The organism is Rhizobium sp. CCGE 510 (assembly GCF_000292525.1).
In the GTDB taxonomy this organism is placed as follows: Bacteria; Pseudomonadota; Alphaproteobacteria; order Rhizobiales; family Rhizobiaceae; genus Rhizobium.
Genome location: NZ_AEYF01000012.1, coordinates 1 through 57671, shown reverse-complemented (window position 1 = coordinate 57671; position 57671 = coordinate 1). Strand labels below are relative to the sequence as shown.

Genomic DNA, 57671 nt, shown 5'->3' with positions numbered 1-57671 from the left:
CTGCGACCAAACACCTCATGTCGCGATCAGGTTCAGTGCTTTAGTCGCGGAACAAACGAAACAACAAGAGCTTAGAGACGTGCAAAAACTCGCGAAGTTTTCCCGCCTTCTATCCGTCTTGCCGCTGCTTTCCCTGGCAGGATGCAACATGGTGGTCATGGCGCCCTCCGGCGACATCGCCGTGCAACAGCGCGATCTCATCATCATCTCGACGGTGCTGATGCTTTTGATCATCATACCGGTGATCTTCCTGACGCTGCTCTTTGCCTGGCGCTACCGCTACTCCAATACGGCCGCGACTTATGCGCCGGAATGGCACCATTCGACTCGCCTCGAAATCATCATCTGGGCTGCACCCCTGGCAATCATCATTGCGCTCGGCGCCGTCACCTGGATTTCCACCCACAAGCTCGATCCCTACCGGCCGCTCGACCGCCTCGATGCGGATCGCGCCATTCCGGCCGATACCAAGCCGCTGACCGTCGAGGTCGTGGCGCTCGACTGGAAGTGGCTGTTCTTCTATCCCGAACTCGGCATTGCCACGGTCAACGAACTCGCTGCCCCGGTGGACATGCCGATCAATTTCAAGATCACCGCCTCCTCGGTGATGAACTCCTTCTACATCCCTGCCCTTGCCGGCCAGATCTACGCCATGCCGGGCATGGAGACGAAGCTGCACGCCGTCATCAACAAGGAAGGCGCGTATGACGGCTTCTCGGCCAATTACAGCGGCTCCGGCTTCTCGCACATGCGCTTCAAATTCCACGGGCTCGACCGCGAGGGTTTTGACGCCTGGGTGGCGCAGGTCAAGCAGCAGGGCACGATGCTCAACCGCGACGCCTATCTGAAGCTCGAGAAGCCGAGCGAGAAGGAACCGGTGCGTTATTATGCCGGCGCCGATGCCGATCTCTACAACGCCATCCTCAACATGTGCGCCAAGCCCGGCAAGATGTGCATGAACGAGATGATGCACATCGACATGAAGGGCGGCGGCGGCAAGGAAAGCGCCGAAAACCGCGACAAGCTGCAATATGACAATCGCCATGCCGACGAAGGCATCGTGGCGCCTGCGGCCACCGTGCCGGCGACCGGTGCTCCGGCGCGCAGCGAGCCGGCCAAGACCACCGATGGCAACAGCATGCAGCACGACATGCCCGGCATGGACAGCACGCCCGGCACGGACATGCAGCATGACGGCCATTCCATGCCCGGCATGAGCAATGGCGCCGATCCTGCGCCGGCGCAGCTCAACAACAACAATTAACCTGGCGCTTTGCGTCGCAAGACATAATGAACGGGTTGTTCCATGTTTTCCAATCCTGACCTCCTGAAGTTCGTCTTCGGCCGGTTGACCCTCGATGCCATTCCCTATCACGAGCCGATCCTGGTCGTGACCTTCATCGGCGTGGTCATCGGCGCCATCGCGGTGCTCGGCCTCATCACCTATTTCAAGTTCTGGGGTCCGCTCTGGAACGACTGGATCTGCAGCGTCGATCACAAGAAGATCGGCATCATGTATGTGATCCTCGCCGTCATCATGCTGCTGCGCGGTTTCTCCGATGCCATCCTGATGCGCGTGCAGCAGGCGATCGCCTTCAATGGTTCCGAAGGTTATCTGCCGCCGCACCATTACGATCAGGTGTTCACCGCCCATGGCGTCATCATGATCTTCTTCGTGGCGATGCCCTTCGTCACCGGCTTGATGAACTTCGTGGTGCCGCTGCAGATCGGCGCACGCGACGTTTCCTTCCCCTTCTTGAACAATTTCTCCTTCTGGATGACCACCGCCGGGGCGATCATCATCATGCTGTCGCTGTTCATCGGCGAATTCGCTCAGACCGGCTGGCTCGCCTACCCGCCGCTGTCGGGCGCGGCCTATAGTCCAGGCGTCGGCGTCGACTATTATATCTGGGGCCTGCAGGTCGCCGGCGTCGGAACGACGCTGTCGGGCATCAACCTGATCGCCACCATCGTCAAGATGCGCGCGCCGGGCATGACCTTCATGAAGATGCCGGTCTTCACCTGGACCGCGCTCTGCACCAACGTGCTGATCGTCGCCTCCTTCCCGATCCTGACGGCGACACTCGCTCTGTTGTCGCTCGACCGCTACGCCGGGACGAACTTCTTCACCAACGACCTCGGCGGCAATCCGATGATGTACATCAACCTCATCTGGATCTGGGGCCATCCGGAGGTCTACATTCTGGTGCTGCCGGCCTTCGGCATCTTCTCGGAAGTCGTCGCCACCTTTTCCGGCAAGCGCCTCTTCGGCTACGCCTCGATGGTCTACGCGACCTGCGTGATCATGATCCTGTCCTATATCGTCTGGCTGCACCACTTCTTCACGATGGGCTCGGGCGCCAGCGTCAATTCCTTCTTCGGCATCACCACGATGATCATCTCGATCCCCACGGGAGCGAAGATCTTCAACTGGCTGTTCACCATGTATCGCGGCCGCATCCGCTTCGAGGTGCCGATGCTGTGGACGGTCGGCTTCATGGTGACCTTCGTCATCGGTGGCATGACCGGCGTCATGCTTGCCGTGCCGCCGGCCGACTTCGTGCTGCACAATTCGCTATTCCTCATTGCCCACTTCCACAACGTCATCATCGGCGGCGTTCTCTTCGGCATGTTCGCCGGCGTGAACTACTGGTTCCCGAAGGCATTCGGCTTCAAGCTCGATCCCTTCTGGGGCAAGATGAGCTTCTGGTTCTGGCAGATCGGCTTCTGGTTCGCTTTCATGCCGCTCTATGTGCTCGGCCTGATGGGCGTCACCCGCCGTATGAACCAGTTCGATGACCCATCGCTGCAGATCTGGTTCATCATCGCCGCCTTCGGCGTCGGCCTGATTGCGCTTGGGATCGCCGCCTTCCTGATCCAGATCGTCGTCAGCTTCATGAAACGCGAGGAATTGCGCGACGACAGCGGCGATCCGTGGGACGGCCGGACGCTGGAATGGTCGACCTCTTCGCCGCCACCGGATTACAACTTCGCTTTCACCCCCGTCGTCCACGACCATGACAGCTGGTACGACATGAAGAACCGTGGTTATGCGCGTCCGCTGGAAGGCTTCCGGCCGATCCATATGCCGAAGAATACCGGCACTGGCGCAATCCTCTCAGGCATCAGCGTCGCCCTTGCCTTCGGCCTGATCTGGTACATGTGGTGGCTGGTCGTCGTCTCCTTCGTCGGTCTGCTGGTCGTCGCAATCGGCCATACATTCAACTATAGGCGCGACTTCCACATCCCCGCCGAAGAGGTGACCGAAACGGAAGGCAAGCGCACCGCGCTGCTTGCCGAGCAGGTGTAATGACCATGAGCGATCAGACCATCGACACGGCCGAAAAGCCTGAATTCTACCTGACGGAAGATCATCATCCGGAAAACAGCACCAATCTCGGTTTCTGGCTCTACCTGATGAGCGACTGCCTGATCTTTGCGGTGCTGTTTGCCACACACGGCGTGCTCGGCCGCAACTATGCCGCCGGTCCGTCGCCGGCCGATCTCTTCGATCTGCCGATCGTTGCCCTCAACACCTCGATGCTGCTGCTCTCGTCGATCACCTATGGCTTCGCCATGCTGCAGATGGAGCGCAATGCCAAGGCGGAAACGCTGTTCTGGCTCGCCGTCACCGGATTGTTCGGTGCGGCCTTCATCGGGCTCGAGCTCTATGAGTTCATTCACCTGATCCATGAAGGCGCCGGGCCGACGCGCAGCGCCTTCCTCTCCTCCTTCTTCACGCTGGTCGGCACGCACGGGCTGCACGTCACCTTCGGCATCATCTGGCTGATCACGTTGATGGTTCAGGTGTCGATGCACGGGCTGGTCGAAGCCAACCGCCGCCGCCTGATGTGCCTTTCGATGTTCTGGCACTTCCTCGACGTCGTCTGGATCGGCGTCTTTTCCTTCGTCTATCTGCTGGGAGTCCTCGGATGAGTTCGCAAGCACCCGCCCATGAAGATGCGCACGAGGCGCATCACGGCCACAGCCACGGTCATCAGGCTGGCCATGGCACCTTCCGCAGCTACATGACGGGTTTTGTGCTCTCCGTCATCCTGACCGCCATTCCCTTCTGGCTGGTCATGGCCGGCGTGTTCGACAGCCCGGCGGTGACGGCGGTGCTGGTGATGGGCCTCGCCGCCATCCAGATCGTCGTGCATATGGTCTTCTTCCTGCACATGAACCCTCGTAGCGAGGGCGGCTGGACGATGATGGCGCTGATCTTCACCATCATCATCGTCGCCATCGCGCTCTCCGGTTCGCTCTGGGTCATGCATCATCTCAATGCCAACATGATGCCGATGAGCCCCGAGATGATGAAGAACATGCCGTGATCGTCAGGAAAGGCCGGCGGCAGCGCCGCCGGCATCGATCCAGCCGATGAACAAGGCTCCCTCGGACAAATCGGAAAAGCGGCCTTCGCCGGCAAAACGCGCGATCTTCTGCGCCTGCCTGGTGCTGCTTGCCGCAGGTCTCGCAGCCCTCGGCACCTGGCAGCTGCAGCGACTCGCCTGGAAGCGTGATCTTATTGCCCGCGTCGACCAGCGTGTGCACGCGGCACCCCTGCCGGCACCGGCGCGCGCCGAGTGGGAGGTCAATGCCGCCGATGACGAATATCGCCGCGTAAGCGCAGCAGGAACGCTGGCAAACGACAAAGAGACGCTGGTCTATGCGTCGACGGCGCTCGGTCCGGGTTATTGGGTGATGACGCCGCTGATGCTTGCCGACGGCACGGTCATTCTCGTCAATCGCGGCTTCGTTCCGACAGACAGACGCAATTCGGACACGCGCCGCGAAGGCGAATTGTCGGGCATCGTCGAGATCGCCGGGCTGATGCGGATGAGCGAGCCGAAGGGATCGCTGCTGCAATCCAATGACCTCGCCTCTGACCGATGGTATTCGCGCGATGTCGCAGCGATCGCGCTAAAGCGCGGTCTCAGTGCGGTCGCGCCCTATTTCATCGACGCCGATGCCACCGCCAATCCGGGCGGCCTGCCTGTCGGCGGCCTGACGATCATCCATTTCCCCAACAATCATCTCGTCTATGCGATTACCTGGTACGGGCTCGCCGCAATGGTGCTGGTTTTGCTGCTGTTCATTCTTCGCGGTGACATAGGAAGAGGCCGCCGGGAGTAGTCCGGGCACTTACTGTCGCTTGCAATACGCGTGCTCAGGCAAGCGGTTGCGCCGGGCGGCTTGAACGCAACCGGATTAACATCGTGTAAAGTGATGTCCGATATTTCTTACCTGAACAGAATATATAAAAGCTGCACATGAACCGGCCGGATTACATCCCCAGTCTCGATGGCCTGCGCGGTATCGCCGCGCTGCTGGTCGTTCAAGCGCATGTCGGACTTATCTTTCCAAGTGCATCCTTGTATTCAATGACCATGGGCAGCGAAGCCGTCGGCTTGTTCTTTGCCCTCAGTGGCTTTCTGATGGCCCATCTCTACGGTTCACGGCCGGTGACCAAAGAAAACGTCCTGGATTTTCTGGTGAGCCGATTTGCCCGCATCTATCCGGTTTATCTGGCTGCCGTTCTGCTCGTGGCGATGCTCTCTGGCATTCAGGATCTGAACTTCGTTCAGCCTATCATCGGCGGCACGGACTTTGTGCGCCATGTCCTTCTTCTGGGCTCAAGTGGCGTTTTCTGGTCGATTCCACCCGAAATTCAATTCTATCTGCTGTTCCCAATCCTATGGCTTTGCTTAGCCCGACCGCACCGCTATAGCGGCGTGATCGTCGGCTTCGCAGTGCTCGTCGTCGTGGATGGCCTGCTGGAATTGCCAGGCCCTGGAATCCTACTCGTTTCGAAGCTCCCTTACTTTCTATTCGGCGCACTTGCCGGGATGATGCATTCCCGCTGGGATCGATGGAGGCCATCTGCGTTTACGGGAATTTTCACGCTGTTGCTTCTGGCGGTGTTCTTCACTTACAGGCATGTCGCGCCGAGTTTTTCCCCTGAATTCTGGAGCCTGCAAGGCGCGGCCGCCGCAGCTGTCATCGTGGTGCTCGTCGCGCGACAACCTCCCATCGCAGCCCATATCCTGGCAGCTGCACCTGTGCGGTTTTTGGGGACGATCAGCTTCTCACTCTATCTTTTCCACGTCCCCACAATGTTCCTGGCACGTCGGACTTTCGGTGATCTGATGCCAGAGCCGGCGCTCATCGTGGTGACACTTTTCATTGCGGCATTGGGAGCATGGTTCATTCATGAGACGATCGAAATCCCGAGCCGACGCCTGCTGGTCGGCTTGTGGCAGCAGCATCGGCGGCGCGTCGCTGAGCAAGACAGTCCGGCTGAGCAAATCGAACGCGCGATCCTTGATCTGAAACAGACCGAAAAACGGCTCCTGAGCGGCGCAAGTGCAGCCGCGGCGAGTGAGCTTGGCGAAGACGGCGGCCGAACTGTCATCCGGGACAATGGCGACGAGAAGCTTCGCGCGTAGAGCGCCCGGAAAGGTTCGCCGGATTTACGCTCCTTAAGAAGCGACCCGGCTGATCGCTTCGGCGAGTTGCGCCTGCGAGAAAGGCTTGCCGAGCCGGGGCAGATTGCCGATGCCCGTACCTTCGGGAAGTTCAGCGTACCCGGTTGCGAGAATGATCGGCATCTCAGGCCATTCCTCGCGGATCGCCTCGGCGAGTTCAGCCCCCGTCATGCGCGGCATAGCATGGTCGCAGATCACCAGATCGACCGGCTGTGTGCGCATGATCTCAAGCGCCTCAGGACCCGCCATCGCCTCGAACACGGTGTGCCCGAGATCCTCGAGCATCAGCGTCGTATTCATCAGGACCAGACCATCGTCATCAACGGCGACGATGCGCAGCTGGCGCGACGCATTTTCACTGCGTTGCGGTAGGTCGGTGGCGACCTCGGCTGTCCGCTCGACACTGACGACCGGGAACCACAATTCGGCCGTGGTGCCTTCGCCAAGACTGCTTTTCAGCATGAGGCGGCCGCCGGACTGGGACGCAAGGCCCTGGACCATGGAAAGCCCGAGACCGGTGCCCTTGCCGACGCCCTTGGTGGTGAAGAACGGCGTCGTTGCCTGCTCCACCGTCTTTGCATCCATGCCCTCGCCTTCATCGATCACCGCGATTCTTACGTAGCGGCCAGGCGGCAGCGGACCCTTGCCTGACGGCACGGATTCCTCGGACGCGCGAAGCACGATCCTCCCGCCGGACGGCATGGCATCGCGGGCGTTGACGACGAGGTTGAGGATCGCCATCTCCAACTGGTTCGGATCGGTTAGGATCGTCGGAAGCCTGACGGGGAAAGAGGTCTCTATCCTGGTGAGGGGGCCGAGCGAACGGCTCAGCATATCCATCATGCCACGGACCAGGCCGGAGACGTCGATCGGCTCCATATGCAGTTCCTGCCGGCGGGAAAAGGCCAGCATGCGCTGCGTCAGCGCCGCGCCGCGCTGGGCGCCCTGCATGGCATTATCAACCAGCGATGTCAGCGACAGATCCTGCGGCATGCGTTTCTTCAGGATTTCGAGACTGCCGAGGACGGCCATCAGCAGATTGTTGAAATCATGGGCGATGCCACCGGTCAATTGCCCGATCGCCTCCATCTTCTGCGACTGGAAGAGTTCTTCGCGCGCCTGCTCGAGCGCCCGCTGGGTTTCCATCTTCTCGGTGATATCGCGGGTGATCTTGGCGAAACCGAGCACATCGCCTTCGTCGTCGCGGATGACATCGATGACGACGCTGGCCCAGAAGCGGGTGCCGTCCTTGCGGACGCGCCAGCCTTCTCTTTCGAACCGGCCTTCGGCGCGCGCGATGCCGAGCGCCGTCTGCGGCACGCCGGCGGCACGGTCCTCGGGCGTATAGAATGTCGAGAAATGCCGGCCGATGATTTCTTTCGGCCGATAGCCCTTGATCCGCTCGGCGCCGAAATTCCAGCTGCTGACATTGCCGTCGGGATCGAGCATATAGATCGCATAATCCGATACCCCCTGGACCAGCCGGCGGAACTGTTCCTCACTCTGGCGGATTGCCTTTTCGGCGGCTCTGCGCTCGGTCAGGTCCCGGGTGATCTTGGCGTAACCGATCAGCTCGCCGGAGGGACGGCGGATCGGGTCGATGATCACATGCGCCCAGAAGCGGGTTCCATCCTTGCGTTGGCGCCAGCCTTCGCCTTCGAACCGGCCATGCTCTTTCGCGGTTGCGAGCGCGCGCTCCGGAATGCCCGCGGCGCGGTCCTCTTCCAGATAGAAACGGGAAAAATGCTCGCCGAGAATTTCAGAAGGCTTGTAACCTTTGAAGCGCTGAGCGCCGGTATTCCAACTGGTGACGATGCCTTCGGGACTGAGCATATAGATGGCGTAGTCGGTGATGGCATCGACCAGAAGACGAAAGCGCCCCTCGTCGTGAAGGGACGTATCTTGTCGATTCAGCACTTCCATCGGCCCCTCTTACTCACCAGCGCTGTATAACGCAGCGGCGGGGCGGATGGTTCCGAGGCACCTCAAATTTTCAAACGGCCTTCACTTGCGGATAGAACCGCGCGCCGACGCTCTCGGCAGCGGCATAGGCCTGCGAGACGATTTCCGGCACCAGATCGATATCGGGCAGGCTGCCGAGGCCGAGCGGGCCAATGGCAAAGAGCCCAGCGACGGTCGAACCGTCCTCCAGGAATGGCTCGCCGCGGGCATTGACCGCCAGCCCGAGCGAGAGTTCGTCGGGCATGGCGAGGCCGGCGGAAAACAGGCTCTCAATCAGCGGCGCCGAAAGGTCCGGCGCCTGACAACGGCAATCGATGATGCGCTCGGCCTGGACGACCTCTTCGGCAGAGGAACCGGCCGGCGTGAAGAACAGGCCGCTCAAGCCCCGGCGGCCGGCGCGGCCGCGTCGCAGCACCGTGCGGCCCTCGGCAAGCTCGCGTTTCAGCCGCAGGTGCATGGCCTCCGGCAGGCGGTTACGGTGGCTGTCGTAGATCGCCCGCAAATGCCGGTTGAACTGATGTTTGTCGCGCGCCGGCAGCGAGCGCCAGAGCGAGCGGGCATGTCTCCTGAGGCCGTTCATCACCGATTGCCAGCTTCGGCCGTCGTCCTCCGCCTCGCGACAGGCCTGGCGGATGAAACGCACGATCTCAGGCAGGCTCTCAGGCAGCGCTTCGGCCGGGAACAGCGGATCGGCGGAATTCGGCGTATGGCTCTGCGGCAGGAAACCGCGGCGGGAAATGATCGTCACCTGGCCGGCATAACCGGCATCGCGCAACTGCAGCAACTGGTCGACGACGCGAATGCCGCTGCCGAGCAGCACCGTATGCGGCCGCGCCACCAGGCGCTGGGCCCTGACCGGCGAAGCCTGCTCACCGCCGATATCCGGATCGTTCAGGCCGTAGCCGGTGGCCAGCATCACGGTATCGAACAGCGGATTGGCGGGATTGGCGCTTTCAAGCAGGAAACGGTTGCCGTGGCTCCTGCGGATCGCCACCACCGGATCGTTGCAGACCTGAACGGTAATATCCCTGCGCGCGGCCAGCGCTTCGGAAAACCGCTGGTAGACATAATCGCTGAAGATTTCCTTCGGCACGAAAATCTGCCGGAAACCGGGAATGGCGGCCGGCACGGCGGCGCGAAAGGCGGCATTGCTGCAAAGCCAGTCGTTGAAATCGTCGCTGTCACCGACCGAGACCGAGAGATCGCGCACGCGGGTGTTGAGGATCGTCGAGGCGCGCACTGACGCCAGCGCCTGCCCGCCGCTGACCGAAGAATTCGGATCGAACAACTGCAGGTGGAAGGGCGCGCGCACCGTCTTCATCAGCGCGATCGCCGTCATCATACCGGAAAAGCCGCGTCCGACGATGGCAATGCGCGGCACCGCGGATATCTGCGCCGCCGCATTGGCGCGCGCCGAAAAAAGTCCCTGAACCGTCATCGCAACTCCTTTGCGGCTTCATCCGCACCGTGGGTCGATCGAGGTTTCAACGCATAAAACAGCGGATCATGCGTTGATGAGGTTCATGCGGCCATTCACGACCTGCCGCAGGATCGAGGTCAGAGCCGAAGCCCCGGACATGCACGAGCGGAACAATCACGCCCATCTATAGTCTATTAAACTAGTCGTGTATGAAAGCGCTAAATGGCGCGCATGGCAAGAGGTTTATTGCCATGGTGATTCAAGTCATTGAAAAATAAGATACGTTAGAGACGTCGACGGCGTCACTCGCCCGGATATTGCTTCGCCTTCAGCAGGCCGGCCAAATGCGCCGTGTTGCGCGCCAGCATGTCGACGGCCGTCGTCACCACCTTCGGCACCTTGTCGAGATCGACGAAATTGGTGGAACCCATCGCCTCGCCGACCCAATAGGCGACCGCGCTCGCCGGAATGGTGAAGCCGACATCGTTCAGCGCCTGGAAAAGCTCGGCCGATACATGATGGGCGCCGTCCTCATTGCCGACGACGGCAACGGCGGCGACCCGGCCATAGGAAACCATGCGGCCCTGATCGTCGGTCTCGTCGAGGAAGGCGTCCATGCGCTCCAGTGCCCGCTTGCAGACGCTGGAGGGCTGACCGAGCCAGATCGGCGTCGCCATCAGCAGGATATCGGCGGCGAGCACCTTGGCGCGGATATCAGGCCAATCATCGCCGGGGCCTTCGTCTGATGTGACGCCCGGCTTGACGTTGAAATCGGCAAGCCGAAGCACTTCGGTGTTGACGTCGTAGGCCGACAGCGCCTTGTCGATGAGGCCGATCATCCGGTCGCACGAAGACGCCTCCTTGGCATTGCTGGTCTTCAGTGTTGCGTTAAGAGCGAGGGCTTTCAGCGGCATGGTCTCTCTCCGGTAACGGGTGCCTGACAGGGTTTGCCTCTTGCAACCAACCCAGGCGGCGATTGTTCCCGCCGGCTCGCGAGCAGACCTCACGTAAAAATAACCAGTTGGTGAATTCTTTACTTGAACCCCCAAATGGAATCGGCAAAAGTGAAGGCGCAATCAATCCCTTCATGGATTTGCCGTCTTTTCGGGCCAGCGTCCGACCACACATCTATTGGAAAAAATACCGTGAGCAGCGATGCGTTAACACGCGCGACGAAGCCTTCGGCTTCGATGGCGCTTGCAACTGCGGCAGGCTGGGGCCGAGGCCTCTTCACATTGGTGCGCATCACCATGATGGCCTTCCGCCACCCCTGGCAATCAGGCTTTGCGATCGGCGCCACGCTGGTCGCTTCCACCTTCCAGCTAATGATCCCCCGCCTTCTCGGCCAGGCGGTCGACCACACGCAGATGGCGATGAGCGGCGGCGCAGCGGGCCAGGCGGCGCAGGACGCGCTTTTGACCACGGCGCTGCTCCTGCTCGGCGCCAGCGTGCTGCGCGGCCTCTTCACCATGGTCCAGAACTATTACAGCGAAGCCGTCGGCCATCACATCGGCTACGAGTTGCGGTTGGCCTGCTACGAGAAGATCCAGCGGCTGTCCTTCAGCTTCCACGACACCGTGCATTCCGGCGATCTGATCACCATCGGCCTGCTCGATCTCGAAGGCGTGCGGATGTATTTTTCCACGGCGCTCGTCCGGATGATCCTGCTGTCGATCCTGATCGGCATCGGCGCCTATATGCTGCTGTCGACCGATATCGTGCTTGGCCTGCTGGCGCTCTCCTTCGTGCCTTTCGTCGGCTGGCGCTCCTCGGTGACGCAGCTCAGGCTGCGCGCCACCTGGCTCGATCTGCAGGAGCGGCTGTCGGTGCTGACCCGCATCATGGAGGAGAATCTCGGCGGCATTCGCGTCGTGCGCGCCTTTGCCGCACAGGATCATGAGCTGTCGAAATTCGAGGCTGCGTCGAAGAATGCATTGGCGCTCGCCCATCAACGCGTCGGCATCCGCGTCCTCAATACCAGTGCCATGACCTTCTCCTTCTTCACGGCGATGGGCCTGGTGCTTTTCGTCGGCGGCGGCAAGGTGATGTCGGGCGAGATCACCGTCGGCACGCTCGCCTCCTTCCTGACCTTCATGACCATTTTGCAGATGCCGGTGCGCCAGCTCGGCCTGATGGTCAATGCCTTTGCCCGCGCCTCCACCTGCGGCTCACGGCTCTTCAACCTGCTCGACCTCGACATATCGATCAAGGACGCTCCGGATGCCAGGGAATTGGCGGTGACCGACGGCGTGCTGCGCTTCGAAAATGTCAGCTTCGCCTATCCCGGTTCGGAAAAGCGCACCGTGCTCCACGACGTCTCCTTCGAAGCCAGGCGCGGCCAGACGATCGGCATCGTCGGGCCTCCCGGGAGCGGCAAGTCGACGATCGCCCATCTGATCCCGCGCTTCTACGACGTCAGCGGCGGCAAGATCACCATCGACGGCCAGGATATCCGCAAGGCGACGCTGCAATCGCTGCGCCGGGCGATTGCCGTTGTGCAGCAGGATTCCTTCCTGTTCACGACAACGATCGAAAACAACATCGCCTATGGCGACCCCTGGGCAAAGGAAGGCCGCATCGAACGCGCCAGTGAGAGCGCCCAGCTGCATAATTACGTGCTCGGCCTGCCCACAGGCTACGACACGGTCGTCGGCGAACGCGGCGTTTCACTGTCCGGCGGCCAGCGGCAGCGTCTTTCGATCGCCCGCGCGCTGATGCTGAAGCCGGCGGTGATGGTGTTCGACGATTCGACGGCGGCGATCGACGCGGCCACCGAACAGCGCATCCGCAGCGCCATGCGCCGCTATGCCGCCGACCGGGTGACGATCATCGTCGCCCATCGCCTGAGCTCGTTGATGCATGCCGACCAGATCCTGTTCGTCGAAGACGGCCGGATCGTCGAGCGCGGCACCCATCAGGCGCTGCTGTCGCTCGGCGGGCGCTACAAGGCGCTCTACGACCTGCAGGTCCGGCCGGGCGACGAAGTGTTGAGCGCGTAATTCCCTCTTCTGCCCATCGGGGAGAAGTGCCGAGCAAAGCGAGGCGATGAGGGGGCGAGTCGCGATAGCGACGAGTGCGCTGAGCGGAAGCGAAGGGCAAATAAGAGCGTGCCGTGCGGCCCCCTCATCCGCCCTTCAGGCACCTTCTCCCCGCTGAGGAGAAGAGGACAAGCAATGAACATGCGAGCCGCCAGATGCAATGGCCGCAGGAGGAATGAGATGGCCGAGGAACTGGAAACCGAGCGTCCCGACGTCCGCGAGGATGGCCGCCGCCCGCCGCGGGCGGTGGTCGGTTCGCATCGCGTCGAGGAGGAGATGTTCGGCAAGGCCTTCGACGGCAATATCGTCAAGCGCATCTGGGCTTTCGTTCGTCCCTATCGTCGCCAGGTCCTCTTCTCGGTCGTCGCCGTCCTGACCTTCACGATGATGCAATTGCTGATCCCGCTGATCATCCGCTATGCCATCGACCACGGCATGTCGCCGGGCGGCAACTCGTCGGCCTTGGTCTGGTCGATCGCCGCCTTCGCGATCGCCATATCAATCAACTATGCGGCAAGCTACGCCCAGGAGACGCTGGTCGGCGGCGTGGCGGAAGACGTGCTCTTCGATATCCGCAGGGCGATGTTTTCGCATCTCCAGCGCGTCTCGCTCTCCTTCATGGACAAGACCGAGGTGGGACGGCTGATGTCGCGCCTGCAGGGCGACGTCAACTCGATGCAGGAGTTCCTCGAAACCTCGGTGCTCTCGGTCGGCGATATCGTGCTGCTCTTCGGCATCGTCTTCGTGATGCTCTATCTCGATTTCAAGCTGGGGCTGCTGACGCTCTCGGTGCTGCCGGTGCTGTTCATCGTGCGCCTGTTCTGGCTGCCGCTCGCCCGCAAGTCCTTCATGGCCGCCCACGAAACCAATTCGGTTGCGGCCGGCGCCCTTGCCGAAGCCATCCATGGCGTGCGCGCCGTCCAGAGCATGGACCGGCAGGTCGTGAACTTCACGCTTTACGACGACAAGGCGCATGCAAACCTCAGGACGCATCTGACGGCGGCGCGTTATGCGCAGGTGATGGTGCCGATCGTCGACAGCCTGACCGGCGTGGCGATGGCGCTGGTCATCATCGTCGGTGGCGCTCGCGTTCTCAACCAGGCGCTCGATGTCGGCGTGCTCGTCGCCTTCCTGTTTTACATCCAGCGCTTCTTCGACCCGATCCGTTCACTGACGCTGCAATATTCGGTGATGCAGCGCGCCATGGCCTCCGGCCAGCGGCTGACCGAAGTGCTCGACGTGCCGGTCGACATCAAGGACGCGCCGGATGCCAAGGCGCTGTCGCGCGACATGGACGGCTCGGTCGAATTCAAGGACGTCGTCTTCGGCTACAATCCGAAACATCCGGTGCTGAAACATGTGAATTTCAAGGTCAATCCCGGCGAGACGGTGGCGCTGGTCGGGCCGACCGGGTCCGGCAAATCCAGCTGCATGTCGCTGATCCACCGCTTCTATGACGTGCAGCAAGGCCAGGTGCTGGTTGGCGGCCACGATGTGCGCAACTTGACGCAAGATTCGCTCGGGGCGCAGATCGCCATGGTGCTGCAGGAACCTTTTCTCTTCACCGGCACGGTCTTCGAAAACATCCGCTACCACAAGCTGGAGGCGACGCGCGAACAGGTGATCGAGGCGGCCAAGGCCGTCGGCGCCCACGAATTCGTCATGCGCCTGCCCGATGGTTACGACAGCATTCTCGGCGAGCGCGGCGGCAATCTTTCGCTCGGCCAGCGCCAGCTTTTAAGCTTTGCCCGCGCTTTGGTGGCGGACGCGAAGATCCTCGTGCTCGACGAGGCGACCGCCAATATCGACAGCTATACCGAGATGCTGATCCAGAAGGCGCTGGTCAAGCTGCTCGAAAACCGCACCGGCCTCGTCATCGCCCACCGCCTGGCGACAATCCGCGAAGCCGACCGCATCATCGTGCTGCAGAACGGCGAAATCATCGAGAGCGGCAATCACCGGCAGCTAATGAAAAACGGCAAGCTCTATTCCAAGCTCTATAACCTCAACTATTCCTCCTTCGACGATATTCCCGAAGACGTACTGGAAGAGACGACGGCGACGCAGTCGGCGACCTGACGGCGACCCACTGAGAAATTGACATGAATTAACGCCTGTCGCAAAGATTGATCGAACAAACGATTTGCTGCCGCATTTCTCTCTTATCGGGGGACGAGTGCCACTGAGGAGAATGACATGAAGAGAATCATTAGCAGCCTGTTGATCGCGACGGCCCTTGTTGGATCGGCTATTCAGCCTGCTGCCGCGCGTGACCACCATCATCGCGACAATACCGGCCGCATCATCGCCGGCGGCGTTGCCGCAGGTGTCGTCGGCGGCCTGATCGGCGGCGCACTCGCCAATGGTGGCGGACCTCGCTACGTTGATGAAGGCCCTCGCTATGTCGAGAGCCCCCGCTATGTCGAACCCCAGCCGAGATGCTGGTATGAGGACCGCGACGTGCGCAACCGCTATGACGGCGGCTACCACGCAGAAACCGTGCGGGTCTGCGAGTAGGCTTGAGCATTTTGCAGCAGCGTTGACATCGTCATCGCTGCTCGACCCCCAGCCGAGGTTGCGTTTCGCAGCCTCGGTTTCGGTTTATATCAAAGACATCCGCCAAGAATCGGCCCCTCATCCGGCTGCCGCCACCTTCTCCCCGCAAACGGGGCGAAGGCGATTTGCCGCAACCTCTCCACCCCTCGCACACCTCGCGCAGGGCACGTCCCCTCTCTCCATAAAACGGGGAGAGGGTTAGGGTGAAGGGCAGCCTTCACCAAAGGGCGGTACCGACGCACAGTCCTGAGCTTCGCTCAAGCGAGTCATTCCCGAACTCGTCATCCGCCGAAGCTTCCAACCGCAACCTCTTCCCCGCTTTTCGCAGGCGCTGTCCTGTGGCAAGAAGGGCTACCGACGCGGGGCTTTCAGGGAGGAAGATCGATAGAGATGAAGGGAATTCGCCAGCTCGCCGACCATCTCGACATTTCGATCGGGACGGTGTCCCGTGCTCTGAACGGCAAACCCGACGTCAACGAAGAAACGCGCCGGCGCGTGCTCGCCGCCGCCGAAGAGCTCGGTTACGTCGCCAACCAGTCGGGCCGCAGCCTCCGCCAGGGCATGACCAACGTCATCGGGCTGATGCTCGAGGTCAGCCGCGAGACGGTCGAAAACAGCGACGACTTCTTCCTTGGCGTCACCGACGGGCTGCAGAGCGTGTTTTCCCGTCACAAGCTCGATCTGGTCATGCTGCCCTGCCCCGATGACGAGGATCCGCATGAATATCTAAAGCGCATGGTGGCGCGCCGCCTCGTCGACGCAATGATCATCTCGGCGACCCGGCGCACCGACCGGCGCATCGAACTGTTGGAAAAGGTCCGAATCCCGTTTGTGACGCTTGGCCGCAGCGCCTCTGGCGGCAGCTATACCTGGATGGACCTCGATTTCGAGGGCGTGGCGGCGCGCGGCGTCGACCGCTTGGTCGCCAAGGGCCACCGGCGGATCGCCGTGGCCGCTCCCTCCTCCGACATCAATCTCGGCTATATCTTCCTCGACAGTTACCGCCAGGCGCTGAAACGCCACGGTATTGCCTTCGACCCGGCCCTCGTCATCCGCGTCAAGTCGAGCGAACAGGGCGGCTATCAGGCCGGCCACGAACTGCTGATGATCGAAGAGCGGCCGACGGCGATCATCCTGATCCACGAACTGATGGCGATCGGTCTTTACCGCAGGCTAACCGAGGCCGGCATCGTGCCCGGCCGTGACCTCGCCGTCGTCGGTTTCCGCGAGGAGCCGCGCACGCATTTCCTGCAGCCGTCGCTGACCTCCTTCCGCATGTCGCTGCGCGATCTCGGCGCCCAGCTCGGCGAAACCCTGCTCGCCACCATGCCGGCCTATGCCGAGCATTATCCGCAAGGCGCTCGCAGCCGGATCTGGCCGCTGGAACTCATTCCCGGCGAAAGCGACGCTTTCACGCTGACGGGCTGAAGCGCGTCAGACCCGGCTCGGCGCCGCCGGCGGCTCGCTGATCGACAGCCGTTGTGTGACGAAGAAAACCAGCAGGGCGCCGACAGCAAGGCAGGCGGCGAGGAAGAACATCGGCGCGATCGTGCTGCCGCTCGCCTCCTTGATCCAGGGCACGACGTTCTGGGCGACGAAACCGCCGAGATTTCCAACCGAATTGATGGCGGCAAGGCCGGCGGCGGCACCCGCGCCTTTGAGGAAACGCGAGGGCAGGCTCCAGAACACCGGCTGCGGCGCGAAGATGCCGGCAGCGGCGACGCAGAGGAAGGCGAATTGCAAGGCGTGGTTCGGGATCAGCGCCGACAGCAGCAGGCAGGCGGCGCCGATCAAGGCCGGAATGACGATATAGGGCGTCTTCGACTGGGCCTTGTCGGCCATGGCGGGAACGGTATAGAGCGCGACCGCAACCAGCAGCCAGGGAATGATGTTGAGGAAACCATTCACCGTGTTGCTGACACCGAAGGCCTGGACGATGGTCGGCAGCCAGTAGCTCAGGCCATAGGCCGAGAGCGGAAAGGCGATATAGCAGAGCGCCATCAGCAGGACCCGCGGGTCGATCAGCGCCTTGAAGCCGTTTCCGGCATTTTCGCCCATGCCGGCATTTTCCGCGGCAAGCCTACGTTCGAGCCAGTCCTTCTCATCGCCACTCAGGAAGTTTGCGTTTTCGGGCCGGCCGGGAAGATAGAAGAAGGTGACGATGCCGGCGATGACAGCTGGAATGCCGGTCGCCAGGAAGACCCACTCCCAGCCGGCAAGGCCGTAAAGACCGTCGAGATCGAGCAGCACGCCGCCGAGCGGTGCGCCGACGGCATTGGCGATGGCGCTGAAGATCATGAACAGCCCGACCATCCGGCCGCGATAGGCCGAGGGGAACCACAAGGTCAGCAGATAGAGCACGCCGGGAAAGAAGCCGGCTTCGCAGACGCCGAGCAGGAAGCGCAGGATATAGAACATCGTCGCGCTCTGCGTGAAGGCGAGCGCGACGGTCACGAGGCCCCAGGAGACCAGGATGCGGGCGAACCAGACACGGGCGCCGAGCCTCTCGAGGAACAGGTTGCTCGGCACCTCGAAAAGAAAATAGCCGATGAAGAACAGCGAAGCGCCAAGGCCATAGGCATATTCGCTCATGCCGAGAGCATCGACCATCTGCAGCTTGGCAAAGCTGACATTCTGCCGGTCGATATAGGCGATGAGATAAAGGATGCCGAGAAACGGCATCAGCTTCCAGGTGATTTTCGAGATCAGCCGCTTCTCATCGACCATGCATATTCTCCGGAATGACCATTACGTCATGGCGTAAATAGCGCTGCCCGCCAATATTCAATCGCGCGAGGTATTTTCTGCGGTATCGCAACCCAGATTGGTGGCCCTGACTATTCGGCAGCAGCGACCGCGGCCCGGCGGCCGATCGTTGCCTGGGTCAGCAGGAAGGCTAAGGAGGCACAGAGCGCAATGCCGGCGGCCATCGGAACGGCTGTGCCGTCGAAAAAGAGGCTCGATATCACCATGGCGACGGCAGCGATGACGAAATGCAGGGTGCCCATCAGCGATGAGGCGGTACCGGCAATCGCGCCGTGATCCTCAAGGGCAAGCACGGCGCTCGTCGGGATGACGAGGCCGAGGAAGCCGTAGCCGATGAACAGGAAGGTCGCCATGACGGGCAGCTGGTTGAAGCCTGAAGCCATCACCACCGCCATGACCACCATGGCAAGCGCAAAGACGCTGACGGCAATGCGCATGACGCGCACCAGGCCGAAACGCTCGCCGAGCCAGCCGGTCGCCTGCGACACCGCGAAGAAGGACACGGCGTTGATCGAGAAGGCGAAGCTGTATTCGGTCGGCGTCAGCCCGTAATGCTGGATCAGCACGAAGGGCGAGTTGGCGAGATAGACGAGGAAGCTCGAAATGCCGAGACCGCCGATGAAGGTCAGCGTCAGGAAATTGCGGTCGGCAAGCAGCCGCCGGTAGGCCGCCATGGCGCTCTTGAGGCCGCTGCCGCTGCGCTCCTTGGCAGGCCGGGTTTCCTCAAGCTGGGTGGCAAGCAGGACGAGGCCGATGAAAGCGGCGATCGTCACCGCCCAGAACACCCCGCGCCAGCCGTAGAACTCGATGACGGCGCTGCCCGTCAACGGCGCCAGGATCGGCGATATCGAAAAGACCAGCATCAGCAGCGACATCAGGCGTGCGGCCTGCACGCCGGTATGCATGTCGCGGACGATCGCGCGCGGAATGACCATGCCGGCGGCACCGCCGATGCCCTGGACGAAACGGAAGGCGATCAGCGTTTCGATATCGGTCGCCAGCGCGCAGCCGATGGAGGCGACCGCGAAGACGCCGATGCCGAGATAGAGCGGCAGCTTGCGGCCCCACATGTCCGAAAGCGGGCCGTAGAGCAGCTGGGCAAGGGCAAAGGAGATGAAGAAGGCGAGAAGCGTCAGCTGGGTGACGTTGTTATCCGCATGCAGGTCCTGGCCGATGGACGGCAGCGCCGGCAGATACATGTCGATGGCGAAGGGGCCGATGGCCGAGAGAAGCCCAAGAATGAGGGCAATGCGAAAGAAGGGAGCCGTCATAGGGGTGATCTTTCGTAAAAGCGCGGCGAAGGCATCGGATCGTCGCTCCGCCGCAGTGCTCTTAAGGGTTCAATGATGATTGTTCGCGCGGAGACGAAGTTGGGAGCTCATATCTTCAGCAGCCGAACCGGACGTGTCAATAAATTTGGACACTGATGTAAACTAGACGCCATTGTCTAAATCGTCAAGACGTCTTATCTTCGCCGTCATGAAAGATCGCATGACACCGGCAGTCCGGATGGGGGGGCATACGCAGCGCGGACAATGCGCCAAGCGCATGTCGATCCTTGATGCCGCCGCCGACGTCTTCTGCCGCCAGGGTTTTGCCGGCGCCAGCATCGACGAGATTGCCGCCGTCGCTTGTGTCTCCCGCCAGACGATCTACAATCACTATCGCGAGAAGGAAACGCTGTTCGTCGCCGTTGTCGAGGACGTCATGAACCGCGCCAACGCCATGCTCTTCTCGGTGTTGTCGAGCTTTCCCGAGAACGCCGACAATCTGGAGGACGGGCTGACGGCCTTTGCCGTGCGCCTCAATAAGAACTGCATCTGCAACCACGACGGAAAATTCCTGCGCAAGCTGGTGCAGACGGAGGGTGAGCGCTATCCGCACCTCTTCGAAAGCTGGCGCCAGCAGGGGCCAGGCAAGCTGACCACTACCCTTTCTGCGCTTCTTGCGCGGGTCGCTCATAAGGGCGCGCTCGTCATCGACGATTTCGACGTCGCCGCCCGCCAGTTCGTGGCGCTCGCCAATGCCGACCTGCAGATGATGACGCTCTTTGGCGAAACACCCAGCGATGCGGAACTAGAAAAGGCCGCGCGCAATGCCGTGCGGACTTTTCTCAAGGCCTATGGCGGACCGGTGGTGGAAAAGGACGAGCGTCAGCCGAAGCTTGCGGCCATAGTGGGCTAACGAGGCTGCTCAGCCCGATCAGATCAGGGCCTTTCAATCAGGCGAAGATCGTCATTTGCGAGGGCACGACCGCGAACATGCCGACGCGGCGGGCGGCGAGATATTTCACCAGTTGCTGGACGACAGAAGGCATGACCGGCTTCTGCACCACGCCAACCGCGCCCTTGACGCCGTCGGCGACAACTTCGGGATTGCCGGTCATGAACACAACCGCAATACCGTGGTCTTCCGCCAGCCGCCGGCCGATCTCGGGCCCGGTCTGGCCGTCGGCGAGATTGACGTCGACGAAGGCGATATCGGCAAGCGGCGCCAGCCGCAGCGCCTGTTCGCGATCACTCGCAAGACCTGCGACCTGCATGCCCATATCCTCCACCGTCGCCCCGAGATCCAGGGCAATGAGGAATTCATCTTCGACGATCAATACTCTCTGTCTCATGAGTTCATCTCGTTGCCAGCGCCGCACGACATTGGTGGCCATGATACGTCCCCTTGTTACGCATATACTTCGGAAGAGGTATCCGCTCCGGCAGCTGTCCCTGCACGAAACTCCCAGCTGAAACGGCCGACTTGACGATATGTTCCGCGGTGGAACGCGATTTTCTATATTTAAGATATTGTTAACGTTGATAAATTCTTAACAAAAAGCCGGCGAAGCAAAAACGGCGCTAAATTAGGCGCAATCTCAAGGGCGCACCTCCTGGATGAAGGCGCGATGACACGATATGATTATTCCGTTGGCATGACGATCGAGGCACGCGTTGAAAACAAAACTTATCGTCTTGGCCACGGTCGTCGTCAGCCTTTTATACCAAACTGATGGCCAGGATCGGCTCGGGCTCGCCGCCTCCGGATGCGCCGCTCGCGCAACAGGCCGACCTCGTTCGCGTTTATAAATCCGAACGCCGCATGGTCCTTCTCAAAGGGGATGTTCCGATCTCGACATATCGGATTTCACTGGGGCAGGCTGCAGATGCAGGTCGCAAGCAACGGGAAGGTGACGAAAAAACGCCGGAAGGGCGCTATGAGATCGACTGGCGAAATCCCAAGTCCATGGCGCATCTCAGCCTCCACATTTCCTATCCGAACCCGGATGACCGACGCAACGCCGAATCCAACGGCTTTCCGCCCGGCGGCAATATCATGATCCACGGGCTTCAGGAAGCCCATCGGCTATGGGATTGGACGGATGGCTGTATTGCGGTCACCAATACGGAGATGCGCGATATCTGGGCTCGCGTTCCCAATCATACGCCTATCGACATCATGCCCTGAGGGACAATCACCCCTTAGAGCCTTTCCTGGTTAGATTGAAGCATTCTGTTGGCTCAAACGGAGTCGGATGGTCGACCGGCCGGCGCGCGTCGTAGCCCAGTTCTACGGCCAAGCCGGCCGGTCGATCAGCCGGCCCGTTTCAGCCAACCCGAAGGGCCGGGCATCTTTCCGCCAGGATCAGAGGCGATCGGCTCGGACGTATCTGGAGGTATGCCCGTCGCCAATCGCCTCTGCCCTGACGAAAACCTGCTCCGGCAGAATGCTTCAATCTAACCAGGAAAGGCTCTAACCTTCCTGACGAGCACCGGCTGGCTGCGGTAGTCGGCAGGAAACAGCGACTTCAGGTTCTCGATTTTCGGCAGGTCGTTGTAGACGATATAGGGGTAGGTAGGATTGAGCGTCAGAAAATCCTGATGATAGGCTTCGGCGGGATAAAAGCCGGCGGTATCGGAGACCTTGGTGACGATCGGCTGGGCGAAGACATGCGCCTTGTCGAGCTGGCCGATATAGCGCTCGGCGACCTTGCGCTGCTCGGGGTCGGCGACGAATAGCGCCGAACGGTATTGCGTGCCCTGATCCGGCCCCTGGAAATTCAGTTGCGTCGGGTTGTGCGCCACCGAAAAGAAGATCTGCAGCAATTTGCCGTAGCTCACTTGTTTCGGATCGAACTTCACCTCGACGGCTTCGGCGTGACCTGTCGAGCCGGTGCTGACGGTTTCGTACTGGGCCGTCCCAGCCTCGCCGCCGGCATAACCGGAGACGGCGCTCTGAACGCCCCTGACGTGCTGGAAGACGCCCTGGACACCCCAGAAACAGCCGCCGGCGAAAATGGCGGTCTCGGTGCCCGGCCGGACAGCCTCGTCAACGGCCGGCGGCGGGATGACGACGGCATCTTCAGCCGCACTTGCGACACACGCACCGAGCGAAAGAATGGTTGCGGCAAGGAGCCCGGCAAGGCTCCTGCGGTGAGAAAACATGGACATGGCGCTACCTCCTGCGATGGCCCAAATCCTTGCTCATCCTTGCAAAAGGCGCAAATCACAAGCCGATCACTCACGCCGATGTGACAGGCAGACGAAAGCGCCTGTGTGAAGATGAAACAGCATGCAACCTGAGTTGACAATCTTGTGAGGAGTGAGGAGAGTGCCCGCCGGTCAGAGCCAGCATTTCCGGGGGGAATTTTATGTCCGTGCGCTCGTTTTTCGCTTTCGCGACAATCGCGTTTTCAACCATGGTCGTCTGCTTTCCCGCCGCCGCTGCGGAGACCAAGCGCGACATCCAGACGATCAAGGACGCCGATTTCTTCGGCTTCGATCTTCGCACCGAGCAGAATGTCTCGCTCGATCAGTGCAAGACCTCCTGCATCGGCGATAAGAGCTGCAAGGCCTTCACCTACAATCCCAAGGTGAAGTGGTGCTTCCTGAAATCCGATTTCAAGACGATGAACGCCTTCCCCGGCGCCATCGCCGGCAAGATCGTCGAGACATCAGCCCAGAAGGAGCAGGATCTCGGCGCTGCACCGCGCCTGACCTTCCTGACGAACGACCTCATCCAGCAAGCCCGCGACTTCAAGGACAATCTGGCGCTTTCCGACGACCAGCAGGGCCAGGGCACCGACAGCCTGACGGCCAATGCCCGCATCGACCTCACCGGCAACAATCTGGCCGATGCGCTGAAGTCCTTCCATGGCGCGCTGTCGATCACCCCCGACGACGCCGATCTGTGGCTCGAAACCGCCCGCGCCGCCGCTTCGCTCGGCACGGCCGAGAGCGGTACGAGCGGCCAGGCCGTGCTCGACGCGCTGAACGGCTACGAACTGACGCGCACCAAACCTAAGCGCGCCGAGGCGCTCGCCATCCTCGCCGACGCCCTGGACCGAAACGCCAATTACCGCCCGGCGCTCGACGCCTACAAGGCGAGCCTGGCGCTGGTTGCTTCCGAGGATGTGCAGGCGGCCTACCTGCAGCTGAAGTCGACGCAGGGCTTCCGCATCACCGAACACACGGTCGACGCCGACAGCGCCACGCCGCGCGCCTGCGTCACTTTCTCCGAGGCGCTCATCAAGACCACCGACTATACGCCCTTCGTGACGCTGAACGGTGCTGCGCCCAAGGCGCTCGAAACGAAGGACAAGCAGATCTGCGTCGAAGGGCTGACGCATGGCGAAACCTATAAACTCGGCTTCCGCACCGGCCTGCCGTCATCCGTCGACGAGGCGCTCGAAGCCCCGGTCAGCATCGACGTCTATATCAAGGACCGCAGCCAGATGGTGCGTTTCACCGGCGACAGCTTCGTGCTGCCCTCGACGGCGCGCCGCGGCATTCCGCTCGTCTCGGTCAACATGACCTCTGCCAACCTCAAGCTCTATCGCATCGGCGATCGCGCCATCGCGCCGCTCCTGACCAACTCGCAGTTCCTCACCCAGCTCGACGGCTACAGCGCCCAGAACATCGAGGATCAGAACGGCGAACTCATCTGGCAGGGTTCCATCGAAATCGCCAACGAACTCAACAAGGACATCGTCACCAGCTTCCCGGTCGATGAGGCGCTGCCCGAACGCAAGCCCGGCATCTACGTGATGACCGCAACCGGCCCGAACGGCCCGGCGCAGGAGTGGGATTCGCAGGCGACGCAATGGTTCCTCGTCTCCGATATCGGCATCACCACCTATGCCGGCACCGACGGGCTCAACGTCTTCACCCGTTCGCTCGCCTCGGCAAAGCCGATATCAGGCGTCGAGCTGCAGCTGCTTGCCAAGAACAATGAACTGCTCGGCACCGCGACGACCGACGAGAACGGCCGCGCCACCTTCACCGCCGGACTGATCCGCGGCACGGCGGCGCTGACGCCCGCCGTCATTACCGCAAAGAACGGCACGTCGGACTACGTTTTCCTCGACATGACGCGGGCAGGCTTCGATCTCTCCGACCGCGGCGTGACCGGCCGCGCCGCACCCGGCGCGATCGACGTCTTGACCTTCACCGAACGCGGCATCTATCGCGCCGGCGAAACGGTACATGCGCAAGCGCTCGCCCGCGACACCGATGGCAACGCCATCGAGAGCCTGCCGCTGACCTTCATCTTCAGCCGTCCCGACGGCGTCGAAGACCGGCGGATCGTCAGCCAGACCAGCAATCTCGGCGGTTACAGCGTCGATTTCCCCACCCAGGAAAACGCCATGCGCGGCACCTGGACGATGAACATCTATACCGATCCCAAGGGCAGTGCGATCGCCAGCAAGAGTTTCCTGGTCGACGATTTCGTGCCGGATCGCACCGACCTGGAGATCAAGACCGAGGCCAAGGAAATCGGCCCGGATATGCCGGCGACGATTGATATTTCCGGCAAATATCTCTATGGCGCCCCGGCCGCCGGCCTGACGCTCGAGGGCAGCGTCGTCGTCAAGCCGACACGCGAGAGCGCCGCCTATAAGGGCTTCTTCTTCGGCCTCGCCGACGAGGAGGCGAGCGAAGATTCGCGCCTGCCGATCGACGGCCTGCCGGAACTCGACGAGAACGGGCAAGCCTCGACCGATCTCACCGTCAGTGAGCTGCCGGCCACGACGCAGCTGCTCAACGCCACCGTCTATATCAGCATGCAGGAGGCGGGCGGCCGCGCCATCGAGCGTTCGCTGACCATTCCGGTGAAGAACCAGGGCGCTTCAATCGGCATCAAGCCGGAATTTTCCGACGATCTGCCTGAGAACGCCATCGCCAACTTCACGGTGATTGGCGTCAATGCCGACGGCGAGAGGCAGGAGACCAAGGGCCTGCGCTGGAAATTCTATAGCCTCAACCGCGAGTACCAATGGTATCGCGAGGGAACGGCATGGAAATACGAGCCGGTCTATACCGCCGAGCAGATCGCCAATGGCAACGTCGACGCGACGACGGACGGCGGCAAGATCTCCGTGCCGGTGAAATTGGGCCGCTATCGCCTCGAAGTCGAAAGCCCGGATGCCGACGGCCCGACCTCCAGTGTCGAATTCGACGCCGGCTGGTTCGTGGCCTCGACCTCGACCGAAACACCCGACGGGCTGGAAATCGCCCTCGACAAGGACAGCTACAAGATCGGCGACACCGCCAAGCTGAAAGTCACCTCGCGCTATGGCGGCGAGTTGATGGTCATGGCCGGAACCGAAAAGCTGGTTGCCGTGCAGAATGCGACGATGGGCGAGACCGGCGGCGAGGTCGACATTCCCGTCACCGCGGACTGGGGTGCCGGCGCTTATGTGACCGCCACGCTCTTCCGCCCCGGCGACGCCCAGGACAGCCATATGCCGATGCGTTCGATCGGCATCAAATGGCTGAAGGTCGATCCCGAGCAGCGGGCGCTGCAGGTCAAGCTCGACACGCCGGAAAAGATGCTGCCGCGCGGACCGTTGAACATCGGCCTGCAGGTGGCCGGCGCCGGCGCCAATGAGGATGCCTATGTCACGGTTGCCGCCGTCGATGTCGGCATTCTCAACCTGACGCGCTACGAACCGCCAAACCCGGAAGACTGGTATTTCGGCCAGCGGCAGCTCGGCCTTGAAATCCGCGACCTCTATGGCCGGCTGATCGACGGCTCGCTGGGTGCGACCGGCAAACTCAGGACCGGTGGCGACGGCGGTGCCATTGCGCTGCAGGCAAGCCCGCCGACGCAGAAGCTCGTCGCCTTCTTCTCCGGCCCGGTGAAGCTCGACGCCGAAGGCAAGGCCAATGTCTCCTTCGACATTCCCCAATTCAACGGCACGGCGCGCGTCATGGCGGTTGCCTGGTCGAAATCAGGTGTCGGCCACGGCGTCAAGGATGTCATCATCCGCGATCCGGTCGTCGTCACCGCTAGCCTGCCGAAATTCCTCGCCCCCGGCGACAAGGCCAATCTGCGCCTCGACATCGCCAATACCGATGCGCCGGCCGGCGACTACAAGCTGCAGCTGACCGGCAATGACGCGGTCGGCATCGACCAAGCTTCCGCCGCGCAGACGATCCGCCTGGAGACCGGCGCCAAATCCGAGCTGACGCTCTCGCTCATCGGCAAACAGCCGGGCGCCGGCAGCGTCTCGATCAACCTCTCCGACGCCTCCGGCCTTTCGCTCGACCAGACCGTCGACGTGCCGGTGCGCCCATCATCCCTGCCGATCACCGAACGCAGGGTGCTGGCGCTGAAGCCCGGGGCCAAGCTTACCGTCGACAAGAACCTGCTTGCCGACAGCGTGCTGCCCGGTGCTTCGATCAGCGTCAACGTCACCCGTTCGGCCGCCTTCGACATTCCGGCCCTGCTGATGACGCTCGACCGCTATCCCTTGGGCTGCGCCGAGCAGATCACCAGCCGGGCGCTGCCGCTGCTCTACCTCGCCGAAGTGGCGAAGCAGGCGGGCATCGAAAATGACGCCGATGTGCACAAGCGCGTCCAGGATGCAATCTACCGCGTGCTCTCCTACCAGGCCTCGGCCGGCAGTTTTGGGCTCTGGGGACCGGATTCGGGCGATGTCTGGCTCGATTCCTACGTCACCGATTTCCTGACGCGGGCCCGCGAAATGAAATACGATGTGCCGGAACGGGCCTTCGTGCAGGCGCTCGAAAACCTGCAGAACACGCTCTCCTACACCACCGACATCAAGGGCCAGGGCGACCAGATCGCCTATGCCATCTATGTCCTTGCCCGCAACAAGAAGGCGGCGATCAGCGATCTGCGTTATTATGCCGATACGATGATCAACGACTTCCCGACGCCGCTTGCCAAGGCGCATATCGCCGCTGCCCTGGCGCTCTATGGCGATGCCCAGCGTTCGAAGAACATCTTCCTCGACGCGCTGCAAATGTCCGAGCAGACGATGGTCTCGCGTGTAAACCTGTCGCGCACCGACTACGGCACCATCCTGCGCGATGGTGCGGCTATCCTGGCGCTCGCCGCCGAAAGCCGGCCGGTGCCGCCCGTCGTCCCGGAACTCGCCAAGGCCGTCGCCAAGGAATGGCAGCGCAGCAAATACAAGAGCACCCAGGAAGAAACCTGGATGCTGCTTGCCGCACGCGCCATCCAGGGCGGTGACGACGGGTTGAAGGTCGACGTCAACGGCGCCGCCCATACCGGCGCCTATATGGCCCGGATGACCGGCGATGCGCTCGCCGACCACCCGCTGACGCTCACCAACCAGACGAACGACGCGGTTTCGGCCGTCGTCACCACCGTTGCCGCCCCGACCGTGCCGCTGCCGGCCGGCGGCGACGGCTTCCTGATCGAGCGCAGCTATTACACGCTCGATGGCGAGGAGGCGAATGTCAGTGAAGCCAAGCAGAACGAGCGCTACGTCGTCGTCATCCATGTGCGCGAAAGCAATGACTGGCCGTCGCGCATTGTCATCACCGACCTTCTGCCGGCCGGCTTCGAGATCGACAATCCGAACCTCGTCGACAGCGCCCAGATGACGAATTTCGACTGGATCGGCGAGATCTCTGCTGCCCATACCGAATTCCGCTACGACCGCTTCGTCGCCGCCTTCAACCGCGCTCAGGGCGACGAGCGCGAATTCAACGTCGCCTATGTCGTGCGCGCCGTCACCCCCGGCACCTACGACCATCCGGCCGCAAGCGTCGAGGACATGTATCGGCCGGAGCTTTCGGCCCGCACGGCGACCGGCAAGATGGAGGTCGTGGCAGCACAACAATGAGGCTGTGGCACAAGTTTGCGATCGGGTCCGCCGCCGGCATCCTTCTTGCCGGCGCGGCTCTCCTCGCGCTCGATGCGGCCGACAAGGCTTTTCCGCCGCCGCTGGATAGAGCGGATGTGGTCTCCGCCGAGGTGCTCGATGCCGACGGGCAGTTGCTGCGCGCCTTCGCAACGAGGGAAGGCCGTTGGCGGCTGAAGACTGGAGTTGCCGACGTCGATCCGCAATTCCTGCGCATGCTGATTGCCTATGAGGACCAGCGTTTCTACCATCACGATGGCATCGACGCCTGGGCGCTCGGGCGGGCAGCCACGCAATTCGTCCGCAACGGCCGCATCGTTTCCGGCGCCTCGACGCTTTCGATGCAGGTGGCGCGGCTGATCGAGCCGCGGGCGGGACGCTCGCTTTCGGCAAAACTGCTGCAGCTCGCCCGTGCCGTGCAGATCGAGCGGCGGCTGTCGAAAGAGCAGATCCTCGATCTTTATCTCACCCATGCGCCCTATGGCGGCAATCTGGAGGGTGTACGCGCCGCAAGCCTTGCCTATTTCGGCAAGGAGCCCCGCCGCCTGACAGTTGCCGAGGCGGCCTTGCTCGTCGCCCTGCCGCAATTGCCCGAACGGCGTCGGCCGGACCGCAACCTGAAAGCGGCGCAAGAGGCGCGCAAGCGCGTGCTTGAGCGCGTCGCCGTGGCCGAAGCCGTCGGCGACGGCGAGGCGGAACGAGCAGAAGGTGTCGTTATTCCGCCGCGGCGCATGCAATTGCCGGCGCTCGCCGCCCATGTCGCTGAAGCCGCACTTCGCAAGGAGCCTGATGTCCTCAAGCACCAGACGACGCTGAAGAAGCAGGTGCAGCAGGGATTGGAATCGGTCGCCCGGGCAGCGGCGATGAAGCTCGGGCCAAAGCTTTCGCTCGCCATGGTGATGGCGGATGCGCAAACGGGCGCGATCGTCGGAGAGGTCGGCTCGGCCGATTATTTCGACGCCAGCCGCTCGGGCTGGATCGACATGACGCGCGTCAACCGCTCGCCGGGCTCGACACTGAAGCCCTTCATCTACGGCCTTGCCTTCGAGCAGGGCCTCGTCTCCCAGGAAACGATCATCGAGGACCGGCCGGCTGATTTCTTCGGCTACCGGCCACGCAATTTCGACATGAGCTATCAGGGCGACGTCACCGTGCGCGAGGCCTTGCAACTCTCCTTGAATGTGCCGGCGGTCAAGCTGCTCGACGCCGTCGGGCCGTCGCGGCTGCTGGTCCGCTTCCGCCGCGCCGAGGTGCGCCCGGTCCTGCCGCCGAACGAAACACCCGGACTGGCGATCGGTCTTGGCGGCATCGGCATCACGCTGAAGGATCTGGTGCAGCTCTATACCGCGCTTGCCAATCGCGGCCAGCCGGCAAGGCTCGGCGACGGCATCACCGGCGAACCGGGCAAGCTCGACGGCGAACCGCTTTTGGAGCCGGTCGCGGTCTGGAACGTCGCCGATATTCTCTCCGGCGTCATCCCCCCCGCCGGCGCGCCGCAACGCGGCATCGCCTACAAGACCGGCACCAGCTACGGTTATCGCGACGCCTGGTCGATCGGCTATGATGGGCGTTATGTGCTCGGCGTCTGGGTCGGACGGCCTGACAATAGCGCCGTGCCGGGACTGACCGGCTATGGCACCGCAGCACCCATCCTGTTTGAGGGTTTCGCCAAGTCCGGTATCGCGACGACGCCCTTGCCCCGCCCGCCGGCCGGCGCCGTGCGCATCGCCCAATCCGAGCTGCCGATCAGCCAGCGGCGTTTCGCCCTTAATGCCAACGGCCTGCTCGTCGCCTCCGGCCGCGAGGCCGCGCCTCAGATCGTCTATCCGCCCGAGGGCGCCCATATCGATCTCGGCGCCGGCGCAGGCGACTTGTCGCCGCTGATGCTGAAGCTGCAGGGCGGCCGCGCGCCCTTCCGCTGGCTTGCCAATGGCACCCCACTGCCCGACCTCTCCCGCCGGCGCACCCAGCAATGGCTGCCCGATGGCGGCGGTTACTCGAAACTGACCGTCATCGACTCGGCCGGACGCGCCGCAAGTGTGGGCGTTTTCATCGACTGAGGGAACAAAGGCCGGCCACAACCGTTGGGAACGATCTCTTTCCAACGTCAGCGGCCTCATGACACTCCCGACAGCGACCTACCGGATACAATTCCGCAACGGCATGACCTTCGATCGCGCTTGCGACCTCGTCCCCTACCTTAAGAAGCTCGGCATCAGCCATCTCTACGCCTCGCCGATCTTTACCGCCGCCAGCGGCTCCACCCACGGTTATGACGTCACCGACGCCAACGAGATCGACCCGGCGCTCGGCGGGCGCGCGGGATTTGACCGCCTGACGGAAAGCCTCGCCGCGGCGGGCATGGGGCTGATCCTCGACATCGTCCCGAACCACATGGCCGCTTCGCCGGAAAACGGCTGGTGGCGCGACGTGCTGGGATTTGGCCGACAGAGCGTCTATGCCGGCCACTTCGACGTCGACTGGAGCGAGCCGCTGACCCTGCCGCAGCTCGGCCAGGACTTCGAGCGGGCGCTCGCTGGTGACGAGCTGCGCGTTACCCTCGACGAAACGCATGGCAACTTCGCCTTCGGTTACTTCGAGACGCTGTTGCCGCTGAACCCCAGCTGTTACGGCACGATCGCAAATCGGCTCGACGATCCGGTGGCAACGAGAATGGCGGAGGCGGCGGCCGTCACCTCCGGCGAGAACTTCAACCGCGCCATGCACGACATCCTCTTCGAAGGCGGCGATCGCGCAGTCCTCCGGCAAAAGCTTGAGGAGGTCTCGTCCGATCGCGATTTTCTCAAAAGGCTGCATGACGAGCAGCATTGGCGGCTCACCCATTGGAAGGAAGCGGCGCGGCATCTGAGCTACCGCCGCTTTTTCGAGGTGACCGGACTGGTCGGCACCCGCGTCGAAAATCCCCCGGTGTTCGAGGACCTGCACCGGCTGACGATCGAGCTGGTTCGCCACGGCCAGGTGCAGGGCCTGCGCATCGACCATGTCGACGGCCTAGCCGAACCCAAAGCCTATCTCAAGCGGCTGCGGGAGGCCGTCGGACCGGATACCTATATCGTCGTGGAAAAGATCCTCGGCCTCGCCGAGGTCCTGCCGGACAGCTGGCCGGTCGCGGGCACCACCGGCTATGAATTCATCGCGGCGCTGAGCGAACTGTTCGTCGACGGCGGCGGCCTGCGCAGATTGGACGATGCCTATCGCAGCGTCGCAGGCGAGGTGGGTGATCTCGAGGCAGGCCGGCGGCTCGCCAAGCGCCTGATGGTGGAGCGCAATTTCGCCGGCGAGACCGGCCGGCTGGTGTCGATCGCCGCAGGCATCTTTCCCGAGATAAACAGCGACGAGATCGCCACGGCGCTTACCGAGCTGCTGATCGCCTTTCCCGTTTATCGCACCTATGGCGACGGCGGTCCGCTCACCTGGCAGGATTCCGCCGTCCTTGCCGCGACCGCGTCACAAGCCATGGTAAAGCTCGGTGATCGGCGCGCCCTCGATCATGTGCTCAAGCTTCTCGAAGGCAAGGTCGAGGGTGATGCCGCCCACGAATTCCGCATCCGCTTCCAGCAATTGAGCGGGCCGGTCATGGCGAAGGCGACGGAGGATACGCTGTTCTACCGCTATAACAGGCTGCTTGCCGCAAACGAGGTCGGCGGCGAACCCGGTAAGGCACCCGACGGTCCGGAGGGATTTCACCGTCGCATGGCCGAGCGGGCGCGGCTGCAGCCGCACGGGTTGTCGGCAACCGCCACCCACGACACCAAACGCGGCGAGGATGCCCGCGCCAGGCTCTATGCCTTAAGCGAGGGCGCCGATGTGTTCGTGCAGGCGGTGGAGCGCTGGCGTGAAATGAACCGGCCGTGGTTGAAGGATTTGCCGGATGGCGCGGCACCCGAGCCGAATATCGAATGGATGCTCTATCAGGCGCTGGCCGGCATCTGGCCGGAAGATTTCGACAGAGGACAGACGGAAGAGCTTCGCGAGCGCTTCACCGATTACGCGGTCAAGGCGGTGCGCGAGGCGAAACTCCATACCGATTGGGTGGAACAGGATGCCGCTTACGAAGATGCGGTCACGGCCTTTGCGGCGGCGCTGGTTTCACCCGAGAATGACGCCTTCCTCGAGGATTTTCAAAGGGTGCTGCAGCCCTTTATCGCAGCCGGTTACCTCAACAGCCTGTCGCAGACGCTCCTCAAGCTGACGGCGCCAGGCATTCCCGACATCTACCAGGGCACGGAGGGCTTCGATTTCAGTCTTGTCGATCCCGACAACCGACGCCTGGTCGATCATGCACGACTGACCGCCTGGCAGGCTGAGGCCGGACCGATCGCCAAGCTTCAGGCGGCGGCGTTGAAGCAGCGCATCGTCGGGATCGGCCTGCAGCTTCGCCAGCGGCACTCGGACCTCTTTATAAGAGGCGACTATCTGCCGCTGAAGGTGACGGGCAGCCGGCGCGATCATGTGCTGGCTTTTGCCCGGGTGCATGCCAGCGATTTCGCGATCGTCGCCGCACCGCGGCTGATGTTCGGCTGGCTCGATCCGGGCGTGCTGTTTGCCGGCCCGGAATTTTGGGAGGATACCGCGATCGCCATCCCCTCCCCTCTTCACGGACTGAAGGCCGATCTGGTGACTGGAAAGACGATCGAACCCGGCGGCAGCATTTCGGTCGCCGCCCTGCTCGGCAGCCAGCCGGTCGGGCTGATCAGCCCGATCTGAGGATCGGGTGATGCCTTTTGCGCAATAGAAGACGGCAGCGGCCTCTTAAAAAATCGACTCCCCAAAATTAGCCCTTGACCTTCCAGTTGCTGGAAGGTGGATAAGCCTCTCCAACTGCCCTCCGGCATAGGAGATGGATATGAATATCAAACACGACCACCATCACGGCCACGCCCATAGCGACGGTCACAACTGTTGCGGCCATGATCATCAAGAGAAGGCCGCCGAGATGGTGATCCGTGATCCCGTCTGCGGCATGACCGTCGATCCGCAGGCCGGCAAGCCTTCGTTCGATCATGTGGGCCGCCTTTATCATTTCTGCTCGGAGGGCTGCCGGACGAAGTTTACGGCTGCGCCGCAGGATTATCTGACCGCGAAAGACCCTGTCTGTGGCATGAATGTCGATCGGTCGACGGCGAAGCATTTTCTGAAAGTCGAGGGCGAGAAATTTTATTTCTGCTCGTCCGGCTGCCGGACAAAGTTCGAAGCCAATCCCTCAGCCTATCGCGACGGCAAACGCCCTCCGGCAAAGCCGGCGCCGAAAGGCACGCTTTATACCTGCCCGATGCATCCGGAGGTGGTCAGCGACCGCCCCGGCGACTGCCCGAAATGCGGTATGGCGCTGGAGCCGGCAGGCGTTCCGCCTGATGACGAAGGTCCGAATCCGGAACTTGTCGATTTCGTCAGACGGCTTTGGGTGAGCGCCATCCTTGCCGTGCCGCTGCTCGCCCTCGGCATGGGTCCGATGCTCGGCCTGCCGCTCCGGGAAACGATCGGCGAGCCGCAGGCGACCTATATCGAACTGATGCTGGCAACGCCGGTGGTGCTTTGGGCGGCCCTGCCGTTTTTCCGCCGCGCATGGGCCTCGCTCGTCAACCGCAGCCCGAACATGTGGACGCTGATCGGTCTCGGCGTCGGCACCGCCTATCTCTACAGCCTCGTCGCCACGCTTGCACCCGGCATCTTTCCGATGAGTTTCCACGGCCATGGCGCAGCGGTGCCCGTCTATTTCGAGGCAGCCGCCGTCATCGTCGCCCTCGTTTTCGTCGGCCAGGTGCTGGAACTGAAAGCACGCGAACGCACTGGCTCGGCGATCCGCGCTTTGCTCGACCTTGCGCCGAAGACGGCGCGGCGCATCGATGCCGATGGCGGCGAGAGCGACGTGCCGGTTGACGAGATCGAGACCGGCGACTGGCTGCGCGTTCGCCCGGGCGAACGTGTGCCGGTGGACGGGCCTGTCCTGGAGGGCCAGTCGACCGTCGACGAATCGATGATATCAGGCGAACCCTTGCCGATCGAGAAATCGAAAGGCGATGCGCTAACCGGCGGCACGATCAACAAAAACGGCTCTCTCGTCATGTCGGCCGAGAAAGTCGGCGCCGACATGGTCCTGTCGCGCATCGTCGACATGGTCGCCAAGGCGCAACGCTCGCGCGCGCCGATCCAGGGTGCTGTCGACCGGGTGTCGGCCTTCTTCGTGCCGGCGGTCGTTGCCGCGGCTATCCTTGCCTTTATCGTCTGGGCAGCAATCGGGCCGGAGCCAAGCCTGGCCAATGGCCTGCTTGCCGCCGTCGCTGTTCTGATTATCGCCTGCCCTTGCGCGCTCGGTCTTGCGACGCCGATGTCGATCATGATCGCGACGGGGCGCGGCGCAGGCGAAGGCGTGCTGATCAAGGACGCCGAAGCGCTGGAGCGTTTTTCCAAGGTCGATACGCTGATCGTCGACAAGACCGGTACACTGACTGAGGGAAAGCCGAAGCTTACCGACATCGTCGCCTTCGGCAGCGTCGACGAAAACCGGCTGCTGTCGCTGGCGGCGAGCCTGGAACGCGGCTCCGAGCATCCGCTGGCCGACGCGATCGTTTCCGGCGCCGAAGAGCGCGGCGTCCCTTTCATCGAGGTCACAGGTTTCGAGGCAAAGACCGGCAAGGGCGTTCAGGGTCTTGCCGGCGGCACGATGATCGCGCTCGGCAATGCAGCGATGCTCGCCGATCTCGGCATCGATCATTCTGCCCTTGCCGAGAAGACCGAAGTCCTGCGCGGCGAGGGCAAAACGGTGATGTTCGTCGTCTTCGACGGCGTGCTTGCCGGTCTCGTCGCCGTTGCCGACCGGATCAAGCCGACGACGGCCGCCGCCATCAAGGCGCTGCATGACAGCGGCCTGAAGATCATCATGGCGACGGGCGACAATGAGCGCACGGCGCGTGCGGTGGCAAAAAGCCTCGGCATCGACGAGGTTCGCGCCGATATGTTGCCGGAAGGCAAAAGCGCCCTGATCGACGAACTGCGCGCCAAAGGCGCGGTCATCGCCATGGCCGGCGACGGCGTCAATGACGCGCCGGCGCTTGCTGCCGCCGATGTCGGCATCGCCATGGGCACCGGCGCCGACGTTGCAATGGAAAGCGCCGGCATCACCCTGGTAAAGGGCGATCTCACCGGCATCGTCAGGGCGCGGCGGCTGGCGGTGGCGACGATGCGTAATATCCGCCAGAATCTCGGCTTCGCCTTCGGCTATAATGCGCTCGGCGTGCCGGTCGCAGCCGGCGTGCTCTACCCGATCTTCGGGCTGTTGCTGTCGCCGATGATCGCGGCAGCGGCGATGAGCCTCTCGTCCGTCTCGGTGATTGCAAATGCGCTGAGACTGCGCTTTGCAAAATTATAGGAGATGACGATGAATATCGGCGAAGCATCGGAACGATCAGGCCTGCCTTCGAAGACTATCCGCTACTACGAGGATATCGGCCTCATCCGCCCCGAAAGGGGCGGAAACGGTTACCGCGACTATGCCGCGACCGACGTTCACAAGCTGCGCTTCCTGCAGCGCTCGCGCGGTCTCGGCTTTTCCGTCGAGGAATGTCGTCAATTGCTGGCGCTCTACGAGGACAAAAGCCGGGCGAGTGCCGACGTCAAGGATATCGCTGAGAGCAAGCTTGCCGAGATCGACCGCAAAATCCGTGATCTCTCGGATCTGCGCCGCACGCTGGAGCAGCTCGTGCATGCCTGCCATGGCAATGAACGGCCGGACTGTCCGATCCTCGAAGGGCTTTCGGACGGCGGCTGACCTTTCGGAAGAAGCAGGCGCAGCGCTTCAGTAAAGCTGCGGCATGTTCTGGTTGGCCGCCTGCGCGGATTGAGCCCGCTCGTCGGGCTCCTCGTCTTCGCCGTCATCCAGCACGCCGTCATCCAACCGATGCTTGATCGCAAGCGCATAGATCACGTCGAGAATATTGCGGTCCCTGAGATGAGGATCGATCAGGGCGAGAAGCGACGCCCGGACGATCTTCTTGCTGGTAGCGTTTGGACAACGCGCCTTGACGAAATCATAGAGCGCCTGATCCGACAGCCCTTCCATGGCGCCGTCTACGAGAGCTTCGTAGACCCGCTTCTTTTCCTTCATTCTTGATTTTCCCCTGCAAATCAGTGGCATCATGATCTGTCATGTAATTGTCATAAACAATCGCGGATTTGAGACGCCTGTGCGCCGGAGAAGGAAAGTTTGACGATTATCCGGCAACGGCCATCGGCCCTGATCATTTTTTGACTCCGCCGGGAATAAAATTCGTCACGCTAACGTATACTCAATCATGGAACGCAAAGAACGCCCCTTCGACGTCATCGGACAGCTTGCCGCGCTCAGGCGCTACGCACGCTCGCTGGTGCGCAATTCGGACGAGGCGGAGGATCTGGTGCATGATGCGCTGGTGCGGGCGCTGGAGAAGAAGAAAAGCTTCCGCAGCGGCGGCAACCTGCGCACCTGGCTGCTCTCCATCCTGCACAATGCTCATATCGACCGTCTGCGCCAGAACCGGTCGCTGACGCGCCGCCACGACGAGGCGGCTGTCGAAGCCGAGCAGTCGCTGCCGGCCGGCCAGGAACATGCCGTACGCCTGCAGCAGGTCCGCAACGCCTTCTTCAACCTGCCGGAGGAGCAGCGCGAGGCCCTGCATCTCGTTGCGATCGAGGACTTGTCCTACCAGGAAGCCGCCAATGCGCTCGGCATTCCGGTGGGGACGCTGATGTCGCGCATCTCCCGCGCCCGTGCGCAACTGCGCGAATTCGAGGAGAAGACGCCGCGTGTTTCGCATCTGAGAATCATCGGAGGGGACGGCAATGAAAGCAATTGATCCGATCCTCGATGCCGATCTCGACGCCTATGTGGATGGCGAGCTCGATGTCGCCCGCCGCATCCAGGTAGAATCCTATCTTTCCGACCACCCGGCGATTGCCGCCAAGGTCATGGCCGACCTCAGCGTCAAGGGCGAGCTGCGCTTGGCGCTTGCCGGCGAAAGTGCCTTCGGCCGCCCCGAGACCCGCGATGCCGCCCGCCGGCTGGAACGAGGTCTTTCCTATGGCCGCATCGTTCATTCCATGCAGCGCATTGCCGCTGTCGGTATTCTGGTGACCGCCGGCTGGGTGGCGCACAATTCCTTCGGCGCTTTCTCGGCAACCGAGGTATCGGCCTCCGTTCCCGCGCCCGCCTATGTCGAGGATGCTGTGCGCGCCTATCAGACCGCGGCACTGCGCCAATCGATGCCTGCGCAGACGCCCGCAACCTATAGCGCTGACGATATTCGCGCCGCCACCGCGATCGTGATGCCTGAACTGCCGAAGGACTGGAAGGTCGCCGACGTGCAGATCTTCCCGTCCGAATTCGGCCCCAGCGTCGAGATGGCGATCGAGCAGTCGGATGGAAAACGGTTATCGCTTTTCGCCGTCCGTCCTGGCGCCTTCGAGGTCAAGCCGGTCAGTCATCTCGCACTGGAAAAAGCAGAAGCCGCCTATTGGCAGATCGGCGAGGTCGCCTATGCGCTGATTGCCGACGAAAGCGGTCTCAATCTCGATCAGGCGGCCGAACGGCTCGCCCGCTCGCTCTATTAGTTCAAACCGAGGAGATCAGCATGAACCCGATCAATCCCCGCTACGGTGCCGTGGCCGGCACCCAGGCCGTCTTCGACGAAGGCCTGCGCCAGCATATGCTGCGCGTCTACAATTACATGTCTCTCGGCCTCGTCATAACCGGCCTCGTCGCCTTCGTCGTCGGCTCGACGCCGGCTCTTTACGTGCCGATCTTCGGCTCGCCGCTGAAGTGGGTGGTGATGCTGGGACCGCTCGCTTTCGTGTTCTTCTTCTCGTTCCGCATCCAAACGATGTCGGCCAGCACCGCGCAGATCACCTTCTGGGCCTTCTGCGCCGTGATGGGCCTGTCGCTCGCCTCCGTCTTCCTGGTGTTCACCGGGATGAGCATTGCGCGGACCTTCTTCATCACCGCCACGATGTTCGGCGCCACCAGCCTTTACGGCTATGCGACCAAGCGTGACCTGTCGCGCATGGGCTCGTTCCTGATGATGGGCCTGTTCGGCGTTATCATCGCCAGCGTCGTCAACATATTCCTGGGGTCGAGCGCGCTGCAGTTCGCCATCTCGGTGATCGGTATCGTCGTCTTCGTCGGCCTCACCGCCTACGACACGCAGAATATCAAGGAACAATATTCGGAAAACTTCGATCAGGAATCGAACCAGAAGCTTGCCGTCTTCGGCGCACTCTCGCTCTACCTGAACTTCGTCAACATCTTCCAGCTTCTGCTCAACTTCACGGGCGAGCGGGAATAGGGATCGCGCTTCTGGGGGCAAAGGAAGCGCAAGAACGCCCGGTCTGCACTCTGTGACAGGATGGCAGACCGGGTGTTCACTCAAAAAAAAGGCCGGGTCACTCCGGCCGTTCTTATTTTCAGATGATACCCCAAGCGCGGTAGCGGCCGCGGCCGGTAATTTCGCGAATGCCGATCTCGTTGACGAGGTTCAGCGCGCCGCGTGGCGTGATGCGCAGATGGCGGGCAACCATCGCCGCCGAGACCATTGGCCGCGACAGGATGAAGTCGGCAAGATCCGGCAGGCTGCTGTTCGAACGGCGGCCGCGAAAGCGCAGCTCCATCTGTGTGCGGGCAAGCGACAACCGGTCAAGTTCCTTCAGCCCGGCCGCAGCACCGAGATGCATCGCCTCCAGGAAGGCCTGCAGCCGCGTGGCCCGGTCGCGCGCCCGGCGCCGTTCATGGCGCACCAGCTTCAGCCCACCGTAAAAGGAGAAGAGATGTGAGGTGACCTTGCCGCGGGCGCGCAGATGGCTGGCGACCAGAAGACCGCCGAGCCAGTGCTGACGCCGCAATGGCTCTATCCTTTCCCAGGCTTCGAAAAGGATGATGGCGCCGAGAACCGGCGGCAAGCTATCGGCCAATGGCTGTACGCTCCGCCACTCCGCAAGCCGCTGTTCCTCGTCCCACTCGTCATCACCCAGCAAGCCGAGAGGATCGTCATTGCGCCTCGCCGGTGCGGCGGCGGCCGTCTCGCTTGCCGGCGCTTTGCCTGTGTGGATGTCGAGCAGCTTCTGCGAGCGGGCAAGAAGAGCATCGATCTCGGCCAGCTCGGCGGCGAGCGGCTCGTCCTCATCGCCGCCTTCTTCCTCCGTCTCGAGCGGAACGGCAAGGCTGTTTACCTCCGGCACTTTCCCCTCCCCTTCCCCGAGCGTCGCGGTCAGCGTCGCAAGTCCCGCAGCTCCCAGCGCCCAGGCCGGTTCGCCGGTCCATATGCGCCGGCGGGCCCGCAGCACCGAGTGAGCGATCGTCAGCTCGTGGCTGGGTGCCCGGCTATCCATATGCGCATCGTGCAAAACCAGATCCTCGACATGCACGAGTTCGCCGGCCACCCAGAGCGCGCCGGCGGCATCGAAGAAATGGCTGCGTTCGGCAAAGCCCTCACCGACCGGCGCGCGCAACACCCGCTCGTCCAGGCGTGCCACCGTGTCCTCGGCCGCAGCAAGGGACGGAAGCAGGGTTTGAAGCATTACACCGTCGATATCGTAGCGCATTGTTAAGCTTTACGGTTTTTCACAAATGGAAGCAAAAGCTATGTTTCCTTCCGCCATCTATGTCATGGTTAACGGCACTTTTCAACAAAAGCCAGTAGGAAAGCGGTCGAGTTTGCCCGGGCGGCCGGCCGCATTCCCTTCTAAAGCGCATCGCGATCCTTCAGATTCGCTCCTCGCGCTTTAGCTCTTTGCTTTTGCGCATGTCGTTGCCGCAAAACCGCTGCACACTTTTGCGCGACATCCTTTGGCGGTCGCAGCTGGCGCGAAACGTTTTCAGCCCCGTTCATCCGGTTTTCCTCGCTGCCGGACCATTTGCCCGCATCAGCGCCATCAGCATCGGCCCGAGCGAGAATTCGCCGCGCTCCGCCCGCCGCGTCAGGTCTCTGAGATAGCCGCCGGCCGAGTTGATATGTCCGCCCCTTTCCAGGATGCAGGCGATCACCGTGGCGGCGTTTTCCGGTCCCATGACCTCACAGGCCAGCTGATAGGCGCTGGGGCTGACGCCGAGCGTCGAGCGGACGATGACGGCAGCGGCCATCAGATCCCGCCAACTGCCGATCCCACCGCCTGGCCCATAAGCGACGATCTCCGGGCAGGCCTGCAGCACCATGGCAAGTGGGAAGGATTTTGGCGGCTCCCGCCACGGCTGCGGTTCTTCCTCCGGCTTTGCGTCCTGCTTCGGTTCGAAGCTTGGTTCAAGTTCAGATGAGGGGTGTGGGTTTGAATTATGTATGTGCCGACCGTTCTGGCCATCATTGGCGTCTGTTTTTTGTGATTTCGTCTTCAATTCCAGAGTCTTGATGATCATCTCGCGGAACGCATCGAGGTCGGTCAGCAGGCTTTCCAATTCGGCGGCCGATGGGCGCCGCGGCAGGCTTGTCGAAAGAAGATTGAAATGCTTCTGCATCTCGATCCATTCGCCGGCAATTTCCTCTTCCAGCGCGATCTCGATGAGTTTGGCGATGTCCCGCCGGCAAAGTGTCAGACGCTCCCGCAGACGCTTCCATTCGAGCTTGCCGGCCAACACCTGGGCCGCCTGTGCCTCGATTTCGCCAGCGCGCACCAGGAGCGGCGCCAGGCTGAAACCGAAGGCCTCTCCAAGCCCGCCCTCGCCGTTACGACGGGCAAAACGTTTGCCGTTCGGGCTATCCCGCCGGGTAATCAGGCCGGCCTCCACCAGCATCGCCAGGTTCCGCCGCAGCGTCGTGCCGGCCATGCCATGCGTGCGCAGCGACAACTGCTCGTTTGACGGAAAGACGACGAAGCCGTTGGCCTCGGCAATCTCGTTCTTCGGATAAAAGGTCAGCAGCGCGTTGAGAACAGCGAGCGCCCGGTCCGATACGCCGACCATATCCTTTGCTTCGCAGAGCGCGCGAAAGATCTTCCACTTGTCGACCGATGCGTCCGGATCGACCTTGCTGGCATTCTCCTGGCTTGCCAGCATGCCAAGCGTCATCGATCGCCGCCCAAAGGGCGTCGATACATATTGAGGCTCCATGTCCCTCACCTTTTCTCAAGGCAAAAGAAATCTACCATCCAAAAGGATGCCGAAGATGCTTGACAGCGATTCGAGGAAGTGCGATTCTCAGATTGTCCAGATATGAGAAAGGCTTCCGCGACGGCAACGTTCGGAGGCTTTTTCTTTTGCGGCCTACTCTCCTGCTTGCAACCTGCCGGCCCGATAGGCTTCGTAAAGCTCATCGAGACGACGTGAAATGTAAGCGCCGAAATCCGGCGCATCGCCGGTTTTCAACGCGATCGTGAAGGAATTGCCGGCGCTCTTGATTCGGCCGGCAATCTTGCCGCCGCTCTTCGGCTTCCAGTCATATTCCGTGGGTTCGGGCTTCGCCTCTTTCCTGGCGAGCTCGGCAACCAAAAGCTCGAAGCGACGGTCGCTCTCTTCCGCCGTGAACCGTTGCGAATCGATAAGTTTGGCAAGCCGCGCCGCTGTCATCCCGTTCCAGTCCTGGGCAAGCGCCATCCATTTACGACGCCCGATACCGGGTGCAGCGCCGACCGACCTGACGATGTCGGCCGGGATCGCCTTGGCGACGGATATCAGCTTCGATAGCTCGGTCTTGTCGGTCGACAGCGCCTTCATGATGACGGGGCGCTCGAACCCTTTGATCTCGAGATTGAGGGCAAAGACAGCCCGCTCGATATAGGAGAGATTCCGGCGCGCCGAATTCTCGATGCCTTGGGCGATCACAACATCGGTATCGTCGAGCTTACGGACGATCGCCTGTACCTTGCGCCCCAGCAGCTTGACGGCCTGCAGGCGGCGGTGACCGTAAGCGATCTGATAGCGCTCGTCGTCATCGGGGTGGCGGCGAACAAGAACCGGCACTTCCTGGCCGTTTTCGGCAATCGACTGCACCAGCTCGTCCTCTATATCGAGCGGCTGATCAGCAAGGCGATCACGGACGAAGGAGGAATCGATCAGGTCAGGATCGAGCTCGACGATGCGTTCACCAGAGAGCAAAGCCTCCTGCATCGCCCTGCTCTCTTCCTCCATGCGTCCAAGCGTCAACGCCATCGTCCGAACCGGACCGGCCGATCCACGCAAAGACGTTTCCTCGTAGTTGGCCGCGGCCAACTCCTGCGCCGTATCGTCGAAAAGACCTTTCAGGCGATCGCGTCTGCTCATGTGCGGCCCCAGGCTTTGTGAATACCGGCGAGAACTTCGCCGTTGGCGGCATTGACCGATTCCAGCGCCCGATCATAGGTCGAGCGGCGCACCTGCCCCTTCTCGATCTCAAAGAGAGTCTGCTTGGTCAGGCCGGCATCGGCAATCGCCGTCGATTTGAGAATGGTCGCCGTCAACACGTCATCGCTGAACAGGCTGCGCAGCAGCGCGACGATCTGCGACTGCGGGGCATCGAAGGGTTCGTGACGGGTGACGACATATTTGATGAAATCGTGCTGCAGATCGCCGCCGGCCTTGCGCACGACCGAGAGCAGATCCGAGGTCATCAACAGGAATTGCGACATGGAGGCGACATCGACCATCTGTGGATGGATTGTGATAAGCAGCGATGTGGCGGCGCAGACGGCGCCGAGCGTCAGGTAACCGAGCTGCGGCGGGCAATCGATCACCACGACATCGTAATCGGCCTCGACCTCGGCAATCGCCATGCCGACGCGGCGGAAGAACAGCTCGCCCGGCCGCTGGCGGTCACTGAGCGCCCGCGGCGTCTCATGCTCGAATTCCATCAATTCAAGATTGCCCGGCACCAGATCGAGACCATCGAAATAAGTCTTGCGGACAATGTCCTTCAGCGGCCTGCGATCGGCATCGTAGCGAATTGCGCCATAAAGCGTATCACCATCGGAAAGATCAAATTCGGGCTGCACGCCGAGCATGGACGAGAGTGAGGCCTGCGGATCGAGATCGATTGCCAGCACCCGATAACCTGCCAGCGCCAGATACTGGGCCAGATAAAGCGTGGTCGTGGTCTTGGCCGAGCCGCCCTTGAAATTGGTGACGGCAACCGTCTGCAGCTTCTCGCCAGGACGCCGCCAGGGAAGATAGGACAGCGCATCCTTCGGCTTCAGCTTTGCCATATAATGACGCAATTCATTGATCTGGCCGAGCGTATAGGAGCGCCGGCCATTCTGGGAAAGTTCCGGCTGCGGCCCCTTGCCATCCAGCGAAAGCTGGCGAAGATAGCCGTCCGAGACGCCGATCATCTGAGCGGCCTCGCCGGAGGAAAATGTGCGCAGCGTTTTTTGCGACAGCGGCGGAAACAGCTTTTCGCGCAACAGCTTCAGTTGCCGCGAAAGCTGGTTCGCATGCCGCTCGATCCGCACATCTGTCGTCGATACGCTAATGTTGTCCAAAACACTAATCCTTTTCGATGCGCTTTTTCGTCAACATAGCGTCAAAAAGCGTATTGAAAGTGACACGATTCGCAATTTGCAGCAACAATAGGGCCCGTGAAGCCATTCCGGCCCGGTTGGCCGCGGCCAACTCTTTGCCACCGCCCTTGCGGAACACCGGCTTTTTCGGCAAGACCGCCGGGACTCACGGGGACTATCGGCTTGAAGCACATCCATATCATCGGCATCGGCACAGGCAATCCGGAGCACGTCACCATACAGGCAATCAACGCGATGAATGCCGCCGACGTGATTTTCCTGCCGCTCAAGGGCGCGGCCAAGGAAGAGCTTGCCGACGTCCGGCGAGAGATCTGCGAACGATATGTTGCGCAACCGGGGATCCGGATTTGCGAGTTCGTCATGCCGCAGAGGCAAACGGCAGAAAAAACCTATCCGCAAAGCGTCGACGCCTGGCACGGTGAGATCGCCCGCATCTATAGGGAGTTGATCGCCGGCCTCGCCGATAATGGCAGCGGCGCCTTTCTGGTCTGGGGTGATCCCAGTCTTTACGACAGCACGATCCGCATCATCGAACGCGTCCAGCAGGAAGCCGGCCTGAATTTCGATTACAGCGTCATTCCCGGCATCACCAGCATTCAGGCCTTGGCGGCCAGCCACAAAATCCCGATCAACCTCGTCGGCAAACCGATCGAAATCACCACAGGGCGCAGACTGGCGCGGGACGGGCTTTTGGCCGACAGCACGATCGTCATGCTCGACGGCGAACAGGCCTTTGCGAAGATCGACGATCCCGATGCCGAAATCTTCTGGGGCGCCTATCTCGGCACCAAGGACGAGATCGTCCGATCGGGACGGCTTGGGGATATCGCCGCCGACATTCTGGCACTCCGCGCCGAGGCCAGGCAAAGACACGGCTGGATCATGGATATCTATCTGCTGCGCAAGGGACAGGATTTCGAGGAATAACTGGCCGGACCTTTTCCACATGTTTTGCCGCGCCGGCTGCGATCATGTAAGAAATGGTCAGAGGATAACCAATGAGCAATGAGGCGGCAACGAGGATCGACAGGGCAGGCGAGGCGGATCTGCACGGCCGCGAGGCCGTGGCGATGCGCAGGCGCGGCGCCTGCCCCGCTTTGGCCGCCCCAATGTCGACCGGCGACGGTCTGCTGGTGCGGCTGCGACCGGCCGGCGGCGCGCTGACGCTGGCGCAATTTAATGCCCTAGCTCGCTCAGCCGCAGCGCATGGAAACGGCATTCTGGAAATCACCGCGCGCGGCAATCTGCAGATCCGCGGACTGCGGGCCGAAACCGTCGGACAACTCGCCTCCGATATCGACGCCGCCGGGATCACCGTTCCGGACGGGCCGGCGATCGAGATCTCGCCGCTGCATGGTATCGACCCGCAAGAGAAAAACGATCCGGCAGCAATGGAAACGGCGTTGCGCCACACGCTTCACGATCTCATCGCCTCGCCGCGGCTCGCGCCAAAACTGTCGATCGTCGTCGACGGCGGTGGAGCATTCGGGCTGTCGGCACTTTCCGCCGATATCCGCATCGTCGCGCAATCCGACGCCGATTGGCTTGTCGCGATCAATGGCGATGGCGAAACTGCAATGCCGGTGGCCGCTGGTCCAGCCGAGGCGGCGGTATCAGCCGTCGGCGAGGTTCTGAGCCTGCTCGTAGCCCTCGGGCAGGGCAGCCGGGCACGGGATATCGATCCGGCGCGTCTACGAGCGCGTTTTCCGGCTGTGGATAACATTCGCCTCATTCCGTTACGCGCAGCAAGCATGCCGCTTTCTGGCCTGCATCGGCTTGCGGACGGCAAAACCGTACTCGGCGTCAGGCCGGAATTCGGACAGATGCGAGCGTCCGACCTGACAGCCCTGCTCGACCTCGCCGACGCCCACGGCGCGACAGCCATCCGGCTGGCGCCCGGGCGCGGCTTCCTTTTCATCGATCTTCCCGCAGATAGAGTGCCGGCTATGCAGATCGCCGCAGCCAAATATGGCATCAGCGCGCAGCCCGGAGAAAACAGCGAGCACATCGCCGTCTGTGCCGGGGCCGGCGCCTGCGGCTCCGCCTTCTACGAGACAAGAACTCTGGCGCGCCGCATCATGGCCGCAGCACCTGCCCTTTTTGACAGTTCGCTGACGCTGCACCTTTCCGGCTGTGCCAAGGGCTGCGCACATACACGGCCGGCGCTGACCCTGACGGGTTCGGCTGAAGGTTACGACCTCATCGTCAACGGGTTGGCGGCGGATCGGCCGGACCAACGGATCGCTGGCGGTCGGATCGATTTCGCTATAGAGAGGCTCGCCCGGTCCATAGAAGACAACAAAGGCGCTGGCGAATCGGCTGCCGCCTGCCTTAAACGGCTTGGCGCAACCGGCGTTTCGAAGGCGCTGCGACAGGAATAGGAATGCCAGACTACGATTATATCCGCAGCGGCGACGCGATCTACGAGCGTTCCTTTGCAATCATCCGCGCCGAGGCCGATCTTTCGCGCTTCACCGAGGATCAAGCCGAAATTGCCGTGCGCATGATCCATGCCTGCGGGCTGGTCGAGGCGGCCGAACATTTCCAGTTCTCCGCCGATGTCGTCAGCGCCGCGCGCGACGCGCTGAAGGGCGGGGCGCCGATCTTTTGCGACGCGGAAATGGTGTCGCACGGGGTGACCAGGGCACGGCTGCCGGCGCTGAACGAGGTGATCTGCACGCTGCGTGATCCAGCAACGCCGGAATTGGCGCGCGAGACCGGCAATACGCGATCGGCCGCCGCCATGCATCTCTGGCTCGACCGACTTGGCGGCAGCGTCGTTGCGATCGGCAATGCACCGACCGCGCTCTTCCATCTGCTCGAACTCCTGCGCGACGGCGCCCCAAAACCGGCAGCAATCCTCGGCATGCCGGTGGGCTTTGTCGGCGCGGCGGAATCGAAGGATGCACTGGCGGAGAATTCCTACGGCGTACCCTTTGCCATCGTGCGCGGCCGGCTCGGCGGCAGCGCCATGACGGCAGCCGCCATCAATGCATTGGCGAGGCCGGGCCTATGACGACAAGCGGCCGTCTTATCGGCGTCGGCACGGGTCCCGGCGACCCGGAGCTTCTGACCCTCAAGGCCGTGCGCGTCATCGAAAGCGCTGACGTGATCGCCTATTTCGCCAAGCAGGGCAGGGGCGGCAACGGCAAGGCGATCGTCGAACCACTGCTGAAATCCGGCGTGACCCTGCTGCCGCTCTATTATCCCGTCACCACCGAGATCGACAAGAACGACGAGCGCTACCAAGGCCTGATCACCGAATTCTACGAGCGGTCGGCCACGTCAGTCGCCTTTCATCTCGATGCCGGGCGGACCGTCGCCGTGCTCAGCGAAGGCGATCCGCTGTTCTATGGCTCTTATATGCACCTGCATGTCAGGCTTTCCCAACGCTACCCGACAGAGGTCATCCCCGGCATCAGCGCCATGTCGGGCTGCTGGTCCTTGGCGGGTATGCCCATCGTCCAAGGTGACGATGTCCTTTCCGTACTGCCTGGTACGATGGCGGAGGCCGAACTGACGCGCCGTCTTGCTGATACGCAAGCCGCCGTCATCATGAAGGTCGGCCGCAATCTGCCGAAGATCCGCCGGGCGTTGGCGGCGGCAGGCCGGCTGGCCGAAGCCGTCTATGTCGAGCGCGGCACAATGGCGAATGCGGCGATGGAAAAGCTTGCCGACCGAGCCGCTGACGACGCGCCGTATTTTTCGCTGGTGCTGGTGCCGGGCTGGGAGAACAGCCGATGAGCGGCAGGCTTTTCGTGATCGGCACCGGCCCCGGCAATCCAGAACAGATGACGCCAGAAGCGCTGGCCGCTGTCGAAGCAGCGACGGATTTCTTCGGTTACGGACCCTATCTCGACAGGCTGCAGCTCCGCCACGATCAGCTGCGGCATGCCTCGGACAATCGCGAGGAGCTGGGCAGGGCAGGGGCCGCCCTTTCGATGGCAGCAGACGGCGCCAAGGTCTGTGTCGTCTCCGGCGGCGACCCAGGTGTCTTTGCCATGGCTGCCGCCGTCTGCGAGGCGATCGAGAACGGCCCAGGAGCATGGCGTGCCGTCGATCTCACCATCCTGCCCGGCATCACCGCCATGCTGGCGGTGGCGGCAAGAGCCGGCGCCCCGCTTGGCCACGACTTCTGCGCCATATCGCTGTCCGACAATCTAAAGCCTTGGAATATAATAGAAAACCGCCTTGAATTGGCAGCCAAAGCCGGTTTCGTCATCGCCCTCTATAATCCGATCAGCCGGGCGCGGCCCTGGCAGCTCGGCGAGGCCTTCAAGCTGTTGCGCGAGCATCTGCCCGCAACGACGCCGGTTATTTTCGGGAGGGCCGCCGGGCGGCCGGACGAGCACATTGCCGTACAGCAGCTGTCGCAGGCCGATGCCTCGATGGCCGATATGGCCACCTGCATCATCATCGGCTCTGCCGAGACGCGGATCGTCACGCGGCCCGGCAGGCTGGACCTCGTCTATACGCCGCGTTTCATGGCGGAGGGAACGAGGTGATCGATCGTCGCCAGCGCCGCCTCGACCGTTTCGACCGTCCTGACTGTGGACGCAGGCGCACGTACCACCATCAGGACCTCGATGCCGAGCAGGCGGGCTGCCTCGATCTTCGCATAGGTGGCGGCACCGCCGCTGTTCTTGGCAATGATGGCGTCGATGCGATGCTGCTTCAGCAAAGCGCATTCGCCTTCCAGCGTGAACGGGCCACGATCGATCACATAGTCGACATTCGCGAGCGCCAGCGGCCGTTCGACGGGATCGACGCTGCGGACGAGATAGAAATGTTGCGGTGCCGCTGCCGCTTGATGCGCGCCCTGCCGGCCGGTCGCCAGGAAAACCCGGCGGGGGGAGGGGCCGAGCGCTTCGATGGCAGCCGGGATGCTCCGCACATCGCGCCAGCGATCGCCCGGCAGGCGTTGCCATTCGGGACGGCGCAGCGCGATTGTGGTTATGCCAGTGGTCTCGGCGGCAAAGGCGGCGTTGGCGGAAATACGGTCGGCGAAGGGATGCGTGGCGTCGATCAGCAGATTATATCCGCCGGCTTTCAGAAAATCGGCAAGCGCCGCAGCCCCACCGAAGCCGCCGATGCGAACCGGAACCGGCTGCGCGGCCGGTTTCTCGGTACGCCCAGCCAGCGACAGAAGAACGTCGCAATTTTCCCGCGCCGCCAGGCTTCCGGCGAGCAGCCGCGCCTCGGTGGTGCCACCGAGGATCAGAATGCGAGGTTTTCCCATGTCTGATGTCTCTCCTCCTTGCGGCCCGCGCTGGCTGACTATTATCGGCATCGGCGAAGATGGTCCAGAAGGGCTCGGCGAAGGGGCGCGGCGGCTGATCGCCACCGCACCGGCGGTCTTCGGCGGCGCGCGCCACCTTGCGCTTACTGCGTCGCTGATATCGGGTGAAAAGCTTTTCTGGCAGAGCCCGTTCGAGCGCTCGGTCGATGCCGTCCTTCAAAGGCGTGGCACGCCGGTCGTGGTACTGGCCTCCGGCGACCCGTTTCTCTACGGCGTCGGCGCAACGCTCTCGCGCCATGTCGCAGCCGAAGAAATGCGCACCATCCCCGCGCCCTCGGCCTTCAGCCTTGCCGCCTCACGCCTCGGCTGGCCGCTGCAGGACGTCGCGACGATTTCGCTGCATGGCAGGCCGATCGACCTGATCCGGCCGCATCTGCATGCCGGGCGGCGCATCATCGCGCTGACCTCGGACGAGAAGGGGCCTGGCGATCTGGCAACCTTGCTTGCCGCGACCGGCTTCGGTCAGTCGCAGCTTACAGTGCTCGAGGCGCTTGGCGGTCCACGGGAACGGCAGAGAAGCACCGTAGCAACGCAATTCGATCTCGCGGACGTCGATCCGCTGAACGTCTGTGCGCTTGAGATCGCGGCAGGGGAGAGGGCTCGTATTCTGCCTTTCGCCTCAGGCTTCGAGGACGCGCTGTTCGAGCATGACGGACAGATCACCAAACGCGAAATCCGGGCGGTGACGCTGTCGGCGCTGGCGCCGCGTCACGGCGAACTGCTCTGGGATATCGGCGCCGGCTCAGGATCGGTCGGCATCGAATGGATGCTCGCCCATCCCAGCCTGAAGACAATCGCCATCGAGCAATCGCCGGAACGGGCCGCACGGATTGCCCGCAACGCCTCCGCCTTCGGCGTGCCGCATCTCGCCGTCGTCGAGGGTACGGCGCCCGGCGCACTGACCGGCCTGCCGGAACCGGATGTGATCTTCCTCGGCGGCGGCGGCAGCGAGCCCGGCGTCATCGATGCCGTGATTGCCGCGCTGAAGCGGGGAGGGCGGCTCGTCGCCAATGCCGTGACGCTGGAGATGGAAGCCGTGCTGCTCTCCGAACATGCAACACGCGGCGGCCTGCTGACCCGGATCGAAATATCGCGTGCCGAGCCCATCGGCGGCATGAGCGGCTGGCGGCCGGCGATGCCGGTGACGCAATGGCGCTGGACGAAAGGATAACGGGATGACGGTGCATTTCATCGGCGCGGGGCCAGGGGCTGCGGATCTGATCACGGTGCGTGGCCGCGATCTCATCGCTCGATGCCCGGTCTGCCTCTATGCCGGCTCGATCGTCTCGCCGGAACTGCTGCAATATTGCCCGGCGGATGCGCGCATCGTCGATACCGCGCCGATGTCGCTCGACGAGATCGAGGCTGAATATCTCAGCGCTGCGGCAGCCGGCCAGGATGTCGCCCGGCTGCATTCCGGTGATCTGTCGGTCTGGAGTGCGGTCGCCGAGCAGGTGCGCCGACTTGAGAAACACGGCATCGCCTATACGATGACACCGGGTGTTCCGGCCTTTGCGGCGGCCGCCTCAGCGCTCGGGCGCGAGCTGACAATCCCATCAGTGGCCCAAAGCCTGGTGCTCACCCGCGTTTCCGGTCGCGCCTCGCCGATGCCGAACGACGAAACGCTGGCGAAATTCGGCGCGACCGGCGCCACGCTAGCGGTCCATCTGGCAATCCATGCGCTGAAACAGGTTGTCGAGGAATTGACGCCGCTCTATGGCGCCGATTGCCCGGTGGCGATTGTCGTCAAGGCCTCCTGGCCGGACGAGCGCATCCTGCGCGGCACGCTTTCCGATATCGAGGCGAAGGTTGCGGCCGAACCAATCGAACGCACGGCGATCATCTTCGTCGGCCCGTCGCTCGCGGCGGAAGATTTCCGCGAAAGTTCGCTCTACGATCCGGCCTATCAGCGCCGGTTCAGAGGCCGGGAGTAATTTGTGACGATCGGCCGCTCGCAGGCGGCCGATCGTCATACGACGTCTCGCTCAGGCTTCAAACCCGTTCTGTCAGGTAATCCATGCTGGCGCGAAGCGCACCGGCCGGGTCCTTGACCGCATGAACTTCCGCCGCGAAGGGTTCGAAGGAGAAGGGTCCCTTATAATCCGCCTGCAGCAGCCCCTTGATCTGCCCGGCATTGTCGAGCCGGTCGTCGCCGTCGACGAGCACGCGATGGGAATCGCGCATGTCGGCAACGGAAACGGCAGGGTCGCTGACGCCGGAAATGTGCACGAGGCCGGAAAGCTCCGGGAAGGTCGCGGCTTCGCCGGCAAGGTGATGGTGGAAGGTGTCGTGGACGAGCTTGAAGGTCGATTGTGCGCCGAGCTCGGTGATTGCCTCGGCCGCCTCGGTCTTCGAGCGCAGCGAGCAGATCTCGAAGCCGAGCGGCTCGACCAGACCGATGATGCCGGCTTTCTCAAGCATCGGCTTCAGCGCCGTCAGGGACTGGCGCAGATTGGCCTGGCGCTCGCCGTCGGCGCAGCCGGTGCCATCGTTCTTCGGAACGAGGACGAGCGCCTTGGCGCCGCAGGCGCCGGCATAATCGATCAGTTCCTGCGCTTCTCCAGCGCGGGCTTCATTCCATTCGTTGAAACGCTGCAGGGCGTTGATCGAGATGATCGTCAGCCCGTGGCGGGCAGCCGCGTCCCTAATCGCTTCGGGCTTGGTCCCGTCGAGAATGGCATTGCCGGAAAGGTCGTTGCGGATTTCGACCTCTCCGATGCCGAGCGATTTGGCGAGCGCGAAAAAATCGTCGATCGGAAGCGACGGCGCGGCCATATGGTTGAGCGCAAAGCGGATCGAAGTCATGACGGATATATCCTCCTCGTCTCCGCATCGTGGCGGAGCAGTCCTGTGATTGGGTCCACGAATCTCTATCGGAATTCGTGTGGCAATCCATCGGGCATCGCCACTACCCGCTCTCATTGCTGAAAGAATTTCAGCCGAAATGATAGACTTGCATCATTTCTCAAATGTTCTCTGAGATATGAATATCGAAGGGCAGGAAGAACTGGCCGGGAACGGCCGTTTCGCTGTTTTCGATCGCGCTCGTCATCAGCGCTATCAGCTCTTTGCACAGTGCGGGCAGGGGGGTGCCGATCGCCATGGCAACGATATCGTCGGCAAGCCCGGCTTTGCTGTCGGGCGTCAGCTCGTTGACCACGAGGACGATCTTGCCGCCGAGACTTTCTTCGCGGATCGCCGAGATCGCGCCTTCCATGCCGCCGCCGCAGACGTAAAGGCCGACGAGATCAGGATGTTTCTGTAGCAGCGTCAGCGTCGCCTCATGGGTGATCTCCGGAGTATCCAGGTTGATCAACGTATCGATGACGTCGAATTCCGAGGCGTTTTCACGAAAATAGGAACGAAAACCGATCTCGCGCAGCTCATGTCCATGAAAACGGTGGCTGCCGACGAAACAGGCGACCTTGCCCGGCACACGGGCAGTCTTGGCAATCACCCAGGCGGCGGTGCGGCCGACCTTGCGGTTGTTGACGCCGATATAGGCATTGCGCACCCCTGAGGCGAAGTCGGAAAGCAGCGAAAAGACGGGAATGTCTCGTTCCCTCAGTTCCTCGATTGCCGCCGTCACCGCAGGATAGTCTGGAGCGACGAGAGCGACGGCCTGATTGCGGCCGCCGAGGGCCTTGAGCTTCTCGACGATCGCCGCCGGTGTCGAAGCGGAGGGATAGTCGATCTGGATCTGGAGACGGGCGGTGGTCACGGCACGCGCCGCCACTTCGATCTCGCGAGCGAAAGCCTGATAGAAAGGCTGCATCGGCTTTTGCAGCAGGAAGGCCAGCTTATATTGCGGCAGATCCTCGAAGACACGTTGCCGGATCAGCCCGACGGCGTGATAGCCGATCGATTGGGCCGCATCATAGACCCGGCGCGCCGTTTCCTCGCGCACGCGATGTCGGCCGTTCAAGACGCGGTCGACGGTGGCGACGCTGACGCCCGAGGCGCGGGCAAGATCGGAGATGGTGGGGCGGCGCATCGGCGTTCCTGATAGATTCGATCATGAATGAAAGCCATTTTTGATGGCTTTTGATAGAATATATCAAGCCTGCATTGAGCGCCTTGCAAAGTCAACCTATTCTCCCAGGCAGGGCAACGGGAGGCAGGCAATGGCGACCCAAACGAAGAAACGTGACTACGACCTGCTCGGCGAAAGCGGCCGCACCGCCGTCGAGACCGGGCTGGCGGCAGCGCAATGGTACCACACCGACGTTGCGCGCAAGGAGATGAAGGCGCTGATGCAACGCTCCGATGCGCCTGGTATCCGCGACACGATCATCTGGCTCGGCAGCATGGCGGTTCTTGCCGGGCTCGGCGTCACTTTCTGGGGCTCGTGGGTCGCGCTGCCCTTTTTCCTCGCCTATGGCGTGCTCTACGGCTCGGCTTCCGACAGCCGCTGGCACGAATGCGGTCACGGCACCGCCTTCAAGACGCGCTGGATGAACGATGCCGTCTATCAGATCGCCTGCTTCATGATCATGCGCAATCCGGTGACCTGGCGCTGGAGCCACGCACGCCATCACACCGATACCGTCATCGTCGGCCGCGATCCCGAGATCGCCGTCATGCGGCCGCCCGATCTCTTCCGGGTGGTCCTCAATTTCTTCGGCATCCTCGACGTCTGGCATGCGTTGGTCGACATGCTGCGCAACGCCTGCGGCGTCGTCAGCGCCGCGGAAAAGACCTTCATTCCGGAGATGGAACAGCCGAAGGCGATCCGCATCGCCCGCATCTGGCTGGCGATCCATCTCGCCACGGTCGCCGCTGCGATCGCCATGGGTTCGATCCTGCCGCTGATGCTCATTGGCCTGCCGCGCCTTTACGGCGCCTGGCACCATGTGCTGACCGGCCTGCTGCAGCATGGCGGCCTTGCCGACAACGTCATCGATCATCGATTGAACAGCAGAACGGTCTACATGAACCCGATCAGCCGCTTCATCTACTGGAACATGAATTACCACGTCGAACATCACATGTTTCCGATGGTGCCCTACCACGCGCTGCCCCGGCTGCACGCGATGATCAAACACGACCTGCCGGCGCCGAACCCGTCGATCCTCTCGGGCTATCGCGAGATGATCCCGGCCTTCCTGCGCCAGCTGCGCAACGAGGATTATTTCCTGCAGCGCGAACTGCCGGCAACCGCAAGGCCCTATCGCGAGGAATTCCACAACGAGCTGGCTCCGGCCGCGCAATAATCACGATTAAGGGAGGACATGATGAGCGGAAATTGGATCGAAGTCTGCGGCAAGGACGAGATCGACGAGGAGGATGTCATCCGCTTCGATCATGGCGGGCGCACTTTCGCGGTCTACCGCAGCCCGGACGACGAATTCTTCGCCACCGACGGGCTCTGCACCCATGAACATATCCACCTCGCCGACGGGTTGGTGATGGAGGAGATCATCGAGTGTCCAAAACATAATGGCCGCTTCAACTACAAGACGGGCGAAGCCAAGGGGGCACCGGTCTGCGTCGATTTGAAGACCTATCCGGTCAAGGTCGAAGGCGGCACCGTCTTCATCGCGGTGTGAGGGAGGCTGGCGTGGCTCATTTCGTCATCCTGGGGGCCGGCGAATGCGGTGCGCGCGCCGCCTTCGCCTTACGGGAAAAGGGTTTTGACGGCGAGATAACGCTTGTTGGAGCCGAGCCCCTCCATCCCTACGAACGGCCGCCGCTTTCGAAGGCGGCTTCTGCCGATGCCAGCGATCCGAAATTCATCGCTGCGGTGGAAAAATACGCGGAAAACGGCATCCGGCTTTTGACCGGCCTGGAGGCGAGGGATCTCGACACGGCATCAAAGACCGTCACGCTTTCGGATGGCGCGACGCTCGCCTACGACAAGCTTCTGCTGGCGACGGGTGCCGCCGCGCGAGCCTTCCCCGGCGCTTCGGACAGCCCGCATATTCGCTCGCTCCGAACCCATCATGATGCGGCGGCACTGCGCGAAGCAATGAGGCCGGGCAAGCATATCGCCATCATCGGCGGCGGCTTCATCGGGCTGGAACTTGCGGCAACGGCGCGGCTGCTCGGGGCCGACGTCACCGTCATCGAGGGGCTGGAACGCGTGCTGAAACGCGGCGTACCGGAGGAGATCGCTCACCTCCTGACCGAGCGCCACCGCGCCGAGGGCGTCGATATTCGCTGCGGTGTCTCGATTGCGGCGCTGACCGACGAAGGCGGAAAGGCTGTGATCAGATTGTCGGGCGGCGAAGTGATCGAAGCCGACCTCGCCCTTGTCGGCATCGGCGCGCGGCCGAATGTCGAGATCGCCGAAAGCGCGGGGCTCACGATCGAAAACGGCATAGCCGTCGATAACCATCTCCAGACATCCGCGCCTGATGTTTTTGCCGCCGGCGACTGCTGCTCGTTTCCGCTGCCGATCTATGGCGGCCGGCGGGTGCGGCTCGAATCCTGGCGCAATGCCCAGGAGCAGGGCACATTGGCCGCGGCCAACATGCTGGGCGTCGGCCAGACCGTCTCATCAGTGCCGTGGTTCTGGTCGGACCAATATGACATGACGCTGCAGATATCAGGCCTTGCCGAGGGTGCCGTCACGCATCACCGCCGCGACCTCGGCCCCGGCGCCTTCATTCTTTTCCATCTCGACGCCGGCGGACGATTGATCGCCGCAAGCGGCATCGGGCCGGGCAATGCGGTGGCACGCGACATCCGGCTTGCCGAAATGCTGATCGCCGCGCGCGCCCATCCGGACCCGGCGGCGCTCGCAGCCAGCGACATCAAGCTGAAATCCCTGCTGGCCGCCTGAGCAGCCCGATATTTTCACCCCATATTTTCGAAGGAATTTGACGATGAAGAAACATAGACGCGCGACCGTCGCCGATCTGCTTGCCGAAAAAGGCAAGCGCCAGCTCACCATGCTGCGCGTCACCTCGCTGGAGGAGGCGGAAGCTGCCGAAAAGGCCGGGATCGACATCGTCTCCGTGCCGCCCTCACTGCTCGGCCCGGTCTTTCGCGAGGCCGCGCCCACCCCCTTTGCCATTCCCGGGCTCGAATATGGCGATCTTGTCTCGGCCGAAGACTATCTGCGTGCCGCCTTTGCGGCGCTGAAGGCCGGCGGCGATGCGGTCTATTGTGCAGCCAGCCTGCAGACGATCCGACGCCTGCGCGACGAGGGCATCCCGGTCTGCGGCCATCTCGGGCTGATCCCGTCGAAGGCGACCTGGACCGGCGGCTTTCGCGCCGTCGGCAAGACGGCGACAAGCGCGGCCGAGATCTGGCGGCAGACCAAGGCGCTGGAAGCGGCCGGCGCCTTCGCTGCCGAAATCGAAGTCGTGCCGGGGGAGGTCGCTGCCGCCATCAGCGGCAACACCTCGATGCTGATGATCTCCATGGGCGCCGGCAGCCGCTGCGACGCCCAATATCTCTTCGCCGACGACGTGCTCGGCGCCAATCGCGACCACACTCCGCGCCATGCCAAGGTCTACCGCAACTTCGCCGCCGAACACGACCGGCTGCAGCGCGAACGCATCGCCGCCTTCACGGAATTCGCCGAGGATGTCAGGACCGGCGCCTATCCGGAAAAGCGCCATCTCGTCGGCATCGACGAAGCGGAGCTGACGGTTTTCCTGGACCGACTGAGAAGTGAGACGGGCAATAGCTAAGGGCAATGCCGATCTGATCGTTGCCTTTCGCTTACGCTCAGCGCATTCGCTTCGCTCACCCCTCATCCGGTGCCTCCGCAACTACGATTGCGACCGGAGGTCTTAGCAAGGTAGAGCGCCCGCTCCGTCCGCTGCCCGCACCTCCAGAATATGATAGCCTCCGGCACCTGCAGAAGGGGTTCTCTGCTCTCAAACCAGCATCGACTGCTGGGCGGAGATACCCGCCGTCGCGCCCTGCGATATTGCCGTGGTGACCGAGGCCATGAGGGGGTTGGCGAGGTCGCCGGCAGCGTAGATGCCGGGCATGCTGGTTTCGCGGCGCTCGTCGACCTTGAGGGCGATGCCGAAGGGCGTATTGACCGTGGCCAGGCCCAGTGATTCATGCAGGCTTGCGGACGGCTTGTTGCGGGGATGCGCGAACAGGATATCGATCCCGGCATTGCGGCCGCCCTCGAGATCAACGGTGGTGATATGGCCCCGGTGATGAGCGATTTCGGCGATCCGGCCATCAACGACAGGTATGTTGCGGCGCGCCAGATCGGCCCGGATATCGGGGGCAATGTCGTGACCATCTGCAAAGACCGTCAACGTGTCGGTCCAATCGTGGTACAGCCGGACATAAGTGTGCGACTGCGGGCCGGACCAGACGAGGCCCCAATGCTGGTCGGCGACTTCAAAGCCGTCGCAATAGGGGCAGGGCACGATGGACGTGCCCCAGCTTTCGGCAAAGCCCGGAACATCAGGCATCTGGTCGGCAACGCCGTAGCTCAGGATCAGGCGGCGCGCGCCAAGGCTCTCGCCATCACCAGTGAGGACGGAGAAATTGTCGATAGCGCCGGAGATGCTGTCGGCTCGGGCATTGACCAGCTTAACCGTGGGATAACGCGTCAGTTGCTGCCGCGCCTCGG

Annotated in this window: 46 protein-coding genes and 1 pseudogene; 31 read left to right on the top strand and 16 right to left on the bottom strand. The window is 62.4% G+C overall.

From position 1 onward, the window contains the following. The first annotated feature begins 79 nt into the window (after positions 1 to 79). From cyoA to RCCGE510_RS06245, 6 genes are all read left to right on the top strand, one after another. Positions 80 to 1264: a ubiquinol oxidase subunit II gene (cyoA, locus tag RCCGE510_RS06270; RefSeq protein ID WP_081525678.1), complete on the top strand. Its 1185-nt coding sequence runs from the start codon at positions 80 to 82 to the stop codon at positions 1262 to 1264. Positions 1265 to 1306: 42 nt separating this feature from the next. After that, complete coding sequence (cyoB, locus tag RCCGE510_RS06265) at positions 1307 to 3310, top strand: cytochrome o ubiquinol oxidase subunit I (protein WP_007628223.1); 2004 nt, start codon at positions 1307 to 1309, stop codon at positions 3308 to 3310. Between the two features lie 5 nt (positions 3311 to 3315). Next, the gene (cyoC, locus tag RCCGE510_RS06260; protein ID WP_007628222.1) at positions 3316 to 3936 is read left to right on the top strand and encodes a cytochrome o ubiquinol oxidase subunit III; all 621 of its coding nucleotides are present in this window, start codon (positions 3316 to 3318) and stop codon (positions 3934 to 3936) included. Beyond that, the gene (gene cyoD, locus RCCGE510_RS06255) at positions 3933 to 4334 is read left to right on the top strand and encodes a cytochrome o ubiquinol oxidase subunit IV (protein ID WP_007628220.1); all 402 of its coding nucleotides are present in this window, start codon (positions 3933 to 3935) and stop codon (positions 4332 to 4334) included. Before cyoC ends, cyoD begins: the two co-directional genes overlap by 4 nt. Before the next feature lie 46 nt (positions 4335 to 4380). Continuing rightward, positions 4381 to 5136, top strand: a complete 756-nt coding sequence (locus RCCGE510_RS06250; RefSeq protein ID WP_007628219.1) for an SURF1 family protein — start codon at positions 4381 to 4383, stop codon at positions 5134 to 5136. A 137-nt stretch (positions 5137 to 5273) separates the two neighbouring features. Then, positions 5274 to 6449: an acyltransferase gene (locus tag RCCGE510_RS06245; RefSeq protein ID WP_007628218.1), complete on the top strand. Its 1176-nt coding sequence runs from the start codon at positions 5274 to 5276 to the stop codon at positions 6447 to 6449. A gap of 33 nt (positions 6450 to 6482) precedes the next feature. Here the strand turns inward: RCCGE510_RS06245 and RCCGE510_RS06240 are convergent, their stop codons facing one another. The 3 genes from RCCGE510_RS06240 to RCCGE510_RS06230 form a co-directional block, all read right to left on the bottom strand. Beyond that, positions 6483 to 8411 carry a PAS domain-containing sensor histidine kinase gene (locus tag RCCGE510_RS06240; protein ID WP_007628217.1) on the bottom strand — a complete coding sequence of 643 codons (1929 nt, stop codon included), beginning with the start codon at positions 8409 to 8411 and terminating at the stop codon, positions 6483 to 6485. 70 nt (positions 8412 to 8481) lie between these two features. After that, positions 8482 to 9888: an FAD/NAD(P)-binding protein gene (locus tag RCCGE510_RS06235; protein WP_007628216.1), complete on the bottom strand. Its 1407-nt coding sequence runs from the start codon at positions 9886 to 9888 to the stop codon at positions 8482 to 8484. Positions 9889 to 10172: 284 nt separating this feature from the next. After that, complete coding sequence (locus RCCGE510_RS06230) at positions 10173 to 10784, bottom strand: NAD(P)H-dependent oxidoreductase (RefSeq protein ID WP_007628215.1); 612 nt, start codon at positions 10782 to 10784, stop codon at positions 10173 to 10175. A 123-nt stretch (positions 10785 to 10907) separates the two neighbouring features. On the opposite strand from RCCGE510_RS06230, the gene RCCGE510_RS06225 reads away from it, so the two are divergent. From RCCGE510_RS06225 to RCCGE510_RS06210, 4 genes are all read left to right on the top strand, one after another. Beyond that, the gene (locus RCCGE510_RS06225; RefSeq protein ID WP_192815283.1) at positions 10908 to 12869 is read left to right on the top strand and encodes an ABC transporter ATP-binding protein; all 1962 of its coding nucleotides are present in this window, start codon (positions 10908 to 10910) and stop codon (positions 12867 to 12869) included. Between the two features lie 219 nt (positions 12870 to 13088). Further along, complete coding sequence (locus RCCGE510_RS06220) at positions 13089 to 14987, top strand: ABC transporter ATP-binding protein (protein WP_007628213.1); 1899 nt, start codon at positions 13089 to 13091, stop codon at positions 14985 to 14987. Between the two features lie 117 nt (positions 14988 to 15104). Beyond that, positions 15105 to 15425 (top strand): hypothetical protein, encoded by a 321-nt coding sequence (locus RCCGE510_RS06215; RefSeq protein ID WP_007628212.1) that lies wholly within the window; start codon positions 15105 to 15107, stop codon positions 15423 to 15425. Between the two features lie 429 nt (positions 15426 to 15854). Next, positions 15855 to 16892 (top strand): LacI family DNA-binding transcriptional regulator, encoded by a 1038-nt coding sequence (locus tag RCCGE510_RS06210; protein WP_007628210.1) that lies wholly within the window; start codon positions 15855 to 15857, stop codon positions 16890 to 16892. Positions 16893 to 16898: 6 nt separating this feature from the next. On the opposite strand, the gene RCCGE510_RS06205 is transcribed toward RCCGE510_RS06210, so the two are convergent. Both RCCGE510_RS06205 and RCCGE510_RS06200 read right to left on the bottom strand, forming a co-directional pair. After that, on the bottom strand, positions 16899 to 18191 hold the full coding sequence (locus tag RCCGE510_RS06205; protein ID WP_007628207.1) for an MFS transporter: 1293 nt from the start codon (positions 18189 to 18191) through the stop codon (positions 16899 to 16901). A 110-nt stretch (positions 18192 to 18301) separates the two neighbouring features. Beyond that, positions 18302 to 19501 (bottom strand): multidrug effflux MFS transporter, encoded by a 1200-nt coding sequence (locus RCCGE510_RS06200; RefSeq protein ID WP_007628205.1) that lies wholly within the window; start codon positions 19499 to 19501, stop codon positions 18302 to 18304. Positions 19502 to 19673: 172 nt separating this feature from the next. On the opposite strand from RCCGE510_RS06200, the gene RCCGE510_RS06195 reads away from it, so the two are divergent. Beyond that, positions 19674 to 20414: a TetR/AcrR family transcriptional regulator gene (locus tag RCCGE510_RS06195; protein WP_081525677.1), complete on the top strand. Its 741-nt coding sequence runs from the start codon at positions 19674 to 19676 to the stop codon at positions 20412 to 20414. A gap of 37 nt (positions 20415 to 20451) precedes the next feature. Here RCCGE510_RS06195 and RCCGE510_RS06190 read toward each other — a convergent pair whose 3' ends face one another. Then, a complete protein-coding gene (locus tag RCCGE510_RS06190; protein ID WP_037077936.1) occupies positions 20452 to 20892 on the bottom strand; it encodes a response regulator in 441 nt (146 codons plus the stop codon). 280 nt (positions 20893 to 21172) lie between these two features. Here RCCGE510_RS06190 and RCCGE510_RS06185 point away from each other — a divergent pair. Then, positions 21173 to 21686: pseudogene (locus tag RCCGE510_RS06185) on the top strand (L,D-transpeptidase family protein). Positions 21687 to 21955: 269 nt separating this feature from the next. Here the strand turns inward: RCCGE510_RS06185 and msrA are convergent. Further along, positions 21956 to 22669 (bottom strand): peptide-methionine (S)-S-oxide reductase MsrA, encoded by a 714-nt coding sequence (msrA, locus tag RCCGE510_RS06180; protein ID WP_007628201.1) that lies wholly within the window; start codon positions 22667 to 22669, stop codon positions 21956 to 21958. A gap of 200 nt (positions 22670 to 22869) precedes the next feature. On the opposite strand from msrA, the gene RCCGE510_RS06175 reads away from it, so the two are divergent. The 5 genes from RCCGE510_RS06175 to cueR all read left to right on the top strand — a co-directional run bounded on the left by RCCGE510_RS06175 (position 22870) and on the right by cueR (position 36145). Further along, positions 22870 to 28338, top strand: coding sequence for an alpha-2-macroglobulin family protein (locus tag RCCGE510_RS06175; RefSeq protein ID WP_007628200.1), 5469 nt, complete (start codon positions 22870 to 22872; stop codon positions 28336 to 28338). Continuing rightward, positions 28335 to 30416: a penicillin-binding protein 1C gene (gene pbpC, locus RCCGE510_RS06170; RefSeq protein ID WP_007628198.1), complete on the top strand. Its 2082-nt coding sequence runs from the start codon at positions 28335 to 28337 to the stop codon at positions 30414 to 30416. The genes RCCGE510_RS06175 and pbpC overlap by 4 nt, the downstream gene beginning before the upstream one ends. A gap of 58 nt (positions 30417 to 30474) precedes the next feature. Beyond that, a complete protein-coding gene (gene treY / locus RCCGE510_RS06165) occupies positions 30475 to 33084 on the top strand; it encodes a malto-oligosyltrehalose synthase (RefSeq protein ID WP_007628197.1) in 2610 nt (869 codons plus the stop codon). 133 nt (positions 33085 to 33217) lie between these two features. Beyond that, entirely contained in the window at positions 33218 to 35746 is a 2529-nt protein-coding gene (locus tag RCCGE510_RS06160; protein ID WP_192815282.1) for a heavy metal translocating P-type ATPase, read from the top strand. 9 nt (positions 35747 to 35755) lie between these two features. Further along, the gene (cueR, locus tag RCCGE510_RS06155) at positions 35756 to 36145 is read left to right on the top strand and encodes a Cu(I)-responsive transcriptional regulator (RefSeq protein ID WP_007628192.1); all 390 of its coding nucleotides are present in this window, start codon (positions 35756 to 35758) and stop codon (positions 36143 to 36145) included. Between the two features lie 27 nt (positions 36146 to 36172). On the opposite strand, the gene RCCGE510_RS06150 is transcribed toward cueR, so the two are convergent. Further along, positions 36173 to 36481 carry a hypothetical protein gene (locus tag RCCGE510_RS06150; protein ID WP_007628190.1) on the bottom strand — a complete coding sequence of 103 codons (309 nt, stop codon included), beginning with the start codon at positions 36479 to 36481 and terminating at the stop codon, positions 36173 to 36175. A 187-nt stretch (positions 36482 to 36668) separates the two neighbouring features. On the opposite strand from RCCGE510_RS06150, the gene RCCGE510_RS06145 reads away from it, so the two are divergent. From RCCGE510_RS06145 to RCCGE510_RS06135, 3 genes are read left to right on the top strand one after another with little or no spacing between them, the layout of a single operon-like run. Next, the gene (locus RCCGE510_RS06145) at positions 36669 to 37208 is read left to right on the top strand and encodes a sigma-70 family RNA polymerase sigma factor (protein WP_007628185.1); all 540 of its coding nucleotides are present in this window, start codon (positions 36669 to 36671) and stop codon (positions 37206 to 37208) included. After that, positions 37195 to 37962, top strand: coding sequence for an anti-sigma factor (locus RCCGE510_RS06140; protein WP_007628184.1), 768 nt, complete (start codon positions 37195 to 37197; stop codon positions 37960 to 37962). Before RCCGE510_RS06145 ends, RCCGE510_RS06140 begins: the two co-directional genes overlap by 14 nt. A gap of 20 nt (positions 37963 to 37982) precedes the next feature. After that, a complete protein-coding gene (locus tag RCCGE510_RS06135; protein WP_007628183.1) occupies positions 37983 to 38693 on the top strand; it encodes a Bax inhibitor-1/YccA family protein in 711 nt (236 codons plus the stop codon). A 118-nt stretch (positions 38694 to 38811) separates the two neighbouring features. Here RCCGE510_RS06135 and RCCGE510_RS06130 read toward each other — a convergent pair whose 3' ends face one another. The 4 genes from RCCGE510_RS06130 to repA form a co-directional block, all read right to left on the bottom strand. Next, positions 38812 to 39945: an RHE_PE00001 family protein gene (locus RCCGE510_RS06130; RefSeq protein ID WP_007628182.1), complete on the bottom strand. Its 1134-nt coding sequence runs from the start codon at positions 39943 to 39945 to the stop codon at positions 38812 to 38814. A gap of 283 nt (positions 39946 to 40228) precedes the next feature. Further along, a complete protein-coding gene (repC, locus tag RCCGE510_RS06125; protein WP_007628181.1) occupies positions 40229 to 41443 on the bottom strand; it encodes a plasmid replication protein RepC in 1215 nt (404 codons plus the stop codon). Positions 41444 to 41596: 153 nt separating this feature from the next. Continuing rightward, positions 41597 to 42592 (bottom strand): plasmid partitioning protein RepB, encoded by a 996-nt coding sequence (gene repB, locus RCCGE510_RS06120; protein ID WP_007628179.1) that lies wholly within the window; start codon positions 42590 to 42592, stop codon positions 41597 to 41599. After that, the gene (repA, locus tag RCCGE510_RS06115; protein ID WP_007628177.1) at positions 42589 to 43785 is read right to left on the bottom strand and encodes a plasmid partitioning protein RepA; all 1197 of its coding nucleotides are present in this window, start codon (positions 43783 to 43785) and stop codon (positions 42589 to 42591) included. Before repA ends, repB begins: the two co-directional genes overlap by 4 nt. Before the next feature lie 201 nt (positions 43786 to 43986). On the opposite strand from repA, the gene cobF reads away from it, so the two are divergent. The 5 genes from cobF to RCCGE510_RS06090 all read left to right on the top strand — a co-directional run bounded on the left by cobF (position 43987) and on the right by RCCGE510_RS06090 (position 48329). Then, on the top strand, positions 43987 to 44751 hold the full coding sequence (gene cobF / locus RCCGE510_RS06110; RefSeq protein WP_007628175.1) for a precorrin-6A synthase (deacetylating): 765 nt from the start codon (positions 43987 to 43989) through the stop codon (positions 44749 to 44751). A 71-nt stretch (positions 44752 to 44822) separates the two neighbouring features. Then, entirely contained in the window at positions 44823 to 46205 is a 1383-nt protein-coding gene (cobG, locus tag RCCGE510_RS06105) for a precorrin-3B synthase (protein WP_007628174.1), read from the top strand. A 2-nt stretch (positions 46206 to 46207) separates the two neighbouring features. Further along, positions 46208 to 46840, top strand: a complete 633-nt coding sequence (locus RCCGE510_RS06100; protein ID WP_007628172.1) for a precorrin-8X methylmutase — start codon at positions 46208 to 46210, stop codon at positions 46838 to 46840. Continuing rightward, positions 46837 to 47568, top strand: coding sequence for a precorrin-2 C(20)-methyltransferase (locus tag RCCGE510_RS06095; protein ID WP_007628171.1), 732 nt, complete (start codon positions 46837 to 46839; stop codon positions 47566 to 47568). Before RCCGE510_RS06100 ends, RCCGE510_RS06095 begins: the two co-directional genes overlap by 4 nt. Then, positions 47565 to 48329 (top strand): precorrin-3B C(17)-methyltransferase, encoded by a 765-nt coding sequence (locus tag RCCGE510_RS06090; protein WP_007628170.1) that lies wholly within the window; start codon positions 47565 to 47567, stop codon positions 48327 to 48329. Before RCCGE510_RS06095 ends, RCCGE510_RS06090 begins: the two co-directional genes overlap by 4 nt. Here RCCGE510_RS06090 and RCCGE510_RS06085 read toward each other — a convergent pair. Then, positions 48293 to 49063 (bottom strand): cobalt-precorrin-6A reductase, encoded by a 771-nt coding sequence (locus RCCGE510_RS06085; RefSeq protein WP_007628169.1) that lies wholly within the window; start codon positions 49061 to 49063, stop codon positions 48293 to 48295. The genes RCCGE510_RS06090 and RCCGE510_RS06085 overlap by 37 nt on opposite strands. Here RCCGE510_RS06085 and RCCGE510_RS06080 point away from each other — a divergent pair. Both RCCGE510_RS06080 and cobM read left to right on the top strand, forming a co-directional pair. Continuing rightward, on the top strand, positions 49062 to 50294 hold the full coding sequence (locus tag RCCGE510_RS06080) for a bifunctional cobalt-precorrin-7 (C(5))-methyltransferase/cobalt-precorrin-6B (C(15))-methyltransferase (protein WP_007628168.1): 1233 nt from the start codon (positions 49062 to 49064) through the stop codon (positions 50292 to 50294). The two genes, RCCGE510_RS06085 and RCCGE510_RS06080, sit on opposite strands and share 2 nt — an antisense overlap. Before the next feature lie 4 nt (positions 50295 to 50298). Further along, the gene (gene cobM / locus RCCGE510_RS06075) at positions 50299 to 51057 is read left to right on the top strand and encodes a precorrin-4 C(11)-methyltransferase (RefSeq protein WP_007628167.1); all 759 of its coding nucleotides are present in this window, start codon (positions 50299 to 50301) and stop codon (positions 51055 to 51057) included. A 58-nt stretch (positions 51058 to 51115) separates the two neighbouring features. Here the strand turns inward: cobM and RCCGE510_RS06070 are convergent, their stop codons facing one another. Beyond that, the gene (locus tag RCCGE510_RS06070; protein ID WP_007628166.1) at positions 51116 to 51928 is read right to left on the bottom strand and encodes a TIM barrel protein; all 813 of its coding nucleotides are present in this window, start codon (positions 51926 to 51928) and stop codon (positions 51116 to 51118) included. Between the two features lie 160 nt (positions 51929 to 52088). Continuing rightward, positions 52089 to 53117, bottom strand: a complete 1029-nt coding sequence (locus RCCGE510_RS06065) for a LacI family DNA-binding transcriptional regulator (RefSeq protein ID WP_007628165.1) — start codon at positions 53115 to 53117, stop codon at positions 52089 to 52091. Positions 53118 to 53247: 130 nt separating this feature from the next. On the opposite strand from RCCGE510_RS06065, the gene RCCGE510_RS06060 reads away from it, so the two are divergent. The 4 genes from RCCGE510_RS06060 to RCCGE510_RS06045 are packed head-to-tail and all read left to right on the top strand — an operon-like array spanning position 53248 to position 56763. Next, a complete protein-coding gene (locus RCCGE510_RS06060; protein ID WP_007628164.1) occupies positions 53248 to 54336 on the top strand; it encodes a fatty acid desaturase family protein in 1089 nt (362 codons plus the stop codon). Positions 54337 to 54357: 21 nt separating this feature from the next. Next, positions 54358 to 54672 (top strand): MocE family 2Fe-2S type ferredoxin, encoded by a 315-nt coding sequence (locus RCCGE510_RS06055; protein WP_007628163.1) that lies wholly within the window; start codon positions 54358 to 54360, stop codon positions 54670 to 54672. Between the two features lie 11 nt (positions 54673 to 54683). Continuing rightward, positions 54684 to 55907 carry an FAD-dependent oxidoreductase gene (locus tag RCCGE510_RS06050; RefSeq protein WP_007628161.1) on the top strand — a complete coding sequence of 408 codons (1224 nt, stop codon included), beginning with the start codon at positions 54684 to 54686 and terminating at the stop codon, positions 55905 to 55907. 43 nt (positions 55908 to 55950) lie between these two features. Beyond that, positions 55951 to 56763: a 3-methyl-2-oxobutanoate hydroxymethyltransferase gene (locus RCCGE510_RS06045; RefSeq protein ID WP_007628159.1), complete on the top strand. Its 813-nt coding sequence runs from the start codon at positions 55951 to 55953 to the stop codon at positions 56761 to 56763. Positions 56764 to 56952: 189 nt separating this feature from the next. Here the strand turns inward: RCCGE510_RS06045 and RCCGE510_RS06040 are convergent. Then, a partial coding sequence (locus RCCGE510_RS06040) for an NAD(P)/FAD-dependent oxidoreductase (RefSeq protein WP_007628155.1) occupies positions 56953 to 57671 on the bottom strand: 719 nt, incomplete at its 5' end.

What these genes read in the sequence shown, in the direction of transcription:
- RCCGE510_RS06085 (WP_007628169.1), bottom strand. Translation starts at nt 49,063, where the DNA reads ATGGGAAAACCTCGCATTCTGATCCTCGGTGGCACCACCGAGGCGCGG.
- repC (WP_007628181.1), bottom strand. Translation starts at nt 41,443, where the DNA reads ATGGAGCCTCAATATGTATCGACGCCCTTTGGGCGGCGATCGATGACG.
- RCCGE510_RS06250 (WP_007628219.1), top strand. Translation starts at nt 4,381, where the DNA reads ATGAACAAGGCTCCCTCGGACAAATCGGAAAAGCGGCCTTCGCCGGCA.
- RCCGE510_RS06240 (WP_007628217.1), bottom strand. Translation starts at nt 8,411, where the DNA reads ATGGAAGTGCTGAATCGACAAGATACGTCCCTTCACGACGAGGGGCGC.
- RCCGE510_RS06245 (WP_007628218.1), top strand. Translation starts at nt 5,274, where the DNA reads ATGAACCGGCCGGATTACATCCCCAGTCTCGATGGCCTGCGCGGTATC.
- RCCGE510_RS06190 (WP_037077936.1), bottom strand. Translation starts at nt 20,892, where the DNA reads ATGGCCACCAATGTCGTGCGGCGCTGGCAACGAGATGAACTCATGAGA.
- treY (WP_007628197.1), top strand. Translation starts at nt 30,475, where the DNA reads ATGACACTCCCGACAGCGACCTACCGGATACAATTCCGCAACGGCATG.
- RCCGE510_RS06230 (WP_007628215.1), bottom strand. Translation starts at nt 10,784, where the DNA reads ATGCCGCTGAAAGCCCTCGCTCTTAACGCAACACTGAAGACCAGCAAT.
- RCCGE510_RS06220 (WP_007628213.1), top strand. Translation starts at nt 13,089, where the DNA reads ATGGCCGAGGAACTGGAAACCGAGCGTCCCGACGTCCGCGAGGATGGC.
- RCCGE510_RS06175 (WP_007628200.1), top strand. Translation starts at nt 22,870, where the DNA reads ATGTCCGTGCGCTCGTTTTTCGCTTTCGCGACAATCGCGTTTTCAACC.
- RCCGE510_RS06045 (WP_007628159.1), top strand. Translation starts at nt 55,951, where the DNA reads ATGAAGAAACATAGACGCGCGACCGTCGCCGATCTGCTTGCCGAAAAA.
- RCCGE510_RS06210 (WP_007628210.1), top strand. Translation starts at nt 15,855, where the DNA reads ATGAAGGGAATTCGCCAGCTCGCCGACCATCTCGACATTTCGATCGGG.
- RCCGE510_RS06200 (WP_007628205.1), bottom strand. Translation starts at nt 19,501, where the DNA reads ATGACGGCTCCCTTCTTTCGCATTGCCCTCATTCTTGGGCTTCTCTCG.
- RCCGE510_RS06095 (WP_007628171.1), top strand. Translation starts at nt 46,837, where the DNA reads ATGACGACAAGCGGCCGTCTTATCGGCGTCGGCACGGGTCCCGGCGAC.
- RCCGE510_RS06080 (WP_007628168.1), top strand. Translation starts at nt 49,062, where the DNA reads ATGTCTGATGTCTCTCCTCCTTGCGGCCCGCGCTGGCTGACTATTATC.
- RCCGE510_RS06100 (WP_007628172.1), top strand. Translation starts at nt 46,208, where the DNA reads ATGCCAGACTACGATTATATCCGCAGCGGCGACGCGATCTACGAGCGT.
- RCCGE510_RS06145 (WP_007628185.1), top strand. Translation starts at nt 36,669, where the DNA reads ATGGAACGCAAAGAACGCCCCTTCGACGTCATCGGACAGCTTGCCGCG.
- RCCGE510_RS06065 (WP_007628165.1), bottom strand. Translation starts at nt 53,117, where the DNA reads ATGCGCCGCCCCACCATCTCCGATCTTGCCCGCGCCTCGGGCGTCAGC.
- pbpC (WP_007628198.1), top strand. Translation starts at nt 28,335, where the DNA reads ATGAGGCTGTGGCACAAGTTTGCGATCGGGTCCGCCGCCGGCATCCTT.
- cobG (WP_007628174.1), top strand. Translation starts at nt 44,823, where the DNA reads ATGAGCAATGAGGCGGCAACGAGGATCGACAGGGCAGGCGAGGCGGAT.
- cyoC (WP_007628222.1), top strand. Translation starts at nt 3,316, where the DNA reads ATGAGCGATCAGACCATCGACACGGCCGAAAAGCCTGAATTCTACCTG.
- RCCGE510_RS06160 (WP_192815282.1), top strand. Translation starts at nt 33,218, where the DNA reads ATGGATATGAATATCAAACACGACCACCATCACGGCCACGCCCATAGC.
- RCCGE510_RS06135 (WP_007628183.1), top strand. Translation starts at nt 37,983, where the DNA reads ATGAACCCGATCAATCCCCGCTACGGTGCCGTGGCCGGCACCCAGGCC.
- RCCGE510_RS06055 (WP_007628163.1), top strand. Translation starts at nt 54,358, where the DNA reads ATGAGCGGAAATTGGATCGAAGTCTGCGGCAAGGACGAGATCGACGAG.
- RCCGE510_RS06070 (WP_007628166.1), bottom strand. Translation starts at nt 51,928, where the DNA reads ATGACTTCGATCCGCTTTGCGCTCAACCATATGGCCGCGCCGTCGCTT.
- RCCGE510_RS06205 (WP_007628207.1), bottom strand. Translation starts at nt 18,191, where the DNA reads ATGGTCGATGAGAAGCGGCTGATCTCGAAAATCACCTGGAAGCTGATG.
- repB (WP_007628179.1), bottom strand. Translation starts at nt 42,592, where the DNA reads ATGAGCAGACGCGATCGCCTGAAAGGTCTTTTCGACGATACGGCGCAG.
- RCCGE510_RS06090 (WP_007628170.1), top strand. Translation starts at nt 47,565, where the DNA reads ATGAGCGGCAGGCTTTTCGTGATCGGCACCGGCCCCGGCAATCCAGAA.
- RCCGE510_RS06130 (WP_007628182.1), bottom strand. Translation starts at nt 39,945, where the DNA reads ATGCGCTACGATATCGACGGTGTAATGCTTCAAACCCTGCTTCCGTCC.
- cyoD (WP_007628220.1), top strand. Translation starts at nt 3,933, where the DNA reads ATGAGTTCGCAAGCACCCGCCCATGAAGATGCGCACGAGGCGCATCAC.
- RCCGE510_RS06150 (WP_007628190.1), bottom strand. Translation starts at nt 36,481, where the DNA reads ATGAAGGAAAAGAAGCGGGTCTACGAAGCTCTCGTAGACGGCGCCATG.
- cueR (WP_007628192.1), top strand. Translation starts at nt 35,756, where the DNA reads ATGAATATCGGCGAAGCATCGGAACGATCAGGCCTGCCTTCGAAGACT.
- RCCGE510_RS06215 (WP_007628212.1), top strand. Translation starts at nt 15,105, where the DNA reads ATGAAGAGAATCATTAGCAGCCTGTTGATCGCGACGGCCCTTGTTGGA.
- RCCGE510_RS06060 (WP_007628164.1), top strand. Translation starts at nt 53,248, where the DNA reads ATGGCGACCCAAACGAAGAAACGTGACTACGACCTGCTCGGCGAAAGC.
- RCCGE510_RS06235 (WP_007628216.1), bottom strand. Translation starts at nt 9,888, where the DNA reads ATGACGGTTCAGGGACTTTTTTCGGCGCGCGCCAATGCGGCGGCGCAG.
- cobM (WP_007628167.1), top strand. Translation starts at nt 50,299, where the DNA reads ATGACGGTGCATTTCATCGGCGCGGGGCCAGGGGCTGCGGATCTGATC.
- msrA (WP_007628201.1), bottom strand. Translation starts at nt 22,669, where the DNA reads ATGTCCATGTTTTCTCACCGCAGGAGCCTTGCCGGGCTCCTTGCCGCA.
- cyoB (WP_007628223.1), top strand. Translation starts at nt 1,307, where the DNA reads ATGTTTTCCAATCCTGACCTCCTGAAGTTCGTCTTCGGCCGGTTGACC.
- RCCGE510_RS06140 (WP_007628184.1), top strand. Translation starts at nt 37,195, where the DNA reads ATGAAAGCAATTGATCCGATCCTCGATGCCGATCTCGACGCCTATGTG.